Annotated in this window: 42 protein-coding genes, 1 pseudogene and 1 riboswitch (1 of these 44 running past the window's edge); of the genes and pseudogenes, 24 read left to right on the forward strand and 19 right to left on the reverse strand. The window is 44.5% G+C overall.

Annotated elements, in window-relative coordinates:
- Positions 1-199: 199 nt before the first annotated feature.
- Positions 200-334: a hypothetical protein gene (locus F6J99_RS05435; protein ID WP_293112039.1), complete on the forward strand. Its 135-nt coding sequence runs from the start codon at positions 200-202 to the stop codon at positions 332-334.
- Between the two features lie 258 nt (positions 335-592).
- Positions 593-724, forward strand: a complete 132-nt coding sequence (locus tag F6J99_RS05440) for a hypothetical protein (RefSeq protein ID WP_293112040.1) — start codon at positions 593-595, stop codon at positions 722-724.
- Positions 725-748: 24 nt separating this feature from the next.
- Here the strand turns inward: F6J99_RS05440 and F6J99_RS05445 are convergent, their stop codons facing one another.
- On the reverse strand, positions 749-2,071 hold the full coding sequence (locus F6J99_RS05445; RefSeq protein WP_293112087.1) for a class I SAM-dependent methyltransferase: 1,323 nt from the start codon (positions 2,069-2,071) through the stop codon (positions 749-751).
- Between the two features lie 409 nt (positions 2,072-2,480).
- On the opposite strand from F6J99_RS05445, the gene F6J99_RS05450 reads away from it, so the two are divergent.
- Positions 2,481-3,044: a PEP-CTERM sorting domain-containing protein gene (locus F6J99_RS05450; protein WP_293112041.1), complete on the forward strand. Its 564-nt coding sequence runs from the start codon at positions 2,481-2,483 to the stop codon at positions 3,042-3,044.
- Here the strand turns inward: F6J99_RS05450 and F6J99_RS05455 are convergent.
- Positions 3,016-3,339, reverse strand: a complete 324-nt coding sequence (locus F6J99_RS05455) for a hypothetical protein (RefSeq protein WP_293112042.1) — start codon at positions 3,337-3,339, stop codon at positions 3,016-3,018. The genes F6J99_RS05450 and F6J99_RS05455 overlap by 29 nt on opposite strands.
- Between F6J99_RS05455 and F6J99_RS05460 the strand changes: the two genes are divergently transcribed.
- Complete coding sequence (locus F6J99_RS05460) at positions 3,327-3,620, forward strand: hypothetical protein (protein WP_293112043.1); 294 nt, start codon at positions 3,327-3,329, stop codon at positions 3,618-3,620. The genes F6J99_RS05455 and F6J99_RS05460 overlap by 13 nt on opposite strands.
- Positions 3,621-3,622: 2 nt before the next feature.
- Here the strand turns inward: F6J99_RS05460 and F6J99_RS05465 are convergent, their stop codons facing one another.
- The 6 genes from F6J99_RS05465 to F6J99_RS05490 all read right to left on the reverse strand — a co-directional run bounded on the left by F6J99_RS05465 (position 3,623) and on the right by F6J99_RS05490 (position 20,188).
- Complete coding sequence (locus F6J99_RS05465; RefSeq protein ID WP_293112044.1) at positions 3,623-8,983, reverse strand: CHAT domain-containing protein; 5,361 nt, start codon at positions 8,981-8,983, stop codon at positions 3,623-3,625.
- Between the two features lie 666 nt (positions 8,984-9,649).
- On the reverse strand, positions 9,650-13,171 hold the full coding sequence (locus F6J99_RS05470; protein ID WP_293112045.1) for an efflux RND transporter permease subunit: 3,522 nt from the start codon (positions 13,169-13,171) through the stop codon (positions 9,650-9,652).
- Positions 13,172-13,635: 464 nt separating this feature from the next.
- The gene (iscB, locus tag F6J99_RS05475; protein ID WP_293112046.1) at positions 13,636-14,922 is read right to left on the reverse strand and encodes an RNA-guided endonuclease IscB; all 1,287 of its coding nucleotides are present in this window, start codon (positions 14,920-14,922) and stop codon (positions 13,636-13,638) included.
- Positions 14,923-15,198: 276 nt separating this feature from the next.
- Positions 15,199-16,887 (reverse strand): efflux RND transporter periplasmic adaptor subunit, encoded by a 1,689-nt coding sequence (locus F6J99_RS05480; protein ID WP_293112047.1) that lies wholly within the window; start codon positions 16,885-16,887, stop codon positions 15,199-15,201.
- A gap of 715 nt (positions 16,888-17,602) precedes the next feature.
- A complete protein-coding gene (gene uvrC / locus F6J99_RS05485; RefSeq protein WP_293112048.1) occupies positions 17,603-19,516 on the reverse strand; it encodes an excinuclease ABC subunit UvrC in 1,914 nt (637 codons plus the stop codon).
- 294 nt (positions 19,517-19,810) lie between these two features.
- A complete protein-coding gene (locus F6J99_RS05490) occupies positions 19,811-20,188 on the reverse strand; it encodes a response regulator (protein WP_070393860.1) in 378 nt (125 codons plus the stop codon).
- Positions 20,189-20,336: 148 nt separating this feature from the next.
- On the opposite strand from F6J99_RS05490, the gene F6J99_RS05495 reads away from it, so the two are divergent.
- Entirely contained in the window at positions 20,337-21,119 is a 783-nt protein-coding gene (locus F6J99_RS05495) for an ABC transporter permease (RefSeq protein WP_293112049.1), read from the forward strand.
- Positions 21,120-21,438: 319 nt separating this feature from the next.
- Here F6J99_RS05495 and asnB read toward each other — a convergent pair whose 3' ends face one another.
- Positions 21,439-23,364, reverse strand: coding sequence for an asparagine synthase (glutamine-hydrolyzing) (gene asnB / locus F6J99_RS05500; protein WP_293112050.1), 1,926 nt, complete (start codon positions 23,362-23,364; stop codon positions 21,439-21,441).
- A gap of 408 nt (positions 23,365-23,772) precedes the next feature.
- Here asnB and F6J99_RS05505 point away from each other — a divergent pair, with 408 nt between their 5' ends.
- A complete protein-coding gene (locus F6J99_RS05505; RefSeq protein ID WP_293112051.1) occupies positions 23,773-24,054 on the forward strand; it encodes a hypothetical protein in 282 nt (93 codons plus the stop codon).
- 876 nt (positions 24,055-24,930) lie between these two features.
- Here the strand turns inward: F6J99_RS05505 and gnd are convergent.
- Together gnd and F6J99_RS05515 are read right to left on the reverse strand one after the other, a co-directional pair.
- Positions 24,931-26,358, reverse strand: a complete 1,428-nt coding sequence (gene gnd / locus F6J99_RS05510) for a decarboxylating NADP(+)-dependent phosphogluconate dehydrogenase (protein ID WP_293112052.1) — start codon at positions 26,356-26,358, stop codon at positions 24,931-24,933.
- Positions 26,359-26,467: 109 nt separating this feature from the next.
- Entirely contained in the window at positions 26,468-27,718 is a 1,251-nt protein-coding gene (locus tag F6J99_RS05515; RefSeq protein WP_293112053.1) for a transposase, read from the reverse strand.
- Positions 27,719-27,808: 90 nt separating this feature from the next.
- On the opposite strand from F6J99_RS05515, the gene F6J99_RS05520 reads away from it, so the two are divergent.
- The 5 genes from F6J99_RS05520 to ileS all read left to right on the forward strand — a co-directional run bounded on the left by F6J99_RS05520 (position 27,809) and on the right by ileS (position 34,845).
- Positions 27,809-27,976, forward strand: coding sequence for a hypothetical protein (locus F6J99_RS05520; protein WP_293112054.1), 168 nt, complete (start codon positions 27,809-27,811; stop codon positions 27,974-27,976).
- A complete protein-coding gene (locus F6J99_RS05525) occupies positions 27,942-28,883 on the forward strand; it encodes a nucleoside hydrolase (RefSeq protein ID WP_293112055.1) in 942 nt (313 codons plus the stop codon). Before F6J99_RS05520 ends, F6J99_RS05525 begins: the two co-directional genes overlap by 35 nt.
- Positions 28,884-29,456: 573 nt before the next feature.
- Positions 29,457-30,482 (forward strand): ABC transporter permease, encoded by a 1,026-nt coding sequence (locus F6J99_RS05530; protein ID WP_293112056.1) that lies wholly within the window; start codon positions 29,457-29,459, stop codon positions 30,480-30,482.
- Between the two features lie 272 nt (positions 30,483-30,754).
- Positions 30,755-31,645 carry a Ycf66 family protein gene (locus tag F6J99_RS05535; RefSeq protein WP_293112057.1) on the forward strand — a complete coding sequence of 297 codons (891 nt, stop codon included), beginning with the start codon at positions 30,755-30,757 and terminating at the stop codon, positions 31,643-31,645.
- 320 nt (positions 31,646-31,965) lie between these two features.
- A complete protein-coding gene (gene ileS / locus F6J99_RS05540) occupies positions 31,966-34,845 on the forward strand; it encodes an isoleucine--tRNA ligase (protein WP_293112058.1) in 2,880 nt (959 codons plus the stop codon).
- A gap of 107 nt (positions 34,846-34,952) precedes the next feature.
- On the opposite strand, the gene F6J99_RS05545 is transcribed toward ileS, so the two are convergent.
- Positions 34,953-35,870, reverse strand: a complete 918-nt coding sequence (locus F6J99_RS05545; protein WP_293112059.1) for a ParA family protein — start codon at positions 35,868-35,870, stop codon at positions 34,953-34,955.
- A gap of 81 nt (positions 35,871-35,951) precedes the next feature.
- Between F6J99_RS05545 and F6J99_RS05550 the strand changes: the two genes are divergently transcribed.
- From F6J99_RS05550 to F6J99_RS05575, 6 genes are all read left to right on the forward strand, one after another.
- Entirely contained in the window at positions 35,952-36,299 is a 348-nt protein-coding gene (locus F6J99_RS05550) for a hypothetical protein (protein ID WP_293112060.1), read from the forward strand.
- A gap of 641 nt (positions 36,300-36,940) precedes the next feature.
- Positions 36,941-37,123 carry a hypothetical protein gene (locus tag F6J99_RS05555; RefSeq protein ID WP_293112061.1) on the forward strand — a complete coding sequence of 61 codons (183 nt, stop codon included), beginning with the start codon at positions 36,941-36,943 and terminating at the stop codon, positions 37,121-37,123.
- Positions 37,124-37,147: 24 nt separating this feature from the next.
- The gene (recF, locus tag F6J99_RS05560) at positions 37,148-38,299 is read left to right on the forward strand and encodes a DNA replication/repair protein RecF (protein ID WP_293112062.1); all 1,152 of its coding nucleotides are present in this window, start codon (positions 37,148-37,150) and stop codon (positions 38,297-38,299) included.
- Positions 38,300-38,552: 253 nt separating this feature from the next.
- Positions 38,553-40,304, forward strand: a complete 1,752-nt coding sequence (locus F6J99_RS05565) for a DUF262 domain-containing HNH endonuclease family protein (protein ID WP_293112063.1) — start codon at positions 38,553-38,555, stop codon at positions 40,302-40,304.
- Positions 40,305-40,748: 444 nt separating this feature from the next.
- Positions 40,749-42,221 carry a SagB family peptide dehydrogenase gene (locus F6J99_RS05570; RefSeq protein WP_293112064.1) on the forward strand — a complete coding sequence of 491 codons (1,473 nt, stop codon included), beginning with the start codon at positions 40,749-40,751 and terminating at the stop codon, positions 42,219-42,221.
- Positions 42,222-42,943: 722 nt separating this feature from the next.
- On the forward strand, positions 42,944-44,992 hold the full coding sequence (locus tag F6J99_RS05575) for a PatA/PatG family cyanobactin maturation protease (RefSeq protein WP_293112065.1): 2,049 nt from the start codon (positions 42,944-42,946) through the stop codon (positions 44,990-44,992).
- Positions 44,993-45,186: 194 nt separating this feature from the next.
- On the opposite strand, the gene F6J99_RS05580 is transcribed toward F6J99_RS05575, so the two are convergent.
- The 3 genes from F6J99_RS05580 to F6J99_RS05590 all read right to left on the reverse strand — a co-directional run bounded on the left by F6J99_RS05580 (position 45,187) and on the right by F6J99_RS05590 (position 48,135).
- Entirely contained in the window at positions 45,187-45,693 is a 507-nt protein-coding gene (locus F6J99_RS05580; protein WP_070393607.1) for a DUF3172 domain-containing protein, read from the reverse strand.
- Positions 45,694-45,935: 242 nt separating this feature from the next.
- Complete coding sequence (locus F6J99_RS05585) at positions 45,936-47,036, reverse strand: DUF1611 domain-containing protein (protein ID WP_293112066.1); 1,101 nt, start codon at positions 47,034-47,036, stop codon at positions 45,936-45,938.
- Entirely contained in the window at positions 47,020-48,135 is a 1,116-nt protein-coding gene (locus F6J99_RS05590) for a dipeptide epimerase (protein ID WP_293112067.1), read from the reverse strand. Before F6J99_RS05590 ends, F6J99_RS05585 begins: the two co-directional genes overlap by 17 nt.
- A 245-nt stretch (positions 48,136-48,380) precedes the next feature.
- Here F6J99_RS05590 and F6J99_RS05595 point away from each other — a divergent pair, with 245 nt between their 5' ends.
- Together F6J99_RS05595 and F6J99_RS05600 are read left to right on the forward strand one after the other, a co-directional pair.
- Entirely contained in the window at positions 48,381-48,626 is a 246-nt protein-coding gene (locus F6J99_RS05595) for a hypothetical protein (RefSeq protein WP_293112068.1), read from the forward strand.
- 93 nt (positions 48,627-48,719) lie between these two features.
- On the forward strand, positions 48,720-49,268 hold the full coding sequence (locus F6J99_RS05600; RefSeq protein ID WP_293112069.1) for an NUDIX hydrolase: 549 nt from the start codon (positions 48,720-48,722) through the stop codon (positions 49,266-49,268).
- A 262-nt stretch (positions 49,269-49,530) separates the two neighbouring features.
- Here F6J99_RS05600 and F6J99_RS05605 read toward each other — a convergent pair whose 3' ends face one another.
- On the reverse strand, positions 49,531-49,782 hold the full coding sequence (locus tag F6J99_RS05605) for a hypothetical protein (RefSeq protein ID WP_293112070.1): 252 nt from the start codon (positions 49,780-49,782) through the stop codon (positions 49,531-49,533).
- 610 nt (positions 49,783-50,392) lie between these two features.
- Here F6J99_RS05605 and F6J99_RS05610 point away from each other — a divergent pair.
- Positions 50,393-50,797 carry a hypothetical protein gene (locus F6J99_RS05610; RefSeq protein WP_293112071.1) on the forward strand — a complete coding sequence of 135 codons (405 nt, stop codon included), beginning with the start codon at positions 50,393-50,395 and terminating at the stop codon, positions 50,795-50,797.
- Positions 50,798-51,199: 402 nt separating this feature from the next.
- Here F6J99_RS05610 and F6J99_RS05615 read toward each other — a convergent pair.
- Positions 51,200-51,331 (reverse strand): annotated as a pseudogene (locus tag F6J99_RS05615) (RNA-guided endonuclease TnpB family protein); the annotation flags it as partial.
- Between the two features lie 366 nt (positions 51,332-51,697).
- On the opposite strand from F6J99_RS05615, the gene F6J99_RS05620 reads away from it, so the two are divergent.
- Positions 51,698-51,850, forward strand: coding sequence for a hypothetical protein (locus F6J99_RS05620; RefSeq protein ID WP_293112072.1), 153 nt, complete (start codon positions 51,698-51,700; stop codon positions 51,848-51,850).
- An 85-nt stretch (positions 51,851-51,935) separates the two neighbouring features.
- Here F6J99_RS05620 and thiC read toward each other — a convergent pair whose 3' ends face one another.
- Both thiC and ftsH3 read right to left on the reverse strand, forming a co-directional pair.
- Positions 51,936-53,309, reverse strand: coding sequence for a phosphomethylpyrimidine synthase (thiC, locus tag F6J99_RS05625; RefSeq protein WP_293112073.1), 1,374 nt, complete (start codon positions 53,307-53,309; stop codon positions 51,936-51,938).
- A gap of 6 nt (positions 53,310-53,315) precedes the next feature.
- Positions 53,316-53,412: riboswitch (TPP riboswitch) on the reverse strand.
- A 236-nt stretch (positions 53,413-53,648) separates the two neighbouring features.
- Positions 53,649-55,490: an ATP-dependent zinc metalloprotease FtsH3 gene (gene ftsH3 / locus F6J99_RS05630; RefSeq protein ID WP_070390739.1), complete on the reverse strand. Its 1,842-nt coding sequence runs from the start codon at positions 55,488-55,490 to the stop codon at positions 53,649-53,651.
- A gap of 244 nt (positions 55,491-55,734) precedes the next feature.
- Between ftsH3 and F6J99_RS05635 the strand changes: the two genes are divergently transcribed.
- From F6J99_RS05635 to F6J99_RS05645, 3 genes are all read left to right on the forward strand, one after another.
- Positions 55,735-56,289 (forward strand): cupin domain-containing protein, encoded by a 555-nt coding sequence (locus tag F6J99_RS05635; RefSeq protein WP_293112074.1) that lies wholly within the window; start codon positions 55,735-55,737, stop codon positions 56,287-56,289.
- Positions 56,290-56,317: 28 nt separating this feature from the next.
- Positions 56,318-57,400: a RuBisCO large subunit C-terminal-like domain-containing protein gene (locus F6J99_RS05640; protein ID WP_293112075.1), complete on the forward strand. Its 1,083-nt coding sequence runs from the start codon at positions 56,318-56,320 to the stop codon at positions 57,398-57,400.
- 254 nt (positions 57,401-57,654) lie between these two features.
- A protein-coding gene (locus F6J99_RS05645; protein ID WP_293112076.1) for an HAD-IB family phosphatase crosses the window boundary here: on the forward strand, positions 57,655-57,671 show its 5' end (the start). 640 nt of this gene lie beyond the right edge of the window; only the first 17 of its 657 coding nucleotides appear in the window; the start codon lies at positions 57,655-57,657; its stop codon lies off the right edge, out of view.

Here is a 57,671-nt window from a genome sequence, read left to right on the forward strand (position 1 = left end):
GCGATCGCATATCTGGAAATTAATGCGATCGCATCAGTAACGCACCAGCAAGATGATCTCAATGGGATCACAAATTTCAAAGAAACTGATGGCTGATCCTGGTGCGTTACGGGACCGGCTGTCTCAACCCTGGCCAATCGGCCAAAAATCCAGGAGAGCCGGTCCCTAACGCACCCTACGGCTACCAACTAACTGTGGAATGGGCATCAGGCGTGGAACTGGCATCAAGCCAGTTTCATGCTTATTTTCGCGCGGGCAGGATGCCCACTCTACTCCTATTGATTGGAAGATTCAGCGATCGCATATCTGGAAATTAATGCGATCGCATCAGTAACGCACCAGCAAGATGATCTCAATGGGATCACAAATTTCAAAGAAACTGATGGCTGATCCTGGTGCGTTACGGGACCGGCTGTCTCAACCCTGGCCAATCGGCCAAAAATCCAGGAGAGCCGGTCCCTAACGCACCCTACGGCTACTTTTGGAGTAGGGAGTAGGGAGTAGGGAGTAGGGAGTAGGGAGTAGGGAACAAAATTCTCTCAATTCCTAGGATAAGCTAAATGCGATCGCATATCTCCCATCAACCTGGTTGATGACCTATAGCGCTATAATTCTACCTTCAACCTTCAACCTGCTTACCTTCAAGCAACTAACCTTCAACCTACCAACCTACCAACCTGCCAACCTTCAACCTGCCAACCTTCAACTGATAGCTGATAGCTGACCGCTGATAGCTGATAGCTGATAGCTAACCTTCAACCAACACATACCCATAATTCTCCAATCCCATCAATGCCTCTTTCACCGTATCAAATGCCTTCTGATCAGATATTGACTCCAGTGTTACCGGATCTACTGGGCGCAATGTCTGCCATCGCTCTACTAAAGATGGCATCGACTGAGGGGAATCGAATAGGGGTAATAGACAAGAAGCAACTGCACTGTCTACCAGAGATTGCACTCCACTCACTGGCAGATACCTACTGATTTCAAAAGGCTGTAATTCAGTGATGGCTTTGAGCATGTCTTGTTTCACGTCTAGTATGTTCAGCTGAGGATGGAGATGTACCTTAGCCTTCTGCCAATCGGACAGTGTCCACTCGGAAATTGGAGTAAACGATTGGCCTTGCTCGGGGTGTCCACACCAGAAATCCAGGAGCCGATGAACAGGATGTAATAGCTCAAACAAATGCAGTCGGTCTTCCACAGAAATATCTGGCAAGCTCATGGCCAAAAACACTGGCAAATTGTCTGGTTCCTTGAATAGACTCATTAAATCCCATTGTCGCCAATGGACCATACTGATAAAGTCTAGATTAGCGGCTCTTAAGCCAGCGAATAAATCAGGAATGGTGTAGCCTTTATCCCCTTGGAAAAGATAGTTCATTAACACTCTTTCTTTTCCGTCTTCTCCCTCATATTTATGATTCCATGTTTGAGCTTTTAGTTCAACATTATTTTTTAAGGCTTTCATGGTATTTAACGCAATGTCAATCTCCATATCTTCGGGATTTTCATTAAATAATCCCATCACATGGAAGACTTCTTGGGCGCGAAAATACAGGTGACGTTGATGCTTACTGTGTAGATTGCTGCGAATAATTCCATGAGGCTTCAAAACCGCTTTCATCGCTTTTAGAGCAACAGCTGGATCAGGAAATAAATAAAGTAGCTCGTCGCAATTAATATAATCAAATTCCCAACCAGCGCTAGGTAAATCATAAAGGGAGAGCTGATGAAATTCTGCTTCATCAAACCCATAATGGCTTAAGCGTTTACGAGCTAAATCCAGAGACTGCTCCGAGATATCAATCCCAATAATTTTGGCTCCGGGATTTGCTTCTGCTAAGGTTAATGTGCCGTATCCCGTGCCACAGCCAGCATCTAATATAACTTTCTGGTCTGAATTAATGACTTGGTGATTCCTTAAATAATAGGGGGTGACTAAATTATGAAAATAAAGTAAGCTTAGCTGCTTTTTTGGGGAGCGGTCGATGGGAATTCTGGGATAGGGACCAAAATCAAATTGTTGACGAATTTTTTCCTGTAATTCAGCGGCGTTTGTATCCATGAGTAGGGAGTAGGGAACAGGGAACAGGGAACAGGGAACAGGGAGTAGGGAGTAGGGAGTAGGGAGTAGGGAGTAGGGAACAGGGGCGAGATAAATGCGATCGCTTCTGAGCTGAATTATTGGCGTTACTGAATTAAGGAATGAATGCGCGATCATCTAGTAGTTTTAGTGAACTACCCCGTTGGTGCCCCAATTCTGGGGTATTTTGAGAGTTTTGTTCCCCCCAGAATTGGGGGGCTAGGGGGGCGTGCGCCATACCCATAATCAGCAAGGCCGAATTCTTACAAGCTCAATTCTTAAAAGCCTTCACAATCTTTGTGATAACCTTCATGATAAGTTTATCAAATATTTATAAACAATGTCCAGATTGTTGAGTAATATAACTTAGGTAAATTAATCAGGGATTTAGATGACTCAATTATCATCATCATTAGCGGTTACCAAAGGGATGGCTCAAAAATTAGCTATGGCTACAGCATCAGCAGCATTGATGACTGTGGTAATGCCTAGTGTGGCCCAGGCAGTTACACTAGTTAAAAATGTAGTGGTTAAGCCTCCCGTTGGTGAAGAGCCTGCTGCCCAACTTTGTCCTCCTTTTTGTGAAACTGGGGATTCCATTACCACAGATATCGGGCGTAGAGTAGTAATTGGAAATAACATAGACAAGACCTTAACCAGTATCCTCTACACAATTTCTGCCGAGGAAGATGCAGCCTGGAGTAAGGAAAGTATTTCTGATATTTTCAGCGAACTTATCTTCTCTAATGATATGAAAAAACTGTTGCTAACTTCAGGAAGTGTTGCTCCTGGTGAGGCAGTTCTTGCGTTTCGAGAAGCTGAACAAAATGTGATGTTTGACATTACCGTGTTTTATGACGGAGCCCCAGCTACCGTTCCTGAACCAACCACTCTATTAGGTCTATTAGCTGTTGGGGCATTAACTGCTACCTCAGCTGTAGGGAGTAGGGAGTAGGGAGTAGGGAGTAGGGAGTAGGGAGCGGTGCGACCCGTGGCGAATTTAATTCGACGACTGTAAGCGCACCGAGGGAATCGGGAATCGGGAATCGGGAATCGGGAATCGAGAAGAGTGGGGAGGATAAATGCGATTGACCTTGGCCAAAAGGCCACGCGGGGCGCGTTTGGCCACGCTTTCGGCAAAGCCCAGGCTGCGCGAACGCGAACGCTGCGTTTAGATATTCTTTGCTATTTGACCCAGTGGGCGGAATCGGCATCAGGCGTGGAACGGGCATCAGGCGTGAAATGGGCATCAGGCGTGGAACAGGCATCTTGCCTGTTAAAGTTTTCGAATCGGCTGTCTCAACCCTGGCCAAGACACGGAAAATCCGCGCGAGCCCGTGGGTGGTGCGTTACGGGACCGGCTATCTATACCCTGGCCAAGACACGGAAAATCCGCGCGAGCCCGTCCCTAACGCACCCTACGCCACAATTCCCGATTCCCGATTCCCGACTCCCGACTCCCGATTCCCGATTGCCTGTTCCCTGTTCCCTGTTCCCTGTTCCCTGTTCCCTGTTCCCTACTCCCTTCTAAAACTACCAAGGATTTCCCACAATAGTAAACCATGCCCAATAGTAAGGATGAGATAACTTCTTATTACTTTTATCCTGAAGCATCTCGACTTGGGCTAGCCTTAAGGCTTCTGCTTTTCTAGGAACGAGTTTTAAATGGTCATAAAAGGATGTCAGGAGTTTAAAGGTTCCATTTTGAGGCACTGCTAACAAACTAGCTAAGACTGATTGCACTTTGGCTTGATAGGCAAATCCAGCAAATCCTAATTCATACTGTTCATTGCCAAGGGCTGTATCACAAGCACTTAAAACCAATAAGTTTACCGGTGGTTGCTCTAATCCCAGGGTTTCAAATTTTCCTAATCCTAATCGTTTGTTTCCGAACTGAATGTAGGAATCATTAGCATTAGACCGAAATTTACCATGGGTTCCTAAATGAAGGATATTAAAAGATTTCTGATTAATTTCATCCTGGAGATTAGCTAAGGTAAAGTTTTCGTTTTCTAGAGCTTTAGCTGACCAGGTATTAACTAAATGCTGAATTAGTTTGGGAACATAGGGTAGGTCTCGATGGTGGTCAAATTTTTCTGTACCCATTGCCAGCACTGGGGCTTTTCTGACATCGGTATAGTTGGTATCGGTCAAGCTCAAACTAGGCACTAAACCAACACTGTATTTTTCCACAATAAAGCTTTCGCCATCATGGAGTGCTGCTAAGGGGAGAGACTGCAAGCTTTTATCCATCACAAACACCAAGTTATTGATGTTTTGTTCATCTAATGTCTTCTGGAGGGGTTTAATCAATAATTGATAGAGTTGTTTAGATTTAGCTAGGTCTTGTGGTCGAAACACCCCTGCTCTGGGAGATGCTACACTATCCCGGAATTCTTCAGCTAAAGCTAACACTTGCTCCCGGCTGGTATTAGCAATCCGTTTGTAGATCATTTTGCCTTGGCTAGTTACCAATACTAGTTCCAACGGAGCATTAGGCTTGGGCTCTACAATTACATTAGGATTAATGTTGAGGAATTCGGTTTTCAAGACAACGTCTCGTCCTGGTAAATTTCCAGAATTCCGAAAAAAGACATAGATTAGTGCCGGTCTAGCATCGGTAACGTGTTCAATTTCCTTGAGTTCTGTTTGAATGTCTTTTGCTGTTTTAATCTGAGTCTGCTCTGCTTGTCTATCTGCTTGTGTAACAGATGACGACCCTTGACCGGTGACTTGACTGGTGACTTGACTGGTGACTTGACTGGTAAAATAATCCTCTAGTTGATAGACTAGCATTTCTTTGGACAATGCTTGAGTTTCTTCTATCATCACTGGTGGGAGGATGTCCTGTGGTAACTCAGGTAACTCTGGCTCACTATTGGTTACTGTATTAGGAAATGATTCAGTAATCAGTTGGATCTGCCTGGGAAAATCCCCCTGAGTATAGGACTCCAGAAACCGTTGCGTTGGCAAAATCGAATTGTCGATGCCAGTGGTAATGGCTGCAGCGGTACCATTGACGGTAGCATCCCCTACGGTAAAGGGTATGGAACTAGCTCCGCCATTATGTCGGATGATGACTGAGCCTCCTGCCACTCCGCCCCTAGTGGAAATACTAGCTGTGGTCTGATTGCGTCCGCTAAAAGCATCAGTAGCTCGGAAAAATCGACCAGCGGTAATATCGACATTACCACCACTACCGTTTTCTCCCCCTTGAGCATTAATCGCCCTGACTTCCACATCTCCAATCGGGTCGATAGTCACATTTCCCCCATCCTCAAGACTACCGCTAGTATTAATTACCCCAGTCTTGATGGTAGTGAAAGCATCGATAACCAGATCACCACCACTGATACCAGAAGTGTTTAGGTTGTCTGTGAATACCTCTCCATTCCTAGCAGTAAGGTTGATATCGGAGCCATTGGTAATAATGTTCCCAACTGCAATGCTTTGATTGGCCTCTAGAGTAATGGAAGCATCGTCTATGCCTTGAATGGTGCCCTTGCCGATGATGGCACCTGACCCGGCTGGGGCTTGAATGGTTACTGGGTCTTGGAAAGTGACCCCAGTCTCAGCAATGGTAATGTTAGCGCTACTGTTAGGATTACCGATAGTGATAGCAGTAAAGCCATCCTGAAGGAGGTTGATTTCTTCCGCAGTTAGTGCTAATATATCTGGATTGTTGGTATCACTGCCACCAATTGCGATCGCTTGATCAGTGCTGAACGGTTGTAATCTAATGGTGGCATTCCCTTGCACTATGTCGTTAAGGTTAATGTCATCAGCAGTTAGGGTAATATCCCCTAGGGGAATGGTGCCTCCCACTGCATCATTAAACTGAATGGTGCCAGTGCCAGCATTAACGATCAGGTCTTGACTACCGTCAACGGTATCATCAAAGGTGATGTTACCGCTAGTGCTAGTGATGTTAGGACTAATATTAGCGCTAGTGTTATCAAGATTAAGGGGTTTGACGAAGCTAATGTTACCACTGTCAGATGTCACACTGCTGTTGAGATTGATTTGATTAGTGTTGAATTCCCCAATTGAGATACTCCCATTACCCTGAGCACGGATGAGTTGATCAATGGTGATAGTACCAGGTATATCTTGTCCGAGACTAATGTTGCCATTATTAGCAGCGCTAATCCCATCCACACCAGCCACGGTAGTAATCACAGCATTGGGATGTTGGAGGTTAAGGATAATGTCGCCACGGTTGCGGGTAATAGCAGCAACATTCTGAGCTTGAACATCTATACCATTAGCATCAGCGTAGCTAAATCCATTTTCAGCATCGAATAGCACTGCGCCTTGTGGCCCATCAATTTTTACTTCAGTGCCTGAACTATCAAAGATGGTACCAGCAGAGATAAATTGAACTGTCTGATTATTGGCGAGTTGGACAACAGGATTGCTGTCACTGCTAACAAAGTGAATATCCCGGCCTCTAACGATAACATTGAGGTTTTCCTGACTCAGGTCAAAGTTGCGGATTCTTACATCACCGGTTAATTCAGGATTTCCAATGGTTAAGGTACCGGAGGTTCCTAGATCGAGATTATTGAGCAAATCCCCTGTGGTGATTTGGAAGGTGCTACCAGCGTCTTTCCCTATCCCAATGGTAGCATTAAGCTCTTTTGGTTGAATAGTGATTGTCTCAGTAATCAGCTGGGAAATCAAGTCAATCCCGCCAGCGGTAATCAAAACATCTTTAATGTTACTGACTTGTGATGGTTGGTCTGGGTTGCCGAGACTGACCTGACCATCGGTATCAATGACTAGAGTGCTGGGGCTGTTAATGGGATTTTTGATAGTAACATTACCATTGGTAGCTGTGATTGCGATCGCTCCTCCATTGCCCGATTCGGAATCAGCATTGATACCGCTACCTCCACTATTGATTTCAATATCACCACCTCTGCTAATTAAAGTAACATTGCCAGCACTCTCCCCACCCAATGAATCGATGCTAGGAATTTGAATAGTAGCTTGAGTTGTGGATAATTGACTATTGCCATCAGCAATCAGGGTAATATCCCCTCCACTACCAGTATTATGGCTGGAAGCATCTAAGCGATTATTCGAAGTTACTTTGATAGTGCTGCGAGAGTCAATCAGGATTTGTTGGGAATTAGTATTAGTATTGTTATTATTACTATTACTTAGACCACGGGTCTTAATGGTGTCTACTTGAATGGCTCCACTGGGTAATGCAGTATTAGGTAAATACTGATTGGTTAACAATACCAAGCCATCCCGATCGACGGTAATATCCCTAAGTTTGATATCGGCACTGGTGGCATTACTGCTAACAGTATTACTAAAATCAGGAACAAGATTACCTGAATTGTTTCCTGGAATTCCTCCTAGTTGTGTCCAATCAATCCCAGCTCTAATATCTAAGGTGGCCTGATTAGCACTATCAATCACCAAATTGCTTTGGTCAGATAGAGTGACATTGGCGAGTAAGCCGCGAAAGGGATCGGAATTAGTTGGACTAATCTTAGGGTTACGGTCATCACTAGGATTAATCACAATTTCGCCTAAGGTAACACTACCCCCTGCCAAAATATGTAGGGAAGCGCCTTGGTAGTTTCCTATACTGACATCACCATTTGCGAAAATGATGGAATCATCAGGACTAATCCAATTTCCTGGACTGCCATCTAACTGCTCGATCCGAAAACTAGCCCCTGTGTTATAATGACTACTGCCTTGTACTGGATTAGCGGAACGCAATACCATGTTTCCACCAGAGAAGAAACCACTAGCCTGATGATTGAAGGTTGAAATCTCTATGGCTTGATTCCCCTGGATGGATAAATTGCCGAGGGCTTCTGCAATAAAGGGGCGCGCTAGACTATCATGCGATCGCACTGTATTGCCAGCCAACAGATTCAAATCCCCAGTAGTAGAGAGCTGGCTTTCGACTAAGGTGAGATTATTAGTAGCTGAGAGTGTAGCAGTCTGAGCCTTTACCTCCCGAGCCACCACATCACCCATCTCAATCGGTAAGCCAGAATCCGCGAGCTGTACTTTACCATCTGGCGTTACCACAATTGGTGTCTGTAACTCTTCAACTCCCCCGGTCAACAAGGTTGGTAAATCCTGAGGTGTAAATGGTAGCTGCTCCCCATCAGCATCCGTTGGTAATTCAATTTCTATACTTAATAGGTGTCCTGGTTGGCTAATCCTAACTAAATTACCACCATCTACAGCAGCCAGAGTAACCGTTCCGTTGGCAGCACTTACGTTTCCAGTACTAATCACACTACCGCCGATTAAGGTTAAATTATTTCCCTCTAGTACTTCCAGATTTCCAGCATTAATAATACTCCCTGGTTGATTCGAGTCAAAGGCGAACGTCTTGGGATTACCGATTAAAGTTTGATAGTCATTTGACCCAAAGCTAGTAAACCAATTGTCTTCACCAAACCCAATCCGATTCGCTGTTGTTACGGTTAAATCACCTGGGATATTCAACCGAGCATTAGCACCAAACATCCATCCCGCTGGATTCATCAAAAATAAATTTGAGTTACCTCCAACTACTCGAATTAACCCGTCAACAATTGACGCTTCACCCCCAATAACCCGACCCAAAATATTACGAATTTGGGGATTAGACAGAAAGGTAACTGTCTGTTCTGCATTCAGACCAAATTTTTCAAAACTATGGAATAAATTGGCTCTATCTCCGGAAACTGTACCCCCGTCAATCGTTAACTGATTGCCATCAATTGTAATACTAGTTCCCGTCCCATCTGCGGCTGGTATAATAGATTCAGCACTAACATGGACGGGATAGAGTAAGGCTATACCTAAATAAATTTCTCCAACTAGAGAAAAAATTTGCCACCACCATTTACTATGCCACCAAACAGCTTTCACGAGTCGATGCTCCCACTACACCAATAACCTACACCAATAACTTAGTTAATCGCTAATTAATTAGGCTCCCTTAGGAAATTTGACTGAATACTTATCAAGTAATAAACCAAGGTAGTTACACATCATAATTATTCAGTTGATAATTTAGTGAATTGCCGAATTTTAATATTACTTGTTTACTTCCTTGATTGGCGTGCTTGGCATTTTCGCGATTGCTCAAACACCCCCCTTGCCCAAATCTTACCATCATCAGACTGCTGGGAATACTATCCACCCTATCACTACACCAAGCAAACTCGTAATCAGGGACGGGATGTAACTTATGGGTAACTTATGGGTAACTGATCAGGGGAGGGATTGATTGGTTTTGGTTAATACAATCAATAGGTAATTGACATCTGCATTATATTAATAAAATACCAACAATCAACTTTGTATAGTTAATTGTTATTAAGCCTAGACATAAGGATTCAGCGGTCAGCTATCAGCCCTTGGCTGATAGCTGACCGCTGATAGCTGACCGCTGATAGCTGACCGCTGATAGCTGACCGCTGATAGCTGACCGCTGATAGCTGACCGCTGATAGCTGACCGCTGATAGCTGACCGCTGATAGCTGACCGCTGATAGCTGATAGCTGATAGCTGACCTAGAAATTAGTCGAGAGACTAGAACTTACCATTACTAGCAGCAACAGAAGTACCATTGCTCAAATACTGCTCAGGCTCTACCTCAACCTCTACGAGGTCTTGGTAATCTTGAGTTTTACTTCCAAAAAGGGTCTTTCTTGTCCAACGAACTAAGTTATCGACATAGGTAAATAATACTGGCACCACCACCAAGGTTAGCAGAGTAGAAGTGGTAAATCCTCCAATCACGGCAATAGCCATCGGACTACGAACTTCACCGGCTGCTCCCCATTCCAAGGCAATGGGAATCATCCCAGCAACGGTGGAGACGGAGGTCATCAAAATCGGTCGCAAGCGACTGACTCCAGCTTGAATAACGGCTTGAAACTGGGATTTACCTTCTTTATGATTGGCTAAGGCAAAGTCTACCAACAGAATGGCATTTTTGGTCACCAATCCCATCAGTAACACTATTCCGATTAGGGCATACAGTCCCAATTCCTTCTGGGCGACCAACAGTCCCATTAAGGCACCACCGATGGATAGGGGTAAAGCCACCAAAATTCCAAAGGGATAGAGAAAACTGTTATACAACAGCACCAGAATGGCATAAATGCACAACACTGCTAGCCCTAAAGCGCTCAAGAATCCACCGAAAATTTCTCCCATAATCTTGGCATCCCCGGCGGGTTCCTCAGAAACTCCAGGGGGTAGGGGATTCATGGCAGGTAGGGATTTAACTTTTGCGATCGCATCTCCTAGGGAAATCCCTTGGAAGTTGGCTCCCAAAGACACCTGACGAGCACGATTAAAGCGGTCAATCTGGGCAGGTCCACTCCCTAAACGGATATCGGCTACAGCAGCGATGGGGACTAAGGTTCCATTTCGACTGGGAACCCGCAGATTTTTGAGGGTTTCGATGTCATCCCTCGATTCTGGGTCGAGTTGGACACGAATCGGAATTTGTCGGTCAGGTAGGTCAAATTTAGCCAGATTTGACTCAAGATCTCCAATTAGGGCTAAAGAGGCCGTGCGTGCGATCGCTTGAACAGACACTCCTAAATCTGCAGCACGGGCAGGGTTAGGTACAATCACAATTTCTGGTTTAACTAGACTTTCACTAGAGGTAATTTCCACTAAACCAGGAATTTGACGCATCTGTTTTTCTAGGGCTTGGGCGGTTTGGGAAAGCAGTTCACCATTCTCACTCTTGAGGATAATTGATAAATCCTGGCTAGAGCCTCCACCCCCTTGACTACGGAAACGAATCCTAGCACCAGCTATTTTCTGAAAAGCCTGACGCATTTGCTGGTTAAATTCTTTTTGAGAGAGTTCCCGTTGGTCTTTGGGTAAGAGTTTGGCGTATACAGTAGCAGAATTTACACCATCATCTCCAGCACTGGCCAGAACATTTTCCACAGCTGGGTTTGACTGCAACAACCGATTCGTTTCTTGAATGACGTCTATGGTTTCATTTAGTTCAGACCCCGGTGGCAGATCAATCAATATCGTACTGACTCCAGTATCCTCATTACTAAACAAACCCTTGGGAATAAACTGTACAAGCTGCAAGCTAGCGATGAAAAAAGCTACAGCTATCAAAATCGTGGTAATCCGGTGCTTCAACGCCCAGGTTAATAGACTTCGATAAGGTTGTATACGTCGCCTCTTATCGGTTGCAGGTTGTTCGGTTGCAGGTTGTTCGGTTGCAGGTTGTTCGGTTGCAGGTTGAAGGTTATTGGGTTGAAGGTTATTGGGTTGAAGGTTATTTTGCCAACTTTCAACCTTCAACTTGTCAACCTTGGCCAATTGGCCACGCTTCGCGAACAACTTGTCAACCTTCAACGGGTCAACCTTCAACGGGTCAACCTTGGCCAATTGGCCACGCTTCGCGAACAACTTGTCAACCTTGGCCAATTGGCCACGCTTCGCGAACAACTTGTCAACCTTGGCCAATTGGCCACGCTTCGCGAACAACTTGTCAACCTTGGCCAATTGGCCACGCTTCGCGAACAACTTGTCAACCTTGGCCAATTGGCCACGCTTCGCGAACAACTTGTCAACCTTCAATCCTTTTGATTTTGGCTTGAGCAAATAAGCACTCAGCATCGGTGTCATTGTTGTAGCTACCAGGGTGGAAAACATAGTAGATACCGCAACGGTTACTCCAAAGGGTTGGAAAAATTGACCAGGGATCCCCCCCATGAAGGCTACAGGAATAAATACCGCGACAATAGTGGCGGTGGTGGCTACTACAGCTAAACCAATTTCCCGCGCCCCATCCCAAGCTGCTTTAAGGGGTTTCTTACCCATATCTAAGTGTTGGTCGATATTTTCAATCATGCAAATGGCATCATCGACCAAGTTCCCCACTGCTAGGGCTAAACCCAGTAGGCTCATATTGTTGAGGGTATAGTTTAGGGATTTCATCACCAAAAAGGTGGGAATAATTGATAAAGGTAGGGCTATTGCTGTAATTAGAGTTACCCGCCAATTTCTCAGAAATATCCCCACGGTGAGTACGGTCAGTAGTGAACCGATAACCAGGGAATCGATGGTTGCTTGGTAGGACTCACGGATGGAATTAGCACGGGTGAAGATCAAGGGCAGTTCGATATCCTCTGGGAGAGTAGATTTTAGTTGTTCGATAGCCTTGCGAACCCCTTCTTCCACCGAGACTAAAGTGCTACCACTGCTCCGCAGTACAGAAAAGGCTACCACTGACTTCCCATTGAGATAGGCGGCTGTCCTAAGATCACCAAAGCCGTCTGTCACCTCTCCCAAACTGGAAAGGGTAACATTTGCGCCATCCGGGAGGACAATACGGTAGTTTTTCAACTCTTCCACGGTCTTGGCACTTCCGAGAGTCCGGACATTCTGTTCAGCACCGCCGATGTTACCGCGACCACCAGGTAAGTTGACATTAAAAGTCCGAATTTGGTCATTAACTTGGGTAGCAGTGATACCAAAGGCTTGTAATCTAGCCGGGTCAAGGTCAACTCGAATTTCCCGGTCAACTCCTCCGAGTCGATTAATTTGGGCAACTCCCGGTACATTAACCAGATCACGGCTAATTTTCCGGTCAACTAGATCACTCAACATCTCCACTGAGCGTTTGTCAGAAGCTACCGCATAGGTCATCACTGAAGCCCCGGCAAATTCTAACCGTTTGACGATAGGTTCGTTAATATCTAGGGGCAAACTTTGACGAATTTGAGCTACCGCATTGCGTACATCATTAGTTGCCTGATTGCTATCAGTTCCGAGGACAAAATTGATAACGGTTCTTGAGCTGCCATCAGTAACGGTGGAGCGGATTTCGTCAATGTCTCCAAGGCTAGCAACAGCATCTTCAACTTTTTTGGTTACCTGGAATTCCAGTTCTGCAGGTCCTGCCCCTGGCTGGGTAACAGTAACCATAACCGCTGGAAGATCAATATTAGGAAGTCGATCAATTCCCAACTGGTTAAAGGAGAATAGACCGACTATTCCTAAAACCAGAAACATGACCAGAGTAGCAACCGGATTTTTAATTGACCAAGAGGAGACGTGAAAGGACATCTGATAAAGAGTTGAAGGTTAATCGGTTGAAGGTTAATCGGTTGAAGGTTAATTGGTTGAAGGTTAATTGGTTGAAGGTTGAAGGTTAATTGGTTGAAGGTTGAAGGTTAATTGGTTGAAGGTTGAAGGTTAATTGGTTGAAGGTTGAAGGTTAATCGGTTGAAGGTTGAAGGTTAATCGGTTGAAGGTTGAAGGTTAGTTGCTTGAACGCGATTGCGTGGCCAATAGGCCAAGGTTATTTGGTTGAACGCGATTGCGTGGCCAATAGGCCAAGGTTAGTTGGTTGAACGCGATTGCGTGGCCAATAGGCCAAGGTTAGTTGGTTGAACGCGATCGCGTGGCCAATAGGCCAAGGTTATTGGCTCAAGATGCAACTTGTAACCGCGTCACTTTCAACGGTTAATCAACATCGAACCTGTAACCTGGATGTAATAGGAGAATTGTTTCCAGGTAATTCTTGGTATTTATCGGCAAAACCCATAACTATAACCATCCTTTCTGTGAACTCTGCACAAGTTTTTAACGTGTAAGCTTATCGCTTTTTTCCCAGAAACTGTGTAATTGAAGGAATTACTCTTACTTCTAGGGTTAACTCTCCCAAACTCCCCAGTCAAAAGGTTTTTGGCTATGTCCCCACTACACCAACCTTTGATTGGCTTGAGCGGGTTGTGTCTGATGGGGTAACCGTATTTATTGAGTGCCGCTTTTTGTCTGCCACCCTGTCCTTTGCAGGTAACTAGTAGCGGTTGAGAGGTTCTCAACACCAAAGCTTCAACGTCTCCAACACAAGCTGCATCAATCCAATGCTGCTTGGGTAGTCCCAACTTAGTCCGGTTGTATTTGGTCTGAGCACCTGTGCCAGTAACCACAGGTTTTATTTCCTTGAGTACCTTTACTACTTTGTTGCGAGTTGTATTGACCGCTGCTGCATCTCTCAATGGCGAAAGCGCCTTGTTTTTGATTTTTTCTAGCAAGCCTGGTTTCTTTTTTAGGAATTCTTCAATAGGTCTATTGCCTTTTCGTTGATTACATTTTTCACAAGCTAGACAAAGATTGCTGACCCGTTCGCGTAGCGTCGGCTTTGCCGAATCACTCCCTCCTTTGGATTTTGGGTGAATGTGCTCAATCTGTAGGGGAATATTTTGCTTGCCACAATAGGCACACTCCCTCCCCCACTTCTCAAGTAAATATTCCCTGACTTCATACCCGGCTAGTTCACCTTGTTGGTACTCTATTCCATTAATTTCAGGGTTCTGCATTTTTTGGGTGTCAAACTTAACTCTTTCGACCCAAATCTCGCTGACCGGGCAAAATTTAATCAGTCGTTTAACCCAGGTTTCAATGGTTGACACCCTATGCTCTAGGCTGGGAGGAAGCCAGCCCTCTGAACGCCTACGATTAAGAAATCTAGGCTTTCTGTAGCGAGTGTGACGATTACGTCTCCCACGTCTAACAGCGCTTCTAGATTCTAATTTCTTTTTGATTAAACCTCCTCTGTGTTCTAGCTCCATCCCCCAAATGACTTGGTCGTTTTGGACTAAAGCAAATCCGGTGAACTTGCTGCCAGGGTCAATTTTGATTTGACAAGGTGAAATAGTTGGATTATCGACCGCAGTTTTCAAGATAATTGTAAATGGATACATCCTAAAAACCGCAGCTTTACCTTTGTCTAATAACCGGCGTGCTTTCTTAGGTAAAATCGGGTTTAATGGTTGCTTGTTTGTGTCAATAACAAAAACATAATTTTGCATCGTTAAATGCCTCAATATCGGTAATGTGTTCCTCGACCATGTTGTAATAGCTTGTCAGGCCAACTACACATTTTGCCTTCGTCTTAATGGTTGGCGATAGTGCTGGGGGCTGGAGTTCACCCCCAGGTATCATGACCAAAACAACGTAGGAAGTTCATCCTTGGTCTGCAACCTAGCTAGATAATTTCCGAGTCTTGCCGGAAATTACCAAGGCTTTTACTAGGTGCGTTCCTTTCAACCCTTAATGAACCTGTAACTTGTTAACTTTCAAGGCTTTTATTGAGTGTCTAAGACTTGGACGGGATCGCCGTCTTTGAGGAAAGCAGCACCTTTGAGTACAATGCGATCGCTTGGGGCTAAACCACTCTTGATTTCTACTTGCCCACTAGGGAGCAGTTCTCCCATGACCACTGGCTGTGCTTTAACGGTGTTATCTGCTTCGAGTCGATAAACGATGGCGCTAGTGTCGGGTTGGGGCAATACTGCTTTGGATGGTATGGTTAAACCAGTAGTTGATGAGATGGTGATGGAGCCTCGTAAAAACATCCCTGGTAGCAAGCTCCCAGAATTGGGTAAATCTACTTTTACCAGAGCTTGACGAGACTGCTGATCGACTATCGGGTCAATTTCTCGTACTGTTCCAGAAAGCTTCAGGCTGCTATCTCCTTTAGAAGATATTTCTACTGGTTGTCCAATCTGGATTTGGGACAGTTGGGTTTCGGGTACCCTTAATAACAGTTCCAAACGCCCCTTTTCGATAATGGTAAAGAGTGTTTCTGAGGAAGAGGTAATATCACCGACACGGGCATTTCTAGTGGCTACTTTGCCACTGACTGGTGCCACCACTTGGGTATCGTTCAGTCGCGCCATCACTAACTGGACTTGTGCCTTTTCTCTAGCCAGTTGAGCTTGGGCTTGAGCAATTACTTCTGGACGGGAACCAGCTAATCTTTGCTGGAGCTGCTGTTGCGCTTCTACTACAGCGGCTTCTAACTGGGCAATTTCTGGGGAGTTGGTGTTTCGTGCTTGCTCAAGGCGTTGTTGGGCTTCAGATAAATTCGCTTGAGCACTGAAATATTGACTTTCCACCTCATTATAGCGGTCTTGGGAAATGGCTCCTTCGGCAATCAATTTTTTCTGGCTCTCGAAGCGACGTTTAGCAAGACTCAACTGTGCTTCAGCAGATGCCACTTGGGCTTTAGCTTGGTCAATTTGTCTAGGAATACTAGCTTGAGCCTGTCTTAGACGAGCTTGGGCTTGGTCGAGACGAGCTCTAGCTTGGGCTTTTTCTTCTGAGCGTGTCCCTGCTTTGAGTTCTGCTAAACGGGCTTCAGCTTGGGCAACTGTTGCCTGAGCTTGAGCTAACTGTGCCTGAAGCACAGCATTATCTAGCCTGACCATTACTTGTCCTGCCTTGACAAATTCCCCTTCTCTAACCAGTACCTGTTTAATCTGTAAACCCGTTGCTTGGGACTTGACCCTAATCTCCTCAAAAGCAGCAACACTACCAATAGCTTCTAGAGTACGGTTAACTGTGGTGGTTTTTACCTCTGCCACCGTAACAGTTTGAGCAGGTACAGCGGAGGGGACAGCCGCAGGGGTTTCAGCAGAAGCTACAGCCGCAGGGGTTTCAGCAGTTTCAACAGGGGAATCGGTTTTTTGAACCTTTGGAGCTGTCCCGATCAATCGCATTCCTAGGAAGGTCAGCATAATGCCTATACCCATGGCCATCACTAAAGTACCTGCTCCTGATGACAAGGGGCTTTGGGATTCACTAGTCCCGGAGCTGGGTAATGATGAGGCTGAATCCTCCTGTTGGTGATTAGCTTGGTGTAATGGTTGTTGATCTGGCTGAGTGATAGTGCCAGAGCCATTTAGCTGAGATTTCTGTTGGTGATCTGGCTGAGTGATAGTGCCAGAGCCATTTAGCTGAGATCTCCGTTCATCTAAAGTGTTTCGGGTCATGGTTATTCCCCTGTTACTGGTAGTGCTGAGTAATTTTGTTAAAAAAATATGATTTTAAAGGTTATTTCTTAATATAACTTAAAACTTATTAATTTAAAAGTTATTAGGACCTGAGCTAAAACTGTCTATCTATGTTTTTTCTTAATCAAATAAGATGTATAATTATTAGTCGTCTGGTAATTAGTCACAGATTTAGCACTCCCCAACATCCATATCAATCAAGCATCGCTTTACGGATGCAGCGATGTCTTGGGGGAAAGCACAGGGAAAACAGCGGTGCGGACGCAGGTTTCGCACACAGAACCGCGCGCCACTAGCACTTGATCAGGGCAGGGCACAGAAAAAAGCAGACAGAAAGAAAGCCTATAGAATGGGATCCTCCTAACAATCAGCTATCAGCTATCAGCTATCAGCTATCAGCCTATGCCCTATGCGCACCCGTGCGCGTTCAGCTTTTGAAGAAAATAGCTGACGGCTGACGGCTGACCGCTGACTGCTGAATGCTTACTCTTAGGTGCGCTTTCCGCTCTTTGTGCCCTTGACCCATTAAGAATTAAATTCGCGCTTTGGTGCGCGCCTTTAGGCAAAGCCCGACGCGGGGCGCGAACGGGCGCGCACCTTTTATTGCCTCAGTTTTTGTGTGACATTTTCCTCTTTTTGCTGACTTTTCAAAGTCTAGTATTAGTTATAAGATATACTTTTTCAAAAGGTCTAGTCATGGGTGGAAGTAGTGATAAATTTCCTTAGATAAACGCAAACCAATGCCTGGTACTTCAGCAAGCTGTTTAACCGATGCGTTGCGAATATAATCAATGGAGTTAAAGTGAGCCAATAACTGTTTTTGCCGCTGGAATCCCAATCCAGGAATCTCATCTAAACGGGAACGATGTAACTGAGTAGTTCTTTGTTTGCGATGAAAATTCACCGCAAAGCGATGAGCCTCATCTCTAACCCTGCGCAAAAGTTGCACCCCTGGTTGCTCGGGATCAGTGGCTAGGGGAAATGGCTCCCCTGGTAAAAATAGTTCTTCGTACTGTTTAGCTAAGCTTACTACAGGCACTTCTTCTTGTAAATTTAGCTCTTGCAATACTGCTACAACTGCTGACAGCTGTCCTTTTCCCCCATCAATCATTACCAAATCAGGCCAATCTTTTCTGAGTGTTGAGTGTTGATTGTTGATTGTTGAGCTAATACTATCTGCTGGTTCTGGTTCGAGTTGACTTTTTCTAAAGCGACGGCGAATCACCTCAGCAAGGCTAGCAAAGTCATCGGAGTGACCGACAGTGATATTAGGATTTTTGATCTTGTAGTGACGGTAGTGCTGCTTGGCTGATGTGCCATCATGAAATACAACCTGAGAAGCCACTGCATTGCTGCCCTGGATGTGGGAAATATCATACCCTTCTATGCGCCGTGGTAAATCCGGTAAGTCGAGAATGTTAGCTAAATCCTCCATGGCTTTGGTGTTGCGGTCAACCAATCGCTGGGTGCGTTCCAGTTCATAGTTAGCATTGCGCTTGACCATTTCAATCAGTTCAGCTTTGGTTTGCCGTTGGGGGGTGAGTATAGTTACATTTCGACCTTTGCGCAGGCTCAAATAGTCAGCCAACATCTCCCCATCGGGTAACGGGTGTTGCACCAAAATTTCTGTAGGGATTTCTACAGCATCAGCAGTTTGGTAATGCTCTTCTAAAACCCGTTGTAAAATTGCTCCGAGTTCTATTGGCCCATTCCCTTGAGGGGCTACATCGGCAAAGAATCCCAATCGCCCGACTAAGTGACCAGCACGGATCTGAAATAGTTGGATGCAAGCATGTTTGGCATCAGCGGCTAGTGCGATCGCATCTCGTGATACAGTATCGTCAGGTAAGGCTACTTTTTGGTCTGTACTCAGGGACTTAAGTCCAGTAATCTGATCCCTAATTCGGGCTGCTAGCTCAAAGTTAAGGGATTCTGCTGCTTGTTCCATATTGGCCGTCAGCATCTCAATCAGTTCCCCAGTACGCCCTTGAAAAACCATAGCGATTTCCTGGATGGTTTGACGGTACTGTTCCGGTGTGATTAGTTTTTGACACACACCAGGACAACGACCTAAATCATAGTTAAGGCAAGGACGGTCTTTAAACAGAGGTTTAGGGCGTTGCCGGATGGGGAAAACCTGTTTCACCAAAGCTAAAGTATTGCGCAATAGCTTAACATCGACGTAGGGACCATAGTATTTATCGTGTTTATTCCCCATGCGCCGCTTACGGGTAATGAAGATACGGGGGTAATCCTCTGACCAAGTGATGGCAACATAGGGATATTTCTTATCATCCTTGAGCAGTACGTTGTAGTAAGGTTGGTGCTGCTTAATCAGATTGGCTTCCAAAGCTAGGGCTTCCGCTTCGGTATCGGTTACGATGAATTCAATATCAGTAACCCGTCCCACCATCATTGCAATGCGAGGACTGAGGGGTTGGGAGTAACGGAAATAGGAACGGACTCGCGTACGCAATTTTCGGGATTTGCCGATATAGAGAATACTAGCGCTATGGTCGCGCATCAAATAAACCCCTGGTTCCAGGGGAATTTCTTTCAATCGGCTTTCCAAGGGTTCTGGATCTTGGATTAATGGTTTAGAACTCATAGCGTGAATGGTCTGTGGTCAACTTTTGGTTGTTACTTGCCGTGTAAGCATTCAGCTAATGCGCTACTTGAGGTGCAGTCAGCCGTCAGCTAATCAACGGGAGATAGTAAACAAGCATCGGGGGTGCTGATACGAGTGGTTGAAAATCCCTGCTAGTTTTAGTACTCCGACCCCATGCAGTTATAGCGCCTGATACGCGACACGCGCTATAGCACCATCTGTAGCACCATCTGTAGTCCATATGCTGATAGCTGATAGCTGACGGCTGAATACTTACCTTGCCGTGATGCCGGACTAAGTTTGCTTGTGTTCCGCTAGCCGATTTGAGATCACATCCAAAAATTTATCCACATTAAATGGCTTAAGAATATAGTCATGAATGCCTAGTTCTCTGATCTTCTGAATATTGCTGCGATCTGCACTAGCCGTAAGAAACATAAAAGGAATTTTGGCTGTGGCTGGATCTTGACGTAGTACCTCCAATACCCCATATCCATCTAGTTCAGGCATCATTACATCGCACAAAATTAAATCAGGCGGTTCTTGTTGAACCAACTGTACACCTTCAACACCATTTTCAGCACCCTGAGCTTCAAACCCTTCAATTTCAAGGAGTTCGATCAGATTTTCTCGAATAAAAATCTCGTCCTCAATCACCAAGATTTTATTCATTATTATCCTGTTGAACCTAACTGTGAAAATTTAAATCTTATCAGAACTTTAGAATAAAATGCAATTATAACGGATAGTTGTAGTTGGTGCATTAGCCCAATGGCATATTATTGGGGGTAGCCCAAGTTTCATTGACAGCCAAATAAATATGAAACGATATGTTAGTGTACTCCAGTTGTTCTGGAGTACTGCGCTCACTGCTGAACTGGAATATCGGTTAAATTTTGCGATCGCTACCTTGAGCAGCCTAGGAAACCTGGCTGGTAGCCTATTCGGTCTATTCTTATTTTACCGGACTGGCTACACCTTTTCAGGCTGGAATTGGGAAGAAGCCCTGGTAATACTAGGGATGTTCACGTTACTACAGGGGTTTTCTGCCACGTTCCTGATTCCCAATCTCAACCGGATTGTGGATCACGTCCAGCAAGGAACCCTTGATTTTATCCTACTCAAGCCCATTAGTTCTCAGTTCTGGCTGTCTTGGCGAAGTGTCAGCCCTTGGGGGTTACCAGACTTAATCTTTTCAATGATAGTAATAGGCTACGCTGGTACACGCCTACACTTAGATATCGGCAACTATTTGTTGAGTGTAGTGCCACTATGTTTTGGGTTGACTAGCCTCTATAGCATCTGGTTTATGCTGGGAGCAACAAGCATTTGGTTTGTCCAAATCTACAATGTCACCGCTGTTCTGCGCAGTATGCTAGAAGCTGGTCGGTATCCCATGGTAGCTTATCCGGCTAGCTATCGGTTTTTCTTTACCTTTGTAGTGCCAGTAGCGTTCCTGACTACCGTACCAGCAGAAGTGATGTTGAATCGCAGTGATACCTTTTGGGTAGTAGGTTCCGGTATTCTAGCCCTAGGATTGCTGTTAGCTTCGAGCATTTTTTGGCAGTTTGCCCTACGTTTTTATACCAGTGCTTCTAGTTAGTAGGTGCCCTTTCCGTGATGGCGAGCAATCCCTCGCCATCACGGGTCGCACCTCTTGATTCTTGCGAATCAAGCTAAGATGGGTCAAGTCGCTTGACCTATGGTCACGCTGCTTAACGCGCTCCAATTCAAAGTTCAAAATTATTAATTCAAAATGATTCGGACAATTCTATATTTTGAATTTTGAATTAATAATTTTTAATTACCCGGGGGGCTTCCAGAATTAAAAAATTGCCAAATTAAGGCCGTAGCCCACCCTGCGCGAACGGATTTTCTTTATTTTGAAGTTTGAATTTTTAATTTTGAATTACCACTAGGGGTCATTGCATAAATTCTTGGTGCCAGATGGCAAAAGTTAGCAACGACCAAAGTTGACGGCTGTTACCAGGTTTGTAGTCTTGTATCAAGTTACAAACTTCCGGTTTAAAAATACCTGTTTCAGGCAACGTTTTAATTGACGCGCAAACATCTTCCCAGATATAATCTTTTATCCAAGATCCAAAAGGCGATCGCCAACCATACTTTTTCCGCTTTTTTACTACTTTTGGTAATAAATCTGAAAACGTTTCTCTCAGCAGTTGCTTATCTTTTTGCCAGCCCACTTTCCTGGCAAAGGGAATAGACATGGCATATTCAACAAATTGGTAATCTAAAAAAGGAGTCAGGGATTCGAAACCTGCTGGCGTACTTGTTTTATATGTCTTGATGCGATTTGATTCTTCAATGTCCAACTTCAAATCCATGTAGAGCAGGGCATCGTGGTTGCTAGTAATGTGATTGTTGGAGAGCAAACTTTTTAATAGTTCCTGATATATCGAGTCTATGACTCCGGTATCTGTAGCGTATTCTCCCTGTAAGAGCTGATTAAATTCTCCCTTGCCGTAGGTAAACCAAGTACTTAATCTTTCTACAGTTAAGGGTGCTAAGTCAACTCTTCTAAAAGCTGTAGGATTAAAGTGATCTTTTACTGGCCATTTGTTTCTGTTGGCATAGCCTAAGTTGCGCAACCACTTAGGTAATTTTTGCAAGAGGCTAATCTGCATATCTAATAGATGGCGCGGCTCACCTCCCAAGATGGCATCACTGCCATCCCCAGTCATTACTACTGCAATTCCTTGCTCCTTAAGCCATTCAGCCAGCCAGACCATGGTGACGTTAATCTGGTTACCATGAGGCTCGCCATAATTTCTCACACAACGCCGCAGTGTGCCGATTAAATCTTGTCTCCCAGAGATCATCAGCTGACTATGTTTGGTACCAAAATGGGCACTCACTGCTTTAGCAACATCAGCATCAGAGTTACACTGATTCGGATTTGTGTTCCAGATTTCAGCATCAAGGGAACCAATTTCAAAGGCTGTAGAAAAGGTGTGAACTGGTTCTTTTGAGAGTTTGCTCATCATCCCCACAACCAGGGTAGAGTCTAAACCACCACTCAGAAGTGCTGCGGGAGAAAAATCACTGTTGCGATCTAAGCGACGCTTTACCGCCAACTCAAACCGCGAGCGAAGATTGTCTCTTATTTCTGCTTCTGGCGTATTCTGCAATGTTGCGATTTGCTTGAGTTGCCAATAGCGATGTAGCTGCGGTGTTTTTCCAGCTTCAATGATTAAACTATGAGCAGGTTGTAGCTTTTTTACCCCCTTAACTAGGCTCAAGGGAGAAGGAATGTATCCAAAAACCAGGTAGGATTGCAACCCTTGAGGGTCTACAGCTTTGGAAACAACAGGGTGTTCTAGGATTGCCTTGAGTTCTGAAGCAAAAATAAAAGTAGAGTGTAGCTGATCGAAGAAGTAATATAGTGGTTGCTCCCCAAATCTGTCTCTCGCTAACCACAGCTTTCCAACAGAGCGGTCCCAAATAGCAAAAGCAAATGTACCATTGAGCTTATGAACAACCTCTGTTCCCCAAGCTTCGTATCCCTTCAGTAACACTTCAGTTTCACGATTAGATTGGAGATCAAACCCCAATGTTTCCAACTCGTCTCTGATTTCTCGGCAGTTGAGAATTGTACCACTGAAGACAACGACCTTTGTATGGTTAGAGTTCCACATTGGCTTATAGCTATCAGCGCTTAAGTCTCTCGTGATCAGGGGAACATAACCTAGAGCCACTCCATCCTCTGGTTTAATGTCTAAATAACTGTCATCCGAACCACTATCGGCAATTGCATTACGCATGCGCAGAAGCAAGTTCCGATCAAGATGCTGATCTGTAGCTGTGAAAATGCCAACTATACTACCCATTAATCCTGGATACCTCGAACAAAACAAATTGCGTTCGCTTAGCGTGACCTACGGTCAATCGCGAAGCGTGGCCTACGGCCAATCGCCCTCTAGTAGCTTAACAAGTAACTCAACAACTAATTAGAAGACTTATGACTATAATTCCCGTAAGTCTTGACAAAATTACTATTTTGGTATCTCGCAAAATTGGGCTTTTTAACGGTGATTGGACAATTCTGAACTTAGCTGTCCGGCAAAAGAAGCCCCACACCTAATGCGTAGCATTAGGTGTGGGGCTTCTTTTGCACAGGGTATTATAAAATTGCTATAATATATGTACTGATAAACAAAGCCGTTCGCGAAGCGTGGCCAAAGGCCTTAAATGCTGGTTTTTCAGCCACCTACTAATCAAAAATATAACTTATTGTATTGTTCCGGCGCGGAGGGGCATCCCGTGTCGTTAATAAAGCTTACCGAGTATCCGAACCGTTGGGTGGAGTTGGTAAGAAGCCCACACGCTCACTCAAAGAGTCAGTGTGGGAGTATGTCACGATTAACTCCTTTGTTGGTTTTACAGGGAAGCAAAGCACCTTTGAAAAAACCGATGCTCATGTGCGCGTAGCGTGGCCTTTTGGCCAAGGAGCCGCTACGGGAACGCAGAAATTACGGATACCCATTAGCAGCAGCTGGGGAAAAGTACTGAGATTATGAATTTTCAGCTGCTGCTTTGGTTTTTGCTTTTGTCCAGTGCTGCTGGGTTTGCGTTTGCGGCTATTTAACTATTTCAGGACTTACGCACAGAATCCATGGGTAGGGTGGGCAAAACCTTGCCCACCCTACAGGTAGAGTTAAATTGAGGGATTTGCGTAAGTCCTAAGTGTAATAATGTGGTAATAGCTCCAATTAGTTGAGCTTGTTGATCAATCGCTGTCAGCCATGCAAAGCGCGAGTGGGCGAAACCCACGCAGGTCGGCGCTGCATCGCTTCTAGTTTTTCCTCTGAAACATCGGGAGAAGAAGCAGCCATCAGAATTCATTAGGCTTGTGGCGGATAAGCTTCTATCACTGTTCGCGTAGCGTGGCCTTTTGGCCAAGGCTGTGCTTGCTTAATACATAGAATAATTTTCGTTCTAAATTGCTCTATGTTCTCTATAGTTTTATTCTTATTAACAATGCAACTTAACAATGCAACTGAGCTTTGTCTAAACCTAACCTTTGATTCATCTATCTCAGGGGAAAAGGATCTAAATTAGATTTAAAAATTGTCTATTTTGTGCTGTGATAGCAATTGCTGTAATGGTGTTTATAAATTAAAATTACGTTCGCGTAGCGTGGCCTTTTGGCCAAGTAATGTAGCGCTATGAATCTTGCTTCACTCAACTATTTTTTGATTAGTTGCTAAGGCAAAGCATCGGGTATATGACCTGATAAAATCAAAAGAAATCATGGTCGCCCAAATGCTTTGCCCCTCAATCAGTAATAAGGTATACTAGCGGTTTTTAGCCTAATGAGCTACACAGAATTTTTTCCCTGTTCCCTAAAACCAGGAAATCTGTACCTCACAAAACTTAAAAACGCTATACTACCCTTATGAACTCAATCCCATCCAATCGGTGTGGAAGAACTCACCCCTGGGTTTATCCAGCCGCTCGTAGGTATGAGCACCAAAGTAGTCGCGCTGGGCTTGGGTCAGGTTTTGGGGTAAGCGATCGCGTCGGTAACTGTCGAAGTAATCTAGGGATGCACTAAAAGCAGGGACTGGAATCCCTAATTTGTTTGATACCGCTAGCACTTCTCGCCAACCATCCTGACGATCCAAAATGGTTTGCTTAAATTCAGGAGCTAACAACAGATTGGGGAGTTGGGGATTTTGGTTGAAGGCATTCTTAATCTTATCCAAGAAGCCAGCTCGAATGATACAACCTCCTTTCCAAATCCGGGCAACTTCACTCAAGTTCAGATTATAGTTAAACTCTTCCGATGCCCGACTCAAGAGTGCCATCCCCTGAGCATAGGAACACATCTTAGAGCAATAGAGAGCATCCCGGACTTTGGTAATAAATGCTTTGACATCGCCATCATACTTGCCCACAGGACCAGTGATTTCCTTAGCTGCTGCTACCCGCTGATCCTTGAAAGAGGAAATGACACGAGCATTGACTGCAGCGTAGATGGTAGGAATTGACACCCCTAGTTCTAGGGAACTAACTACAGTCCACCGTCCAGTGCCCTTTTGTCCAGCAGCATCAAGAATCATCTCCACTAACGGTCCATTCGTTTCTGGATCAATGTATTTGAAGATATCTGCTGTAATTTCAATCAAAAAGGAATTTAGCTCATCAGTGGTGTTCCATTCAGCAAATACCTCATGTAGCTGCTTGTGATCTAGTCCCAAGGCATTTTTCAGTACATCGTAGGCTTCAGCAATTAGTTGCATGTCGCCATACTCAATGCCATTGTGTGCCATCTTAACGTAGTGACCAGCACCACCGGGACCAATGTAGGTAACACAGGGACCATCATCAACCTGAGCCGCAATTTTGACCAAAATTGGTTCTAAATCCTTGTATGCCGATGAAGTACCACCAGGCATTAAACTCGGACCATTGAGCGCTCCTTCTTCACCACCACTGACGCCCATGCCAACAAATCCCAATCCTGTGGCTTCTAAATCCTTGGTCCGCCGCTCGGTATCTTGGTACAGAGAATTGCCACCATCAATGATCATATCTCCTGGCTCTAGGAGAGGTTTGAGTTGCTCAATAACTGCATCAACTGGCTTCCCTGCTTTCACCATCACTAGGATTTTGCGGGGTCGCTCTAGAGCTTGAACAAACTCTTCCAAGGAATAAGCGGCTTTCACATCCTTGCCCTGAGCTCGCTCAGCCATAAATTTCTCGGTTTTGGCAGCAGTCCGGTTGTATACTGCGATTGGGAAACCACGACTTTCTACATTAAGCGCGAGGTTTTCCCCCATTACAGCCAAACCAATTACCCCAAAGGTCCGTTGTGTCATAAAAATCTCCGCCAGTGTTGCTGTAGTAGTTGTCTAGGGTGGATTCACTCCCAGGTTAGCCCGATATTTTGGGTTCTTGCGTGACATACTCCCGACGCTGAATTAAAAATTACACCGTGGGCTTCTTAACCTCACAGTTAAGATTTCCTGCGTAGCACTTATCTAGGCACAATACCCCCGACAGTACGCCATTAGCAGGCAGTTTCCGTTCCCCAATTGTCCTTGGGTACTTATTCATTCCACGGTCACAAATCACTTCGGCTGAGGCAACATCTCTATTGTTTGAGTAGCCACATTCATCACAGGTATGCCAACGAATTGAGAGATTATTATCCCAATCTGCACCACATTCAGGACAGAGCTTAGATGTACCTTTATGATCAACTGTGGCGAAAAACTTTCCTCGTTTCCAGCACACCCATTTCAACAATTCTCGGAACTGACCAAAACCAGCATCTAGAGAATGTTTACCCAAAAAGCCTTTCGCCATCACTCTGTAATCAATGTCTTCCACAAAAATCGAATCGGCTTGGTCACAGAGTTGATGGGCTATTTTGAGGTGGAAATCTTTCCGAGTATTGGCAATTTTGTGATGTAATCGTGCCACCTTAATTTGTGCTTTTTCCCAATTCTTAGATTGCTTCTGTTTCCGAGACGTTCTACGTTGCAGCAATTTCAGCTCGCGTTGTAAGTCTACAAAAAACTTAGGTCTAGGAATTGTCAGTCCATCTGATGTTGCCAGAAAGTCAATTAATCCAACATCAACCCCGATTGCTCGTCCAAAAGACGGAGTATCGGGGACAGACACATTAGCTTGAATTGTAATGACGACAAACCACTTTGTTCCTCGACATCTCGACAGAACCCTTACACCCTTGACTTTGAATCCATCAGGGATTTTTCGGTGCAAGTTAATGTCTATAAGCCCGATCTTGGGGAGTTTAATTTTACTCCCAATAATGGGGTTTTTTGAGAATTGTGGAAATAATAATGATTGGTAGCGACCAGACTTTTTAAAGCGTGGAAAACCCCGACCTTTCTGTCGGAAATACTCCCAGGAATTATGTAGCCGTTTAACGACATCTTGCGTCACCTGGGAATGTACTTCTTTCAAGTCAGGTTCAGTTTTTTTCCACTGCGTTAACTGTCGCTTTTGTTCTATATATCCAGGAAACGGAATGTCAGTAGACATGATGTATTCCCTGTTGATTGAACACCTATCAACCGGACACTTCCGACTGTTAATCCAGTCTTTTAAGTCTCGCAGACAACGATTATAAAGTCGCCTGCAAGTTTCTAGCCAACTCAACATTAATTGCTGTTGAGCGACATCTGGATAAATTCGGTACGTGTAGTTCATGGTTAGTGTCATAGACTATAGTTTAGCACAAACCAGCCGAATGATAACTGTTAAGATTATTTATATAATTAAATGTTTTGGGGACATCGAATGCCTCAACAGTTTTGGGGAGTCCATGTATCCCGACACCGAATCGAAGATTACGGTGCTGGGCTTATAGCTCCCGAAACCCCTCACAAGCTAAAGAAGAGATTAAGAGTTGCGGTAGTAATGCCATTAACAAATGCTACATTCAGATATGCGGAAATTCCTGATTGATACCGATACCGCTTCCGATGATGCCGTTGCACTCCTGATGGCACATCGTTGGCCAGATGTCCAGGTTGAAGCGATTACTATAGTTAGCGGAAATGTAGCTGTGGAACAGGGAGCAAAAAACGCCCTCTATACCCTCGAGATGTGCGGCGCATCCACTCCTGTCTACCTTGGCTGCCCTAAACCGATGCTCCGCCCATGCAAATATGCTCACGGGTTCCATGGTGAAGATGGTATGGGGAACATGCACTACCCTGAGCCCCAGGCTAAACCCCAGGTAGATCATGGTGTGGATGTGATCATCGATACTATTAAGAGCAATCCTGGGGAAATCACCTTAGTTACCTTAGGACCACTGACTAATATTGCGATCGCATTACTCCGTGCCCCAGAAATAGCCTCCCTAGTCCAGCGTTGCGTGATCATGGGTGGAGCCGCTAATGTTGTGGGCAACGTCACTCCAGCTGCGGAATATAACATTTGGGTAGATCCAGATGCTGCTAAAATTGTCTTTCACAGTGGCATGCCCATGTCGATGGTCGGTTGGGAATTAAGCCGTGCTCAAGCAGCATTGCTCCCTGATGAGATCGCACAAATCAAAAACTTAGGCACGGAATTATCACGTTTTGCTGTAGACTGCAATACTAGCGCCTTAGAAGCCAGTGTTAAAATTCAACATTCCCCTGGCTTAACCCTTGCTGATCCTGTAGCGATGGCAGTGGCTCTCGACCCAACCATCATAACCAGGCAAGGTAAATACTACGTGGAGGTAGAAACAGTAAGCGAACTCACCCGTGGTCAAACTGTAGTGGATGAGCTGGGAGTACTCAACCAAACACCAAACATGACTGTAATTTGGTCTATCGACGCACCCCGATGGAAAGAAAATTTATACCTTTGCTTGGGATAATTGTTAATTGCTCTGCTGTACTGGTTTGGCTAAATAAACAGTCTGTAATAGGGAACAGGGAACAGGGAACAGGGAACAGGGAACAGGGAACAGGGAACAGGGAACAGGGATGCACATAATTTTTTATCTGTTGCAAAAATTATAAATTCTAGTCTATAAAGTGAATAGTAAATAGTCATTTAAATTGATAAAAATAAATATTACGATCACCGATGATTTATGATTAATTAAATTTAAATAAGATATACAAGCATTTACTTTAAATTATAACTATACTAATTTTAATAAAAACCAGCTTTGTAGTAATCCAAAACTTATTTAAATCGACTAAATTAATCGAGAAATAATAATTTTATTTTTCTTGTTACATTGTCTTGTAAAATGTAGTTTAATTTTAACAAAATATATATCTTATAGTATATAGAGATTTTGCCTATTGCCTATTGCCTATTGCCTATTGCCTATTGCCTATTGCCTATTGCCTATTGCCTATTGCCTATTGCCTATTGCCTTTTGCCTTTTGCCTTTTGCTGAAATTCGTGTATTTACAACCCAGATAAAAACGCTATACTTATGTCCCGTGCCAAAGCCCTAAAATACTACATAATAATCCGTCTTCTCCTAGCGCCCCTGATGCTATGGACAATTACCACCCTAGTGTTTCTTCTGCTCAGAGCTACCCCAGGAGATCCCGTGGATGCTGTATTAGGGAATCGTGCTCCAGATAGCGTTAAAGAAGAATACCGACAACAATTAGGATTAGCCGACCCGTTGTGGTTGCAGTATATTCGCTACTTAGGATCCTTGCTACGTTTAGACCTAGGTACCTCAATCACCAGCCAAGGTCAAAAAGTCTGGGAGATTATTCAACAACATTTCCCCGCCACCGTAGAACTATCAGTATGCGGCATGGCCATAGCATTCTTAGTTGGTATAGGAGTCGGTACTTTAGCGGCATCCCGCAGCGGAACAGTTTGGGATGTGGGGGGTAGATTATTTGGCATTATTACTTACTCCATCCCTCTGTTTTGGATGGGAATGGTGGTGCAGTTAATTTTCTCTGTTCAGTTGGGTTGGTTTCCCATCGGTACTCGCTATCCCATTACCCTAGCAACACCAGAAGGGTTTACTGGTCTATATACAATAGATAGTCTCTTCAGTGGTAATTTGGTTCAGTTTTTCACTGCTATCTATTATTTAGCCTTACCCAGTATTACCTTAGGGCTGCTGTTAAGTGGAATCTTTGAACGGATTGTGCGGGTAAACTTGAAGCAAACTCTCAAGGCTGATTATGTAGAAGCGGCCAGAGCTAGAGGTATTCACGAAAGGCGGATTGTTTTTGCCCATGCTCTGAAAAATGCCATGATTCCTGTGATTACAGTGCTCGGGTTGACCTTAGCTGCTTTGTTAGGTGGAGCAGTGTTAACAGAGGTGACGTTCTCTTGGCCAGGGTTAGGGAATCGGTTGTATGAAGCAATTTCTGGGCGGGATTACCCGACGGTGCAAGGGATTATGGTATTTTTTGCCACTATTGTGGTAATCGCAAGTATTGCCATTGATATTGTTAATGCTTTGATTGACCCCCGTATTCGGTACTAATAGCAATTATTTAACGTAGGACTACAGATGGAGATGGGCAGATGGGGAGATGGGAACATAGGGAGATTGGTGGAAGAGAAAGTTGTACGTTTGAGCGCAACTCGATATTAGCAGGTGATCCGTAGCAGATCAGGAGTACTGAAAGCCGAAACTATACTGGATAGAGTGAGTGTGGTGAAGGTTACGTGAGTGATGAAGTGATAGATAATTTGTATATGAGGCAACATTTTGCTTCATGATGAGTAGAGAAGCACGTAAGGAGTACTCCGAAAATGCTGGCATACCTCTTGGCGTTGGTTATTGCTCTTGGTAGCTTAGTCTTTTACCTAGCTGCCTTCTTTTTACCAGAGGTCCATCGTAAATATGACTTTATCTGGAGTGGAGTGGGATTATTATACGCTCTAGTGTTATGGATTTGTGCTGGACGCATTACTGGCGGCGTCTTAATCGGTCAAATTGCGGGTGTATCGTTGGTAGGCTGGTTGGGTTGGCAAACCTTGACCTTGCGACGAGCCTTGATACCGATTGACCAACAAACCCCTATCCCAAGTCAAGCTGAATTTATCGCCAAGATTCAAGAAATACTGCCAATTGAGTCATTAAAAGGGCTACTACCTAAAGTAACTGGCTTTATTGGCAATCTTTTGGGCAAACGCCAAGACTCAGGCCGAACTCCTGCTGTACCGGCAGATACAACCATGGCGTCGCCCACCCAGGAAACTAATCCCAAAACTGCCCAACCAAGCTCTGCAGCCGATGAAGCAACTACGGTAGCATCGACTACCCAAGAAGCGGTTTTAGAAACAACAGATGACACTAAAACCTTAGATTCGGCTGAAACGACTCCCCCTAAAATAGAAACCCCCCAACCAGTACCAGTGGCTAAGGAAGACTCACCTCCCGCACAGCCAGAGTCAAGTCAGGAGCCAGAGCAGAAACCAGAAGCGATCGCACCAGAAGCGATCGCACCAGAAGCGATCACACCAGAAGCGATCACACCAGAAGCGATCACACCAGAAGCAAAAGCCCCAGAAGCAAAAGCCCCAGAAGCAAAAGCCCCAGAAGCAAAAGCCCCAGAAGCAAAAGCCCCAGAAGCAAAAGCCCCAGAAGCAAAAGCCCCAGAAGCAAAAGCTCCACCTCCTCCTAATCCCAAGGTGGAATAAAAGTCAAGCGCAACACAAAAGCCGCCACCAGCTCCAACTCCGAAACAACCGATTCCTAAAAAATCCGACAATCCTTCCAAGGAAAGTTGAAGGTTGGGGAAATTGTTGCTCATAATAATAAGAGATATATATAGACATATATCCTTTGTTGACATCCTTTGTTAACATCCTTTGTTGACCGTTGATTGTTTAATATTGCTGTAATGTTGAATCTAACTACTCAGCAATACACAGTCAGCGGTCAGCAGGTTAAAGTGGGTTAGATGGATCTAATCAACTCTTAATAAACTGCTCTACTAGTAGAATTTCGGCTTTAAACTGTGACAGCATCCAAAAGCTATAAAGATACGGTCAATCTGCCCAAAACTGAGTTTAATATGCGGGCAAACGCTATCAAGCGAGAACCAGAACTCCAACAGTTTTGGGCAGAGCAAACTATTTATGAGCGTCTGTCACAAACTAATCCTGGCGAGATTTTCGTGTTGCATGATGGCCCCCCCTACGCCAACGGCTCTCTGCACATGGGTCACGCCCTCAATAAAGTCCTCAAGGACATCATTAATAAGTACCAACTGCTGCAAGGTCGCAAAGTTCGCTATGTACCTGGTTGGGATTGTCATGGCTTGCCCATTGAGCTGAAAGTCTTGCAAGCCATGAAGCTAGAGGAGCGTCAACAGCTCACTCCGATCAAACTGCGCCGGAAAGCGAAGAAATTTGCCCTGAAAACAGTAGAGCAACAAAGCAAAGGTTTCCAGCGGTATGGGGTATGGGGAGACTGGGAACATCCTTACCTGACTCTAAACCCAGAGTACGAAGCGGCTCAAATTGGGGTCTTTGGTCAAATGGTCTTGAAGGGCTACATCTACAGGGGACTGAAGCCAGTTCACTGGAGTCCCAGTTCTAAAACAGCCCTAGCGGAAGCGGAGTTGGAATATCCCGAAGGTCACACCTCCCCAAGTATCTATGCGGCTTTCCCAATGACTAAGGCAGCGCCAGGGATAAAGGAGATCCTAGACCCATTTTTGCCAAATCTTGGTGTTGCGATCTGGACGACGACTCCCTGGACAATCCCTGGGAATTTGGCAGTAGCAGTTAATCCAGAACTGACCTATGCAGTAGTGGAAGGTGGTACACACGCTAACCCTACCCAATTCCTATTAGTAGCAGCGGATTTGGTAGAAAGACTATCAGCTACTCTGGAAACTCCACTTACGGTAAAAACGACTGTTAAGGGTGAGGCGTTGGAGGATTGTACTTACCAGCATCCCCTATTTGAGCGGGAAAGTAAAATTGTGATTGGTGGGGATTACATCACCACTGAATCCGGGACAGGTTTAGTCCACACAGCTCCTGGTCATGGTCAAGAAGACTATGGTGTGGGTCAGCGTTATGGGTTACCTATCCTTTCCCCAGTAGATGCGGATGGGAAGTTTACCGCAGAGGCAGGACAGTTTGCTGGGTTGAATGTACTTAAGGATGGCAATCCAGCCATCATTGAGGCACTGAACACAGCTGGGTCATTGCTGAAAGAGGTACCCTATGTTCATAAATATCCTTACGATTGGCGCACTAAAAAACCAACTATCTTTAGAGCCACAGAACAATGGTTTGCTTCAGTAGAGGGATTCCGGGATGAAGCAATAAATGCGATCGCATCCGTAAAATGGATCCCTGCCCAAGGACAAAACCGGATTACCCCGATGGTGGCGGATCGTTCCGATTGGTGCATTTCCCGCCAACGGAGCTGGGGTGTACCAATTCCGGTATTCTACGACGAAGAAACTAACGAACCCCTGCTTAATGAAGAAACCATTGCTTATGTCCAAGGCATTATAGCTGAGAAAGGTTCTGATGCCTGGTGGGAACTATCAGTAGAGGATTTGTTACCAGAATCCTATCGTAATAATGGTAAGACCTACCGCAAGGGTAACGATACCATGGATGTCTGGTTTGACTCCGGGTCCTCTTGGGCAGCTGTGGCCGAGCAACGGGAGGAATTACGCTATCCCGTGGATATTTACTTAGAAGGATCAGACCAACACCGGGGTTGGTTCCAGTCCAGCTTACTCACCAGTGTAGCCAGCAATGGCTATGCCCCCTACAAAACTGTTTTAACCCACGGCTTTGTTCTAGATGACCAAGGGCGCAAGATGAGTAAGTCTTTGGGGAATATCTTGGAACCAGCTATCATCATCGAGGGTGGTAAAAACCAGAAAAAAGAACCCCCTTACGGAGCTGATGTGCTGCGATTGTGGGTATCTTCTGTAGACTATTCCTCAGATGTTCCAATATCTCAGAGTATTCTCAAGCAACTAGCCGATGTGTATCGCAAAATTCGCAATACATCCCGTTTCCTGCTAGGCAACCTTCATGACTTTGACCCAGCTGAGCATAGGGTGCCTGTTCAGGAATTACCGGAATTAGACCGCTACATGCTGCACCGGATCACAGAGGTATTTGAGGATGTAACTGAAGCGTTTGAGAGTTATCAATTCTTCCGGTTCTTCCAGAGTGTGCAGAACTTCTGTGTAGTAGACCTGTCTAACTTCTATCTGGATATTGCTAAGGATCGACTCTATATCAGTGCTCCCAACTCACCACGGCGGCGCAGTTGTCAGACAGTGCTACAAATAGCAGTAGAAAATTTAGCTAAAGCGATCGCACCGGTCCTCTGTCACATGGCAGAAGATATCTGGCAATACCTGCCTTACCAGAAATCCCATGAATCCGTGTTTGAGTCAGGTTGGGTCAAATTAGACGAGCAATGGAAAAACCCTGAACTAGCGGCGTCCTGGTCAACCTTGCGCACCATCCGCACAGAAGTAAATAAAGTACTCGAAAAAGCCAGAGCCGAAAAGATGATTGGCTCATCTCTAGATGCTAAGGTCTTGCTTTATGTTAAAGATCAACAATTAAAGCAGCGCCTGGAAGCTATGAATCCTTCCGATAGCCTGAGTGGAAATCAAGTGGATGAATTGCGCTATCTCCTCTTAGCCTCTCAAGTAGAATTAGTAGATTCCCTAGAAGCCATACAAGCAGCTGCCTATAGGGCTGAATCAGAAACTATAGCCCTAGGGGTAGTCAATGCAGAAGGCTTAAAATGCGATCGCTGTTGGAACTACGGATCTAAAGTAGGTACAATTGCTGAGCATCCTACCATCTGCGAACGGTGTAATGCTGCCTTAGCTGGTAACTTCTGAGGTGACTTGTGGACTAACTTGTAAGTTATTGGTGATTTAAAGATTGCTAAGGACGGTTAGCACTATTAGCCAGATCAGGGATTGGAGATTCAACACTAATCCCTGATTTATTCATCCCTGATTTGTTCGGTAGTTTTAATCCCCTCAAGCTTAAGCAAAAATTCTTCTGTCAACTTGTAGAATGCTTTAGAGCCAGAAGAATTAGGATGAGCGATAACTACAGGACTAAAACTATCCACAGCTTTAGCAACATTAACATCCATGGGAATACGAATTTTAAAAATTTGGTTACTATCGAAATCGTTATCAACTCGCCTCATCACTTGCTTATAGTACCTACCCATTAGTCCTCCGCCTGACAAAATAAAGATAATCCCCAACAGCTGCAAGTTAAGAGGACTATCCTGCTGATGACTTTCTTTGAGCCTGGCAATCCGTCTTTCTAGGAGTTGAATTCCTACAATAGATAAAGGTTCTGGTCTGGCTGGTAGCAGATAGAAATCACTAGCTACAATGCCACTGCGAGTCAAAAGATTGTACCCAGGAGCGCAATCTAAAATAATAAAGTCATAGTTAGGGATAATCGGCTCTAATATCCCTTTGATTAATAGACTTTCAAAGCGGCTCCAAACCTTACTAAATTCCACCTGCCCTTCCTGAACAGATTGCTTATGGAGTAGATCAGAAACTACATATTCATCATAAAGCTCAATATCTCCTGGCAATAAATCCAATCCTTTGATATTACAATTATCAGTTTGAATAATATCCTCAATTGTTAATCGACTGCGATAGCTAGGTTTAGTGACTTTGTCAATTAACCGACTTAATGTCCGCCTTCCTTTTCTAGCTTTAGCAAATGCTTGGGGCTGCATTAAGCTCAAGGTTCCACTAATTTGGGTATCTAAATCGACCACCAAAACCCGCTTATTATGATTTTTGGCTAAGCAAGTGGCCAAATTGACGGTGAGGGTGGTTTTGCCCACACCACCTTTCATATTGACTGTACTAATGACTAATCCCATTGATTAACGTGATCTTGCCATGACACTATTCACCATCATTAAGTATTATTGGTTACTAGGCAAGAATTCTGATGGATTACTATGATTTACCCTTGGGCAGTCCGCAATCATCGGGTAAGTTGTCGAGAGTTATACCCAAGGCTTGACACAGGGGTTTCATCGGTGGAATACTCAGCTACCTTCAACCTGGCCAAAATTTCTGCATCAGCATTGAGGGGTTTATTGTGGGCTGATGCGATTGGCCGTAGGCCACGCTACGCGAACGCAAAATTGCTGAAAATTCCCCTACACCTGATTGTACCTATTGAATGCTCGGTTGAATCGTTGGTTGAATGCTCGGTTGATGTGATCGTTGTGTATCGTGGTCCAAGGTCTGCTCAAAAAACCATGTATCTTTCAGGTGCGACCCGTGGCGAATTTAATAATTAGATGCGGAAAGAGCACCGATTAAGTAGCTTATGGGCTGAAATTATTACCCAGTATGGATTTTAGCTTGGATGTCGCCCCCCAGGATGGACTTATAGCATTTTTATTTGAGTTGTGAACAGAATCCTTAGGAAAAGGCAAGAGTTAATCAAGTATATAGTTTTTTTTGGTAATAAAAAAATGGTAGTCCTTGTTTACAAATCATTTGGAAATGCTATATATCGACTTGCCATAGCTAGATTTGTTCTGTATTGTTACTAAATACCCCCAATTTTGGGGGTATTTCAGCCAGGGAAAAGGTTTTTGGCGAAACGTTAATGTTATGAAACCTTTTCCCTTCTCTTTTTTAGACTAAGGTCAAGCGCACCTTTGGTTAAATCTTTGTGATTAGCGTGATTTGCGCGGTCTTGGGGGTTTCCCCCATGAGCGACTGCATCAAGACAAGGCTTCTTTATTCTTACGGTAACTTCAAAATCGACCTTGCTTAATATTATATATATTTTACATTAAGGCGTCAAGGTGTAAAGTCAAATCTCTGGCTCGCTATCCATCCCCAAGCTACAACGCACGAGGTTGGGGAATTCCGCGAGTTTTGTTAACCTAGAACCTGCTCACTTTCAACCAGCTAACCAACCCTACAAGGGATGCCTTGGGCAAACAACCTCTTAACCTTTAACCTCTTAACCTTCAACCTCTTAACCTTCAACCTCTTAACCTTCAACCTCTTAACCTTTAACCTCTTAACCTTCAACCTCTTAACCTTCAACCTCTTAACCTTCAACCTCTTAACCTTCAACCTCTTAACCTTCAACCTCTTAACCTGCTAACCCCCAACCTGTAACCTTAAATGGATGTACCTTAAGAGCCTACACCTGCGACAGTTTCGTAACTACAGAGATTGCCTGGTCAACTTCGATGCTCCCAAGACAATTTTGCTGGGTAATAATGCTCAGGGGAAATCGAATCTACTGGAGGCAGTAGAGTTGCTCTCTACCCTCAAGAGTCATCGGTCAGCACGCGATCGCGAATTGGTCTTAGAAACTACTCCCATTGCCGAGATTCGGGCTACTCTAGAACGAACCTATGGTTCAGTAGAACTAGGATTAACCTTGCGCACTCAAGGACGACGTACTGTTGCTCTCAATCAAGAATCCTTACGTCGGCAGTTGGACTTTTTAGGTATTCTGAATGCGGTACAGTTTTCTAGCCTAGATTTGGAACTAGTGCGAGGAGCACCAGAACGGCGTCGCGCCTGGCTCGATTCGATTTTGACTCAGCTCGAACCAATTTATGCTTACATTTTGCAGCAATATAACCAGGTATTGCGACAGCGCAATGCTTTGCTCAAAAAAATCCGTAAACTTCAACAAGAAGGGGAAGTTGATCCATCGGTATCCAACCAGTACAATGCTGAGCTAGGGTTGTGGGATGCCCAACTGGCTACTGCTGGCTCACGGGTCACCCGCCGTCGAGACAGAATGCTAAAACGGTTAGCTCCTTTAGCCCAAGCATGGCACGCTAGTATTAGTGGCAAGACAGAGGTATTGGATATTACCTATGCCCCTAATGTCAGTCTGTTCAAAGATGACCCAGATCTAGTCAAGCAGGCTTTTTTAGAGAAAATCCAACAGTACTCCCTTCCTGAATTTCATCAAGGGAGAACCCTAGTCGGTCCTCACCGGGATGAAGTACAGTTTACCATTAATCAGACCCCTGCAAAGTCCTATGGTTCTCAGGGTCAACAGCGAACGTTGGTATTAGCGCTCAAGTTAGCAGAATTGAAGCTGATTGAAGAGGTGGTGGGAGAGCCACCTCTGTTGTTACTCGATGATGTATTAGCTGAATTAGACTTGAATCGGCAAAATTTACTATTGGATGCTATTCAGGACCGGTTTCAGACTTTAATTACCACTACTCACTTGGGAGCTTTTGATTCCCAATGGCTGAATTCGTCTCAGATTCTTTCAGTGCAAGCAGGAGAAATTAAAAGGTTGCAAGCTTGATGGTTGATGGTTGATACTTGATGATTGATCGGGAAAACTGCTTTTACACTTTGTTATTAAGACATAATTTTTTGGGAATACTAAGGTTGTATAGCGCTAAGCGCAAGGGAAAATGCAAAAGGAAAAGGTGCCCTTGACCCATTAAGAATTAAAATCCCCACGGGTCGTACCTAAAAGTTTGCTATAAGAGCTTTTGCTGCTTGTATCAATATGAATTAATGTTGTTTTTTAGTTAATCTACAGATCATAACCTATGGAACTTCATGCATATACTAAAACAATTGATGAACTTTTTTCAGTTAACAAAAAGTATATTGTTCCTAGATTTCAGAGAGAATATTCTTGGTCAACAGAGCAAGTTACGGAGTTGTGGGAAGATATAATCTCGAATATTCAGATTACAGACAATCATGAGTTTCACCATGAAGAACATTTTATTGGTGCTCTTGTTTTAGTTGGTGATGACAAATCCAAACAATTGAATATTGTTGATGGCCAACAACGACTCACTACTTTAACGATTTTTCTCTCTGCCCTCTGTGAGCGTTTTATTGAAATCGAAAAAGATGATTTAGCTCAAGGAATATATGAACCTTTCATTGCTGGAAAAAACAGTAAAAATCAATATTATTTTAAACTAGAGCATGAAATTCCAAAGTTTTTTTTTAAAGCCAGCATCCAAAATATCAAAAAAATCAAAAATGAAAAAAATCAACCAAAAACAGAAGAAGAAAAAACACTTTGGAAAAATTATAAGCAGCTATATTATAACTTATCTAAAGAAAATTTAGCAAAAACAAAATTTTTCAAAGCTTTGAATATATATAATACTTCAAACTATGAAAGGCTCTTGGAAGAAATTCGAGAGCAAGTGTTGTACTATCTAAAGGTAATTTTTATTACAGTCAAGGAGGAAGAACAAGCTTATACAATCTTTGAAACCTTGAATGCTAGGGGTATGAATCTCAGTTTTGTAGATCTGATTAAGAATAAGCTTTTTAAAAATCTTAATCAACAGCATCCTGAGCATACGGCAAAAATAAAATGGGAAGAATTAAAATCCTTGATTTCTTCACGAGAAGGAGTAGGTAGTTTAGAAACATTTGTTAGACATTGGTGGATTTCAAGATATTCCTATATAAGTGCTGAAAAAGTATATAAAGCTTTTCGAAAAAGATGGAATAATAATGAAATAGATTCCAGTCAGTTTATTTATGATTTGATTAGCGATGCTGAAAAATATATAAAAATAGCATCTCCAAATTGGGATGATTGGAAACAGCAAGAATATAAGGATATTTATAGATCTTTAAACGCTCTAAAAGTTTTTGATGTGAGCCAACAACGCCCTTTTATATTAAGTTTATTTAGAGCTAGAGAAAGAGAAATACTTAAGTTGCGTGATCTGAATAATATTTTAGGATTCATTGAAGCATTTCACTTTCTTTTTACTGCAGTTTGTTCTCTGCGTCCTTCAGGAATTGATAAAAATTATTCAAACGCGGCTAGAGCAATTTTTAGAGCTAATAATAACAAAAATGTTACCGATTCAATTATGGAGTTAAAGGAGCAGCTAAAAAAAAGAATTCCTGATCAAGAATTGTTTAATGAAAAGTTCAAAAAAATAAAAATATTAAAATCTAATAAAAACAAAAAACTAATTCAGTATATATTCTTGTTAATAGAAGTTTCCAAAAGTGAAACAAATGAATTAAGACCAGATGAGATCAGCCTTGAGCATATTTTGTCACAATCGTCTAGGAATAATGATTGTATTGGTAAGATAGGAAATCTACTTCCTTTAGCAAAGGAGTTAAATCAAAAAGCTAGTAATAAATCCTTTCAAGAAAAGATAGAAATTTATCAGGAATCAGAGTTTCATCTAACGCGAGAATTTGTAGCCAACAACTATCAAAAATGGGGAGCTAAGCAAATCAATGAAAGAACTAACGCCTTAGCTGATTATTGTTATGATTTACTCCAAACTAAATTAGAGTCTACCTAAATTATCGGCTACGTATAGTTTAGCCATAAGTGTTGCACTTCTGGTGTTAAGGGTATTGTAAGGCCGAGAGTTTTTTTTGACAGCATTCCTAGGACTTGATTGGTTTCTGTCCGAAGGAATGCTGGCTGCCCTCACTTGAATCAATACCTACTATTTTTTTATCCTCATAAAGGGACTTTGAGAAAATTTTATACTAAAATGACTGATCACTCCAGATTCCCAGGGCAATTCACATTGGAGGCGTAGATAATTCAGTATTTAGTATATGTGCATCTGCATTGCTAAAGACATTGTAAAGAAATTTGGTCTCTTACCTGTAACCGTAGTAGTGCATAGTAAAGATTAAATCATAAGTATTGCTAATCCGCAATAATTCTTCTCGTTATCTGCTGTCACCTTGGGTTAATGTTAAATGCAGCCTACTGTTGACTTCTGACTGGAAGAATGACTTTCTCATCCTTAACTGTTTCCCTTAAACCTGAAATCACCCTCACCCCTGTTGACGGCAATATTCTGCTCCAATCTTCAAGCCGTAAGCTGACATTTCATCAACCGGAACCGGGATTAAAAACTGCTCTAGATGCTCTGAAACAGGGAACCCACACCCCCGGGCAACTTCAAACCTTAGTCCTAGAAACCGACGGCACACAAGTCCGGGAAAAGTTCGATGCTTACCTGAATCGTCTGATCGAACTGGGCTGGATCTGTCACGCTATCCCCCCTTCATCCCCTGAGCTTTCTCCCCTTGCGATCGCTATTCCCATGGTAGGGGATTATTACTTCGATTGTCCTGAGATTGATTGGGATGCGTTCGCGAAGCGGTTCCAAAGGAACATCGCATTTACCCTCTCTCGCTTCGCCTATCTCCATCAAGTCGAAGGGGAAATGGTATTAGAATCTCCCCTTACCAAAAGTAAGATTAAATTTTCCGACTGGCTGGGTCCTGCCTTAGTGAGTCAGTTATCTCAACCTCAAACCGCTGCCAGCTTGAGTCAGGAAATTCCCGGAATTACAGAAGAGATTGCCCAACAGTTTCTCAGTTTACTGTTTGCGGCTCAGATGTTGTCTGCATCCTTTGCCAGTCCTGTTGAAGAAGATGAAGAGGTTGAGAGCGAAGAAGCAACTCCACCTTTAGTGTTTTGGGAATTTCACGATTTACTGTTCCATTCCCGCAGTCGCCTCGGTAGACATAATAATCCCTTGGGTGGCATATTTCCCTATGTCGGTAAAATTGACCCCTTGCCTGGGGTGAAGCCATTGATGAGCGATGTGGTGATTCCCTTGGCAAAACCAAACTTAGAGGAACTCAATCAAACCGATATGCCCTTGAGTCAGGCATTAGAAACTCGCCGTTCGATCCGGCGATATGACGAAACCCCGATCACCCTTGAACAATTAGGACAGTTTCTCTACCGTTGCGCCAGGGTGAAAAAACTCTTCGATACAGAACGGGGAGAGGTCAGTAACCGTCCCTATCCCGGTGGGGGTGCGATTTATGAATTGGAAATTTATCCCGTGGTTAACGCTTGCCAAGGATTAGAACAGGGATTATATAACTATCACCCCTTAGACCATGTGTTGTTTCAAGTCTCAGCATGGACCGCAGAAACGGAAGCATTAGTTCAGGATGTCTGGTTTGCCAGCGCTCAACATGATCAGCCCCAGGTTGTATTTGTGATTACCGCCCGCTTCGGACGAATGTTTTGGAAATATCAATCCATGGCCTATGCAGCAATTTTGAAACACGTTGGAGTCATGTATCAAACCTTCTATCTGGTTGCCACCAGTATGAATTTAGCTCCCTGCGGAATTGGAGCAGGTAATTCTGATCTATTTCAAAAAGCCACTGGAATTGACTACTATGAAGAGTCTTCTGTCGGGGAATTTATGTTAGCTTCTGTTCCAGTTAAACCTTAATAAAAACTATAGCATTTCGATTTGAGCTGAACCGAGGGAATAGCTTGTAGGGTGGGCAAAAACACTTTGGTTTTTTTGAGTATTCTAGATTATAGAACTTTGCCCACCCTACTATACCCCTGGACTGTTCCAGTTAAACCTTAATAAAAACTATAGCCCTGGGCCGTTGGAAATAGCTTGTAGGGTGGGCAAAAACACTTTGGTTTTTTTGAGTATTCTAGATTATAAAACTTTGCCCACCCTACTATAGCCCTGGACTATAGCATTTCGATTTGAGGTATGAACATAGTCTCTTAGGGAAAGGCAAGAAGCAAGAGGTAAGAGGTGATCAAGAAGCTTTTAGGGTGGTCAAAAACAGTTTGGTTTTTTGAGCCAGATTATAGCGTTTATCGCAGTTATGAGGTACAGTTTTATTTGAGGCTGATTTCTTTAAACCCCTCTTGAATATTGCCTATTGCCTATTGCCTATTGCCTATTGCCTATTGCCTATTGCCTATTGCCTATTGCCTATTGCCTATTGCCTATTGCCTTAAAAGCATAAGATTTGTCCTCAAAGGTCCCTAAAAGTTGCTATATATAACTTTGCCCATCCTAATCTAATTGATATTTTTTTTACAGGCAAGTGCCTAAATATTAAGTTTTGTGGCTATATCAGTTTTCTATACCACTGGACATAGTATGTTAACGAATGGCTTAACAATCCAAAATTAGTTTGGGATTCAATGTCTGAAATTGCTAAAATCCCAGGAATACAGGGACTTTGGGAAAAAACAAAAGGGGACTCCCAAATTGTTGTTGCAGTTCTAGATGGGGTTGTTGACCAGGCTCATCCTTGTTTTGATGGGGCTAGGCTAAAGCGGTTGCCAACGTTAGTTCAGGGAGAGGCACAACCAAGCGGGAGGATGTCGAGCCATGGCACTCATGTTGCCAGTCTGATTTTGGGTCAGCATGGTTCTCCTGTACAGGGGATTGCCCCAAACTGCCAGGGGTTAGTCATACCTGTGTTCGCCGATGAAGGTCGCCGCCTCTCCCAACTGGATTTGTCTCGTGCCATTGAACAGGCCGTTAATGCCGGAGCGCATATTATCAATATCAGCGGCGGACAACTGACTGACTATGGTGAAGCAGAGGACTGGCTCCAACAGGCTGTCCGTCTGTGCCGAGACAATAATGTATTAATTGTCGCGGCTGCGGGCAATGACGGGTGTGAGTGTTTACACGTTCCCGCTGCCCTTCCGGCTGTCCTAGCAGTTGGAGCCACGGATGGCCAGGGACAACCCCTAGAACTGAGTAATTGGGGTCAAACCTATCAAAACCAAGGGATTCTGGCTCCGGGAGAGAATATTCTGGGAGCTAAACCCGGAGGTGGTACAGTCAGACTCAGTGGCACCAGCTTTGCCACCCCCATTGTCAGTGGAGTTGCGGCACTTTTGCTGAGTCTGCAACGGCAACGGGGTGAAGAACCTGACCCCCAAAAAGTTCGTACTGCCTTGCTAAAAACAGCCCTACCCTGTAACCTACCGGAAAACGATCAGCGTCCTCGTTGTTTGGTGGGTGAGGTTAATATTGCTGGGGCGTTTACTGATTTAACAGGAGAAACCATGTCTGAATCCGAAGAACTCTCAACCGTTGAAGCATCGGGCTGTGGCTGTGACGGAACACTAGAAACCAGCCCCCAACTGGCACTGAGTGCTGAGGTAACTTCAGCCGTTGATCCCACAGAAGCTAAACCTGCCGTTGCGGCCTCCTCAACTGAGACAGCGGTAGCCCCTGCCCAACCGACTGAGGTTGCTGTTATTGCTTCTGAACCTCACTCTACACAAGCCCCGGTCACCGCGACCTCTGTATCCACATCAAATCACCATATCTCTGCAATGTCCAACACTACTGCAAATGCGATTACCCCCAGCCAGCCCGTTCAAGCCAGTGGTGGCGATATAATTTATGTGATCGGAACCCTGGGTTACGACTTTGGCAGCGAAGCAAGGCGCGACTCGTTCAAACAGTTGATGCCACCTTATGAGATTGAAGGGACTCAGGTGCCAGCAAATCCCTATGATGCCCGTCAGATGGTGGACTATCTGGAGGCAAATCTGTCGGAAGCCAAGTCCTTAATTTGGACGCTGAACATGGAATTGACTCCGATTTACGCCCTCGAACCTTCGGGGTCCTTTGCCAGAGATGTCTATGCTGCATTTCAGGAATTGCTCTCTGGGGAAGTACAAGCAGAAGATTCTGAGGAATACATTGAACGGGTCAGTATCCCTGGACGGTTAACGGGACGAACGGTAAAACTGTTCTCTGGGCAAGTTGTGCCAGTGGTTGAACCGGTAAGTCCTCGTGGCATCTACGGTTGGAAGGTGAATACCCTGGTTTCTTCTGCTTTGGAAGCGGTGCGGGGTCAACAGGCAGAGGCAGATGATGAGCAAATGCGGAAAAGCCTCAGCAGTTTCCTCAACCGGGTTTACTATGATCTCCGTAACTTAGGACAAACGTCTCAAGACCGGGCGCTGAATTTTGCGGCAACAAACGCTTTCCAAGCAGCTCAAACGTTCTCTGAAGCAGTAGCAGCGGGAATGGAATTAGATAGTATTGTAGTTCAGCGCAGTCCTTTCTGTCGGATGGATAGTGATTGTTGGGATGTGCAGTTAAAATTCTTTGACCCAGAAAACAACCGTCGAGCTAAGAAAGTCTTCCGGTTTACCATTGATGTTAGTGATTTAATTCCTGTGACTTTAGGCGAAGTTCGCTCTTGGTCTTCTCCTTATTAAGGATATATGATATCGAGATAAGGAAATTGTTTGATTTCCTTATCTATAGTGGAGGGAATAGGGAATAGGGAATAGGGAATAGGGAATCGGAAAGGGAACAGGGAGCAGGGAGCAGGGAGCAGGGGAGAAGAATTGACGCAAACGGTATGATAAAAATACTAATGCTAAGCTGATATCTTACACCAGTACAAAGTTTAAAATTGATCGGTTTCTCGTGGTCCGCTAGCACCGCCTTGATTAAGGAATAAGTTACCGGTTGCATCGTTTTGATAGATACAGCGGATTTCTGGTGTACCTTCAAGCACACCAGTGAAACCAAAAGTATTCATCCTGTTTTTGCATTCCCGGACCTGTTCCGATGAGATCAGCCTCCTCTGTTCTAGAATTGACCAGTTATTCCGACGTAAAACACACCCAGGTCGCATCTTGGGCTGGGTTACATACACATTAAAGGGATTGAGAGTCACGAAAACTTGCATATCCGTCACCATCGCACTGGCACCATACTGAATACAAAGCTCTGGATTGGGTGCGCTGCGGTCAATCACTTCACGGGAGGCAACGTTTTCTGGGTTGAGAGTTGCACCAGAGCTAAAAGCAATACCAACTCCCAGTCCCAAGACAAAAACCCCACCAAGAATTGCTAAGGTTGTGTAATTAATTTCAGGTATCCCATTAGAACTATTGGATTCACGTTTCATTGGATTCAATTAACGTAATTAACGTTTAGAATTTTCTGGGTCAAGATTTCCTGGGAGTAGTTGCTACTTGCCCCCTTCTTTCAGTATGCCAGGTACGCCAAGATTAATCCGGAGATGGGGAGATGGGGAGCTGGGGAGATGGGGAGATGGGGAGATGGGGAGATGGGGAGATGGGGAGATGGGGAGATGGGAAACATGTTTATAGCGTTTATCATACTGACAAGGTACAGTAAATTGTTGTCTTACCCCGACTCCCGACTCCCGACTCCCGACTCCCGACTCCCGACTCCCGACTCCCGATCACCCATTGCTGCTTTCAACAATACATCTGCTCCAAATCGCACGGCATCGGTACAAGGTAGGCCAGTCTCTGTTTGTACCTGTTCAATGGCCGACCGGGCAGCTTGATCATCCAAGTGGCCAGTATTAAGTGCGATCGCAATCACTTTCACCTGACCAAATGCCCCACCAGCACTAGCAACGGTCTCGTAAAGCTCAATCACTTTGGGTAATGGGGGAATCGGCACATGGTCATGATTACGAACAGACTGCTGTCCGGCTCGATGCACCAATAGTAATCCCGTGGGCTGAGTTCCTCGAATTAGGGGTAGGGTAGCTGTGGAACCAGGATGCAATAGGGAACCCTGCCCTTCTACGATCAATAACTCGTGGTCATTACCATAGCGCAGTACCATTTGTTCCACAGCACCAGCCGCAAAGTCTACCCGAATCCCATCCAAGGGAATGCCATCCCCAGAAATCATAATGCCAGCTTGACCAGTGGCTAGGAACTTCGATGGTATGCCCTGACCTTGGGCGCACAAATATAACTCCAGAGCTGCTGACATTTTGCCCACAGCCATATCGGTACCTACTGTCAAGATGCGCCGACAAGGTAGCGATCGCGCTTGAGCACTTGCTATTCCTAATCCCTTCGGTTCCCGACGAATATCCCAAATTACCTGACCGTCTTGTAGTAATTCCTGTAACTCTGGGTCAGATGCCATGGGAGTATGCAAACCATTGATAATCGATAACCCTGCTTCTACCCCCACTTTCACCTCCTCGGACCAAGGCTCTGGTAATGCTCCCCCAGATGGCGCAATACCAATGGCTAGGATATCCGGTTGATAAGCTAGGGCAGCAGACACGGAATCTACAATCGGGACATTAACCTGAATTCCAGTTAATTTAGACAAAGACTCCCCAGCACACTGCTGGTCAATCACCACTACAATCTCAGTTGGGCAGTACCGTAACAGAGTCATTCCTGTTTTGCCTTTGGAACCAAAAATCCCTTCATGGAGTAGAATCGCAATACGCCGATTAGTGGTTAAATTCACGGCGTTTCACCCCCAGTCCTGGTAAATTATTCGGTATCAAATGCCCATTTTGTAGGGTTGCCCCTGTGAAGGGGTCATCTACTAGGTTTAAGTGGCTGTCTAAATCTAGATAATCTGCCACTGGTGAGAGATGAGAAGCTGCTGTATTGGCCAGAGTACTGTCAGAATAGCAACCAAACATCACCTGCAACCCACAAGCTTTTGCGGTATGCACCATCCGTATTGCCTCAGTTAAACCACCGGATTTCATTAGTTTGATGTTAATACCATGGACACAGTTTGCCAATGGCGGAATATCTTGGCAAGTCTTGCAACTTTCATCCACAAATATTGGTAAAGGGGATTGCTTATACAACTCGGGTAAATCAACCTCTTTTCCGGGAGCGAGGGGTTGTTCCACATGCCTCACCCCCTGACTCGCCAGCCAGTTACACATCTCTACCCCTTCCTCCAAACTCCAACCCCCATTGGCATCTACACTCAACTCGGCTTCTGGTGCCTCATCTCGGATGGCCAGCAGCATCTGTTGATCTGCAGCAATCCCCTCCGGGGAACCTAATTTAATTTTCAGTACATGAGCACCAGTCATGGGAATCCAGTCCTGCACCCGTTGCCTGGCCTTTTGTGGGTCACTAATGCCTACCGTAGCGGAAATTGGCACAATTCGGCGGCGGTTCAATCCCCACAGCCGCCAGAGGGGCAATCCCACCCGCTTCCCTAGCCAGTCATGTATTGCCAAATCAATGGACGCCCAAGCCGCTGATGGCACCTGTACCTCCTCCAACACCCGTTCAATTTGTTGGTGTTCCCAAGGACTAAATGCCTCCAGCATCGGGATAACCACCTCTAGGGCTTCCAGGAGAATCTCAGTAGTTTGCTTATGGGGGGTGGGGGGCAGGAAACTATCTGTGCCTGGATCTGACGAGCTACTGCTGAGCCTAGTTGCCTTTCCTAGGGAAAAGGGAGACCCTTCGCCCCAGGCTTCAATACCCTCCTGTTCGATCCTGACCCAGACATTGGTGGTTTCAGACGTGGTGCCACGACTGATGGTTAAAGGGAACCGCTTATGTACCGTGAAGGTTTCAACGCCAATACGCATTGTTTATTTAGTTTAAGGTTATTTAGTTTAAGGTTAAAGGTTAGTTGGTTTAAGGTTGAAGGTTAGTTGGTTTAAGGTTTAAGGTTAGTTGGTTTAAGGTTTAAGGTTAGTTGGTTGAACGCGATCGCGTGGCCAAAGGCCAAGGTTGAAGGTTAGTTGGTTTAAGGTTTAAGGTTAGTTGGTTGAACGCGATCGCGTGGCCAAAGGCCAAGGTTTAAGGTTAGTTGGTTGAAGGTTGAACGCGAATGGCCACGCGATCGCGTTCAACCTTCAATCTTGGCCTTGGCCAAAAGCCCACGCTACGCGAATGGCCACGCGATCGCGTTCAACCAAACAACCTTGGCCTTGGCCAAAAGCCCACGCTACGCAAATGGCCACGCGATCGCGTTCAACCTTCTACTTTCAACCTTCTACCTTCTACCTTCTACCTTCTACCTTCTACTTTCTACCTTCTACCTTCAACCAAACAACCTGTAACCTGTAACCTGTAACCTGTAACCTGTCACCCGTAACCTGTCACCTGTAATCTGTAACCTTCACCCTAAATACTGTAACTTATCCTTTTGTAATTATTCAGTAATTTAATGATTTCAATAAAGCCATGGAAAACCCTTAAATCAAGGTTAGTTTTTGACAATAAATGGTGTCGAGTTAGGCAAGATGAAGTGGAATTACCAAGTGGTGAAGTTGTTGATGACTACTTCATTAATGTTAGACCGGATATTGTGCTGATATTGGCAATTACTTGCGATCGCAATGTTGTTTTTGTACGTCAATATCGCCATGGAGTGGGAAAAATTTTATTGGAACTCCCTGGGGGTGGTTTCAACTCAACGGAAGAAGATAGTATAAAGGCAGCTGCTAGGGAATTAGAAGAAGAGACTGGTTATGTTTCCGACCATATGGTTTCCTTAGCAACCTTATATGATAATCCGGTAAAAGATACCAATACAATTCATTTAATTATGGCAGAGCAAGCTCAGCCATCGGGTATCCAAAATTTAGATATTACCGAAGAGGTTGAAATTGTTTTGCTACCTATAGACGAAGTTATGAAAAAAATTGAACAAGGAGAAATTTGTGTTTCCGGAACAATTGCTGCTTTGTTTTTAGGCTTGAATTTTTTGTCCTAAATTCTAAGCGGTCAGCTGTCAGCTGTCAGCCGTCAGCTGTCAGCTCAAAATATAGCAATCCCTGTAGGAATTGTGATAATTTTTGTTATAGCGCTGCACTTAGGGAATTGGGAATTGGGAATCGGGAATCGGGAAGAGTAGTTTGACCCGGTGGCTAGAATGGGCATGTTGGTGGAACGGGCATCTTGCCCGTTTCATTTCCGGACGCCTACTCCCTACTCCCTTGAGTGCAGCCCTATCCCATCACTAATCACCCAAACCCCTAAGAGTCTTCAGAGTCTGGTTCCATCGGCTTTCCTAAATCGAAAATAATAATAAATTTCGCTTCGGGCATCAGTCGTTTCAGAGCCCACAAGTGACCCTCGGCATCCGATCGGTTGCGGAACCGAGCCACAATCACTCGTTGCATGTCTTGATGCAGTCGCTCATGGGGGAAACCCCCAAGACCGCGCTGCATCGCTTTTGGTAATAGGCGAACTATCACCCACGGATGAAGGCGTTCAGAATAGGACATAATTGGTGTATCTCCTTAGATGGGGACCAAGAGCCAGCCGGAGACCCGAGAAAATCTGTGGGCTGGCTCTTCCCGTGGACGTTTAACGACCACATTTTTATATTAACACAAAATAACCTTTTATTATAACATATTTTGAAAAGTTTTGTAACAAATTTGTTGCAGACCAGTTTTTGATGTTTTGTTGGGGCAAAGGCGGACTGGGTAAATCTCCTTCGGCTCACTCGATCGCTACCAAAAATTTTGATCTACTTAATTGCCTCTTGCCTTGTCTGTAGTGCTATCACTCAACTGGAAATGCTTTGGGGGGGTTACCGGCAAGCTAAAATCCTTACTGGGTAGTAATTTCAGCCCATAATTTACAAAAAAATACATGCTGCTTTGAGCTTCGAAAACATAAAATAAAAATTAATTTGGGACTGTATTTTCCTTGAGCTCATTGGCATCAAAGCCTGATCTAATAAGCTTTTCAGGGCTCATATTACCCTCTGATGTCAAGTACAATCGATACTTGATTAAATCGGATTATGCTGTATAGTAATTCTGTAGGTGAAGAAAATGCAATTCTTCCCCTTCATACTTTTGATTTGATGTTGATCACGATTTGTAAATGCTGAAAATCATCAAATCTATTGTTACCCTCGTAGCAGTAGTACTATTTACTGCATTCTTCGCAGTCGGAGATGCTCACGCTAGCACACTAGAAGTCCAAAAAATAGCCTGTACCAATAATGCAGGATTTGTGATGAACTTCTATGTAGATATAGAAGGACTAAAGACTGGCGGCAGTGGCGATTACCCCATCAACCAAACCCGAACTATAGATGTAGGGGAGTATCCAATTGGTGAGGGATTTTCTATGAAGCCTGTTGTCAATGCAGTTCTTGGTAAGACTCTAGCCGGACCTAGTGTAATTTTCAAACGAAATGGTCAAACAGCTACCTACAGCGTCACAGGGACAACTCTAATTTATAAGATTTGTCTAATCGGCACTGATGAGTGTACAAATACCTAGCTGCCAACATTTTAACAACCACTTTAAAACCGCAATTGGTTAAAACTATTTAACATAATTTTGAATTCAAAATTGTAAAGCAATATTAATTTCCCCAACCGAGAGGTTGGGGTTTTTGTTTTGCTTAGCCTTTCGGCCACGCTACCGGAACGGTGCGTAATTTCGAGGTTTCTTCAAAATTACGCACCGAGAATTTCACAGTGTTTAGCTAGGCTAAGTGGCTGCAGAACACGAAAGTAGACTTTGGTTTGCGTTTCTATTAAGGCTACTTGTATTCAAGAGGTGCGACCCGTGGCGAATTTAATTACGGGTCAAAGGCACGCCCTGGGAGTCGGGAGTCGGGTATGCCCCGATTTACCCATCTCCCCACAGCCGTTGACCTAGTAAGACTAATAATGCTGTGTCGTATTTGTTGCACAACCAATGAGCAACCTGATAGTGAAATTCCTTTCGGCATCGGGTTAGATGGAGGTGTAACAAAGCTACTTTATGTTTAGCTTTTTTCCAGTTTTTAGAACCCTTAACGCGGNTTGCTGTAAAGCGTCCAGTGGGGCATGTTGTAAATATTGCAGTTTCTTATCAGCTAGATATTCAGCTTCCAGTCGAGAATGATCTGCCATAGTCCAAAATTGATCACGATTTGTCATTTTTTTCTCCTTTGTGTTTTTTCTCTTAGCTCTATAACTACCATCATTCGCTAATCTGAAAATCACCTGAGTTTTCTCTTAAATCAACTGGTTAATTAGCTGTAAAATATCTAATTTGAGATGCCTTATAATTATAAAATTTATATGACATAGCTTACCAAAAGCTATATATAGTTAGTTGATAATAGCTATAAATATGCGCTACGGTATTTACAAATAATGGTGAGCTGATAATTGCTAAAAGCTGTGTAAATTGGCTTTTCTATTGCTTCTTGCCTATTCCCTATTCCCGATTGCGTATTCCTTATTGCGTATTCCCTATTGCTTATTGCGTATTTCCTATTCCCGATTCCCGATTCCCGATTCCCGATTCCTGATTCCCGATTCCCAGCCCGTAGCGCTCTAATAGGTAAGTGGCAGTAAAAGTCAAAAAAAACCGGCTTCTGCTAAGAAACCGGTTTTTTCAAAGGTTTAGTTTATTGATGATTAAATTAACCTTGATGGGCAGGTTCTTTCGCCAAGAACTTCTCTAGTTCAGTCAAGGCATCAGCATCAACTTTAGTTTGCATGGGACAGAACTTTGGTCCACACATGGAACAAAACTCTGCTGTCTTATAGATATCTGCTGGCAGGGTTTCATCATGGTATTCCCGAGCTCGTTCGGGGTCAAGGGAAAGTTCAAACTGGCGGTTCCAGTCGAAGTTGTAGCGAGCAATGGAGAGTTGATCATCCCGGTCTCGTGCTCCTGGACGATGCCTGGCAATATCCGCCGCATGAGCAGCAATCTTGTAGGCAATCAAGCCATTGCGCACATCCTCAGCATCGGGCAGTCCCAAATGTTCTTTCGGGGTTACATAGCACAGCATGGCGGTACCGTACCAGCCAGCCAAAGCTGCTCCAATGGCAGAGGTGATATGGTCATATCCAGGCGCAATGTCTGTCACTAGTGGTCCTAGGACATAGAAAGGTGCTTCTGAACACTCTTCCATCTGCTTTCTGACATTGAACTCAATTTGATCCATCGGCACATGACCAGGTCCTTCTACCATCACCTGTACATCATGTTCCCAAGCACGACGAGTCAACTGCCCCAATGTTTTCAATTCTGCTAACTGGGCTTCATCAGATGCATCATGGGTGCAACCAGGACGCAGGGAATCCCCTAAGCTGAAGGAGACATCGTATTTCTTGAAAATCTCGATAATGTCGTCAAAGTGGGTATAGAGGGGATTTTGCTTGTGGTGATGGAGCATCCACTTGGCGAGAATACCACCACCACGAGAAACTATGCCGGTTAGGCGGTTTCTGACCAAAGGCAGATGTTCAATTAAGATGCCAGCGTGGATGGTTTGATAGTCAACTCCTTGCTGAGCGTGCTTCTCAATGATGTGGAGAAAGTCATCGGCAGTAAGGTTTTCCACCTTGCCGTGGACGCTTTCTAAGGTTTGGTAAACTGGTACCGTGCCGATGGGTACGGGTGAGGCATTAATGATAGCGGAGCGAATCTCATCCAAGTTGCCACCACCTGTAGACAAGTCCATTACGGTATCGGCCCCGTACTTCACGGCCAACTTAACCTTCTCTAGCTCTTCATCAATATTAGAAGAGTTGGGGGAGGCACCGATATTGGCATTCACCTTACATTTGGAGGCGATACCAATACACATTGGCTCTAGGTTAGTGTGATTGATATTGGCGGGGATAATCATTCGCCCCCGTGCCACTTCATCTTTGATCAGCTCAACGGGAAGGTTTTCCCGCTGGGCTACGTAGTGCATCTCTTCTGTCAGAAGACCCTGGCGAGCATAGTACATTTGAGTCACATTGCTCTGACCACGGCGCTTGGCAACCCATTCAATACGCATATTTAATTTCCTCGATCACAGCTTCCCTCCGCCGGTATTAACCGGACTCAGGTTCTAAGGGTGTAATCTCAGCCTGGTTGCTCAGGCACCCCTAGCTTTGGTTTGATTATACTATCACAAATAAAATCAGTCGGATTATAGGATCCCCTGACTTATTATTTAAATTAGCTTATGGAATTTTTAACAGAAATAATTATATCGTTATGCTTGTTTAAGATTTAATCTCAAAATAATACAGGACAGTGTAACTAAGCACTGTCCTGTTAGGGATGATTAATAGCTAGACGCTATTTTATTCAGCATGGTATTGAGCTAAGTGATTGCCCACATCGCCTTGTGTTAAAGAGCGATCGCAGCCATCTTGACATCGTTAGTGCTTAGAATCTCTTGGAGTTCCTCAGCATCTACGGTTTCTTTATCAATCAGCATTTCAGCAAGCTTATCGAGGATGTGCTTATTGCCAAGAATTACATTCTTAGCCCGTTCGTAGGCTTCATCAACTAGCTTGCGAACCTCTTCATCAATGGTTGATGCTGTGGCATCTGAGAAATCACGGTCTGAGGCAATATCCCGACCTAGGAACATACTGCCATTCTGCCGTCCTAGGGCTACTGGGCCAAGGCGATCGCTCATACCATAGCGCATCACCATCTGCCGTGCCACCCGAGTCACCTGTTGCAAGTCATTGGAAGCACCTGTGGTCACTTCTTCTTCACCGAAGATAATTTCTTCAGCAATCCGACCACCTAAGGCCACTGCCATCTGATTTTGCAGATAAGAACGGGAAAACATGCCTGAATCCATCCGGTCTTCGCTAGGGGTGAACCAAGTCAAACCACCAGCACGACCCCGAGGAATAATGCTAATTTTCTGCACTGGGTCATAATCAGGCATTAAGGCACCCACAAGGGCGTGACCTGCTTCGTGAAACGCTACAAGGGTTTTGCGTTTCTCGCTCATTACCCGGTCTTTCTTCTCTGGCCCTGCAAGTACCCGGTCAATGGCATCATTCACCTCATCCATCGAGATTTCGGTTAAGTTGCGACGGGCTGCCAAAATTGCTGCTTCATTGAGCAAGTTGGATAAATCTGCTCCAGTGAAACCAGGAGTCCGACGGGCAATCTTTTCGAGATCCACATCTTTGGCCAGGGTTTTCCCACGAGCATGAACGTTGAGAATTTCCAAACGTCCGGAATAATCAGGACGGTCTACTACTACCTGTCGATCAAAACGGCCAGGGCGTAGTAGGGCAGCATCAAGAACATCTGGGCGGTTGGTAGCAGCAATAATGATAATACCGGTATTACCTTCAAACCCATCCATTTCAGTCAGCAACTGGTTGAGGGTTTGCTCCCGTTCATCATTACCACCGCCTAAACCGGCACCCCGCTGACGTCCCACAGCATCGATTTCATCAATGAATACAATACACGGAGCATTGTTCTTGGCTTGCTCAAATAGGTCTCGCACCCGAGAAGCACCAACCCCTACGAACATCTCGACGAACTCAGAACCAGAGATGGAGAAAAACGGAACACCTGCTTCCCCAGCTACTGCACGAGCTAACAGAGTTTTACCGGTTCCTGGAGGTCCGACGAGCAGGACTCCCTTGGGAATTTTAGCCCCAATAGCAGTGAAGCGGTCAGCATTTTTGAGGAAGTCTACTACTTCGTTAAGTTCTAGCTTGGCTTGCTCAATACCCGCCACATCCCCAAAGGTTACCTGAGTTTGGGGTTCCATTTGGACTCTAGCCTTGGACTTGCCAAAGTTCATGGCTTGAGAACCTGGGCCATTCTGGGCACGCCGCAGTAATAGAAACAATCCCACCAAAAGCAGAATCGGGAAGAAGAAGCTGCTTAAGGTCTTGAACCAGAAGCCTTCATCACTCTGGGGTAGAACTGAAATATCTACACCGTTATTATTGAGAAGGTTGATTAGTTGTGGGTCATTGGGGAGATTGACCTCTACCTGACGACCATCTTGAGCGATCGCGATCGCTTTACTGCGGTCAGCACTGATTCTAACGGTTTCCACCTTGCCGCTCTCGACTTGGCTAATCAGCTGGTCGTACCGCCACGTATCTCGACTTGGGGACGGTTTGTCCAAAAATGCTGTACCAAGGGCGATCACCACTATGGCTAGGAGTGCATACAGCCCTGCGTTTCTCCACTTTTTATTCACTCGTTGTTACCTCCATAGATTCGAGGATGTGGCAAATATAGAATTTAGCTTCTTATATTAATTTATGTTAACCTTTCTGAGGAAAACTGGGCGGACTTTATTCTAAAACAGCCTTTCTGGAAGCGTTTTATGCCTTTTGATACCTAAAAATAGTGTTTCGATGGCTGGTGTGGCTTGACCTAGATCAATGCTTAATATTATAATTTAGGACTTTGGATACCCAACAGCCAACAGGAGGTACATGATGGGGGTTTTGCGACTTGAAGATGGTACAACTTATACCGAGCTAAGTGATATTGCCCAAGAATTAGCGCCTCTGAAGGTTCAGCTAAATCACTGGTCTGTAGGGGACAACCCAGAAATTCACAGCCTTCTAGACCAAGACACCCTGAGTGATATTGAAAAGGAAACAGTACTCCAAGCTTTAGATAGCTACTTTGAACAACTTAAGGAAACCGCTGGCTATCAATCCCGTGACTTAATCGTACTGTACCCAGACATACCTAATCTTGATGCCCTCCTTTCCAAATTTAAGGATTGTCACTACCATACTGACGATGAAGTACGCTACATAATTGCTGGAGAAGGGGTTTTTGGGTTTGTACGTCCTGATGGCAGCCAAATGGAGTTGACTGTGCAGCCTGAGGAGTACATTAATGTGCCAGCGAATACTGAACATTGGTTTTATCTGACCCCATCACGACGGGTTAAAGCTGTGCGCTACTTTATCACTACTGAAGGTTGGGTTCCGGTATACACGGGTACGGAAATTCGGATGAAGCCGGTAGTAGCTGTTTGAAAATATTCCAGTTGATAACTTATTTAATATGTCCATTGAAGTTGACTACCGCTTTCCTCGCGGTGTTGATGTAGAAAAACAAGCGAAAGTGATTGCTGTTGGGCAAACCGCAGGGACCTGGAATGCTCGTTTTGCCCATCTCGAAAATGTGTTTCGCTCCCATCTTGGTACTGTTGTTCAAGGTGTCATTAACCCTGATGGTTCTGGTTTGGCTACCATCCGTTTTCCCGAAGCTAATGTGGAAAACGATATCCCTACTCTACTAACCATGATTTTTGGCAAATACTCCATGGCAGGACCAGCTAAAGTCATGGCAGTGCGCTTGCCAGAACACTACGGTAGGCATCCAAAATTCGGAATTACCGGGATTCGGGAAAGACTAGGAGTAGTTGACCGTCCCCTGATTATGGCAATTTTTAAGCCAGCGTTGGGACTCTCAGCGGAAGACCATGGGAAGATTTTACAAGAGGTTGCTGGAGCTGGACTTGACATTATTAAAGATGATGAGATTCTGGGGGATTTGGAGATAGCACCAACCCTGAAACGTCTAGAAGTCTGCCGTAAGGTACTCGATGAAATAAAACAGCAAACTGGGCGCACCGTACTCTATGCCATTAATGTAACTGGTTCGGCTGACAAATTACTTGATAAAGCTCATACCTTGGTTAAAGAAGGGGCAAATGCCCTGCTGCTGAATGTCTTGACCTACGGTTTCTCTGTCCTAGAAGCCTTAGCGGCTGATCCAGAGATTAATGTGCCAATTTTTGCCCATCCCGCCTTAGCAGGAGCCCTGTGTGGAGCCCCAAACCACGGGATGGCTTACTCAGTGGTTTTGGGAACCCTGATGGCTCATGGTGGGGCAGATGCGGTGCTATATCCCGCCCATTATGGTAGTTTACCCTTTGACCCAGAGGAGGAAAAGCGAATTCGAGATAGTTTGCGATCGCGTAATGTATTTCCTGTTCCCTCCGCTGGCATTCATGCTGGGATTGTCCCTAAGGTTGTAGCAGATTACGGACAGGAGGTTATTCTTAATGCTGGCACTGGCATTATGGATCATCCCGATGGTCCTGCTGCTGGCGTTAAAGCATTTTTTGAAGCTTTAAATTGATGATCGGGTGATCGGGTGATGGGCTAATTACAAGATAGTATTGATTATACTAATGAGGTACACTCCAGTTTATTACCCCTAATCCGTAATCCATACTCCGTAATCCCTAATACCACGCACCCCCAATGGCGTAACTACCTCACCTTTTTGAAAACTACTATAGTAATCCCTATAGTAATACTATTGATCGTGAACATATCATCAACAGCGACAGTTCTTACTCAGGACTCAGAACTCTTAGACTAAATACTATTGTGAATCGAGTTGTATT

Source organism: Moorena sp. SIO4G3 (assembly GCF_010692305.1).
GTDB lineage: Bacteria > Cyanobacteriota > Cyanobacteriia > Cyanobacteriales > Coleofasciculaceae > Moorena > Moorena producens_A.

Coding starts and splice junctions, on each gene's coding strand:
- F6J99_RS05450 (WP_293112041.1), top strand. CDS start 2,481: ATGACTCAATTATCATCATCATTAGCGGTTACCAAAGGGATGGCTCAA.
- thiC (WP_293112073.1), bottom strand. CDS start 53,309: ATGCGTATTGAATGGGTTGCCAAGCGCCGTGGTCAGAGCAATGTGACT.
- F6J99_RS05550 (WP_293112060.1), top strand. CDS start 35,952: ATGATTTACCCTTGGGCAGTCCGCAATCATCGGGTAAGTTGTCGAGAG.
- F6J99_RS05595 (WP_293112068.1), top strand. CDS start 48,381: ATGGCCACGCGATCGCGTTCAACCTTCAATCTTGGCCTTGGCCAAAAG.
- F6J99_RS05600 (WP_293112069.1), top strand. CDS start 48,720: ATGATTTCAATAAAGCCATGGAAAACCCTTAAATCAAGGTTAGTTTTT.
- F6J99_RS05635 (WP_293112074.1), top strand. CDS start 55,735: ATGGGGGTTTTGCGACTTGAAGATGGTACAACTTATACCGAGCTAAGT.
- F6J99_RS05520 (WP_293112054.1), top strand. CDS start 27,809: ATGCCTCAACAGTTTTGGGGAGTCCATGTATCCCGACACCGAATCGAA.
- F6J99_RS05575 (WP_293112065.1), top strand. CDS start 42,944: ATGTCTGAAATTGCTAAAATCCCAGGAATACAGGGACTTTGGGAAAAA.
- F6J99_RS05545 (WP_293112059.1), bottom strand. CDS start 35,870: ATGGGATTAGTCATTAGTACAGTCAATATGAAAGGTGGTGTGGGCAAA.
- F6J99_RS05455 (WP_293112042.1), bottom strand. CDS start 3,339: ATGCCCATTTCACGCCTGATGCCCGTTCCACGCCTGATGCCGATTCCG.
- asnB (WP_293112050.1), bottom strand. CDS start 23,364: ATGGGTAGTATAGTTGGCATTTTCACAGCTACAGATCAGCATCTTGAT.
- F6J99_RS05555 (WP_293112061.1), top strand. CDS start 36,941: ATGCCTTGGGCAAACAACCTCTTAACCTTTAACCTCTTAACCTTCAAC.
- F6J99_RS05470 (WP_293112045.1), bottom strand. CDS start 13,171: ATGTCCTTTCACGTCTCCTCTTGGTCAATTAAAAATCCGGTTGCTACT.
- recF (WP_293112062.1), top strand. CDS start 37,148: ATGTACCTTAAGAGCCTACACCTGCGACAGTTTCGTAACTACAGAGAT.
- F6J99_RS05490 (WP_070393860.1), bottom strand. CDS start 20,188: ATGAATAAAATCTTGGTGATTGAGGACGAGATTTTTATTCGAGAAAAT.
- F6J99_RS05590 (WP_293112067.1), bottom strand. CDS start 48,135: ATGCGTATTGGCGTTGAAACCTTCACGGTACATAAGCGGTTCCCTTTA.
- F6J99_RS05435 (WP_293112039.1), top strand. CDS start 200: ATGGGCATCAGGCGTGGAACTGGCATCAAGCCAGTTTCATGCTTATTT.
- F6J99_RS05515 (WP_293112053.1), bottom strand. CDS start 27,718: ATGAACTACACGTACCGAATTTATCCAGATGTCGCTCAACAGCAATTA.
- F6J99_RS05610 (WP_293112071.1), top strand. CDS start 50,393: ATGCTGAAAATCATCAAATCTATTGTTACCCTCGTAGCAGTAGTACTA.
- F6J99_RS05640 (WP_293112075.1), top strand. CDS start 56,318: ATGTCCATTGAAGTTGACTACCGCTTTCCTCGCGGTGTTGATGTAGAA.
- F6J99_RS05605 (WP_293112070.1), bottom strand. CDS start 49,782: ATGTCCTATTCTGAACGCCTTCATCCGTGGGTGATAGTTCGCCTATTA.
- F6J99_RS05580 (WP_070393607.1), bottom strand. CDS start 45,693: ATGAAACGTGAATCCAATAGTTCTAATGGGATACCTGAAATTAATTAC.
- F6J99_RS05495 (WP_293112049.1), top strand. CDS start 20,337: ATGAAACGATATGTTAGTGTACTCCAGTTGTTCTGGAGTACTGCGCTC.
- F6J99_RS05570 (WP_293112064.1), top strand. CDS start 40,749: ATGACTTTCTCATCCTTAACTGTTTCCCTTAAACCTGAAATCACCCTC.
- F6J99_RS05440 (WP_293112040.1), top strand. CDS start 593: ATGACCTATAGCGCTATAATTCTACCTTCAACCTTCAACCTGCTTACC.
- F6J99_RS05525 (WP_293112055.1), top strand. CDS start 27,942: ATGCTACATTCAGATATGCGGAAATTCCTGATTGATACCGATACCGCT.
- gnd (WP_293112052.1), bottom strand. CDS start 26,358: ATGACACAACGGACCTTTGGGGTAATTGGTTTGGCTGTAATGGGGGAA.
- uvrC (WP_293112048.1), bottom strand. CDS start 19,516: ATGAGTTCTAAACCATTAATCCAAGATCCAGAACCCTTGGAAAGCCGA.
- F6J99_RS05565 (WP_293112063.1), top strand. CDS start 38,553: ATGGAACTTCATGCATATACTAAAACAATTGATGAACTTTTTTCAGTT.
- iscB (WP_293112046.1), bottom strand. CDS start 14,922: ATGCAAAATTATGTTTTTGTTATTGACACAAACAAGCAACCATTAAAC.
- F6J99_RS05530 (WP_293112056.1), top strand. CDS start 29,457: ATGTCCCGTGCCAAAGCCCTAAAATACTACATAATAATCCGTCTTCTC.
- F6J99_RS05535 (WP_293112057.1), top strand. CDS start 30,755: ATGCTGGCATACCTCTTGGCGTTGGTTATTGCTCTTGGTAGCTTAGTC.
- F6J99_RS05445 (WP_293112087.1), bottom strand. CDS start 2,071: ATGGATACAAACGCCGCTGAATTACAGGAAAAAATTCGTCAACAATTT.
- F6J99_RS05480 (WP_293112047.1), bottom strand. CDS start 16,887: ATGACCCGAAACACTTTAGATGAACGGAGATCTCAGCTAAATGGCTCT.